We start from the raw sequence: 57,671 nt of genomic DNA on the forward strand, positions 1-57,671 counted from the left end.
GTAGCCGTAATGTTGTCGATTGTGGGTGGTGTTCCAGCATCCATTATCGTCACCATTGATTGGCAGGTACAACCACTTACGTCGGTTGCTACAATCGTGTAGGTACCAGCAGACAAACCAGTAAAGACACCTGTCCCCTGGGGTGTTCCACCATCCAAGGTATAAGTATATGATGTTCCGCCCGAAGCAGAAACTTCAAGGCTTCCCATACCATTACCGCAAGTTTCATCGGTTTGATTCACAACGGTACAAGTAATACCCATTACTTCAAAAGTGATAGAGGTATCGTCTTGCACATTCCCACAATTATCTTCAATACCGTTGCAACCACTGCCTACTTGTAAGGTATAAGTACCGTCTTGAAGCATTGCGTCGGCGAGCGTAAAAGTGAAGTTTTGCTCAAAAGGATCTCCAGAACCACAACCAGAGCCATTGGTTACATCTGTCAAAGCATGAGTGGTGTTATCCGGGAAAACTACCGTAAAATCACAGGGAGCAAAGGTGCTACAATCAACAGGTTCAGAAAACTCTACATCAAGAGTAGTGGCACCGCAAGTTACGGGATCAGTAACGCTAGTAAATGTGGGAGGCGTAACGTCAGGAGATGAGCCTATATCTATAGTAAAACCATCATTAGAGGAGCTAAAGTTACTGACCAGAATTACTAATGTTTGTCCGGCAGTTACGGGAATAGTACCATTCAGCAAAAGCCCATCGGCACCCTGAGAATTAAGTCCAGGGGCAGGGCCTGCTCCGGTGGCACCCGGAGAAATAGCGTAGTTACAACTCAACTCAGGGCTCGCTCCGCTACTAATACCTGAACAACCTCCGTTAGTAATATCAAAAACCGCAAAATCGTAGTCATCCAAACCATTTTCTGGCGTAATCAGGAAGTTGAAATTGCCATCTTGATCGATAGTAATCACAAACCACACACTGTTTAGCTCATTATCGAGCAGGCAATTACCCGCAGGAGACTCATTATTTACATTACCATCCCCCAAGAATCCATCATCGTAGAAGTAAGTTCCATCACAAACGGGAATAGCACCAATACAGTCCTGCACGGGTTGGGGAGGATCACAAGCCACGATATCCAGATCAAAACCATTACAACTTGCACTATAAACACCAGTGCCACCGGCATTGACAAAATCAATGGCGGAAAATACAATATAGTAGGTCTGTCCGGCTACCAATTCCGTAATGACATTATCTGGAACACCATTTTCTGAACTTGCAAAACCAACACAACTGGGGTTACTATCCGGACAGTCATCATAAATAAACACACCAGAATCCGCATCCGGGTCGGTTGGATTAGAAAATTGAAAATTATGGCAACCGGAGGAAGAGGGAGTGAAAGTCATGACAAAATCTTCTCCATCCAAGTAGACATCAGCGCCGCCACTACAATTCGTGGCCATCGATTGGTCATAATCATTGCCCGCACCACAGCTCGTCAAGCCCGAATAACTTCCTAAAGAAGGAAGATCGAGGGCATTGCTACACGTTTCACCCACCGGACAGTTGGAGCTTCCGGCGTTGATGGTGAGTTCAAACTCTGTACAACTAGGTAAATTTAAGGGGGTTTCAATGGCCGAAACAATGATGTAGTAAGTCTGCCCTCCTACCAAAGGCGCTGTTCCCATAGGGAAGCCATTGTTTTGTGTTTCTTGTATGAGGCAGCTTACTCCAAAAGCGGTGGGGCAATCTTCCAAAACGAATAACCCTACATCCGCTGCTGGGTTAGAATTCCCTGTACCACTGACAATAAAATCGTAGCAATCATCCGAAGGTGCCGTGAATTCCATGACAAAATCCTCTCCATTCATATAAATATTCATACAACCATCCGTATCGTCATAATCGTTTCCTGCACCACAGGCATCATACGGACCGTTGAAACCCGTACTGACGATAGCAGGGTTGCCACAATTAGCTCCTGGAGGGCAGTTTGATCCTCCAGAACTGATATCTAAGTCAAAGATGGTAGTACTCGGCGTTGGTCCGAAAATAATATCATCTTCAATCGCACCAACGACGATATAGTACGTCTCGCCAGACTGGAGGTAAGCGTCCGTCATTGGGAAACCATTATCCACTTCATCGAATGCCAAACAATTGGCTCCGATAACATCAGGACAATCATCCAAGATAAATAGACCTAAGTCTGCGGCAGCATTGAACCCGGCTGCGCTACTGGTTGTAAAGGAATAACAATCCGTACTGCCAGGCACAAAGGTCATCACAAAATCATTTCCGCCCAGATAATCACCACCACAGGCATCGGTGTCTTCGTAATCATCCCCTGAGCCAGCCATATCTATGGGGCCGTTACTGCCCTGACTTACACTAAATGGATTAGCACAGTTAGCCCCCGCAGGGCAGGGAACTGAACTCACCAAAACATCAAAATCGGAGCAAGCATCCGTGGCAACTACTAAGGTATAAGTACCCGCAGTTAAATTAGCTGTTACCGTCGGTGTTCCGCCAACTACTTCGTCTTGAGCAATACACGTTGCGCCGGCATCCGGGCAACCATCCAAAACGAATGCACCAAAATTAGCTGCCGCATTAGAAGCATTTGAAACTTCAATATCATAGCAACCATCCGAGGGCACGGTGAATTCCATCACGATATCGTCACCATTCATAAACAGACTCCCACAAGCATCGTTATCATCGTAGTTGTCACCCATTGCGCAGGTTGATAAAGAGGAAGTACTCCCTAGCGTTAAAGTGACCGGTGCGTTGCAATCTTCTCCATCTTCTGTACATTCCATGATGTCAAAATCAAAGGGAGAAAACGACGGAGAATCCCAAGTGGATACAGTAATATAATAAGTCGTTCCAGCATCAAGATAAACGTTGGTCTGTAGGCTGTTGCCAGCTCCACTTTCTGCGTAAGCATCACAGTTGGAGGGTGGGCAAGTAGTAGATACGAACAGCCCTAAATAGGAATCTCCGTTGCTTAAACTCAGATCATAACACCCTGTATTAGAGGGCGTAAATTCCATGACATAATCTTCTCCACTAATATAGTCGTCATCCACATCGCAACCAGGTGCCATGCCATAATCATTCCCAAAGCCTTCCGTGCTATTGGATTGTGAAAAAGGAACGGAGGCAATGACAAAAGGAGAGCCACAGTCAGTACCATCAGGGCAAAGGTTCATATCCACATCGAAGCCAGTACAATCAGGAAGTGGAAAAGTAGAAATGACCATAAAATAACTAGCGCCATCCATTAAGTTGACTTGCAGAGAAGGATCAGCAGCAGCAGAACCAGCAAAACCAATGCAGGAGCCACCAGCATCCGGGCAACCATCCAAAATTTGGATTCCGGTATAGGTAGAAGAGTTTGTTACATCAATGGTATAACAGCCACCACTGCCTCCTGGGACAGTAAAAGAAATGACAAAATCTTCTCCGCTCAAATAGTTATCATCACCACAATTGGAAGTGGTATAAGAATTCCCAAAACCACAAGTAGTTAAACCTGATTCTGAAATTGGAAACGCAGCAGTATAAGGATTAAGACAATCCGCTCCTACGGGAGAACATGCAGCCGAGGCCATAATTGTCAAATCTGCCATTGGTTCAGTAATACCGCCCTGACAAGGCCCATTGATTAACGTTTGTTGCGAAACAACGACTTGAACATACCCCCCAGAAGCATAAGCAGCAGGAGCTGTCCAAACCAAGGTTTCGTGGTTGCCACAAGTATTGGCATCGGCGAAATCTGTTGCAATACCCGTAATGATCATTCCTGCATCATCTAACACTGAAATCTCACTATCTCCTAGAGGTGTTCCACAAGTAGAGAATGTATAAGTGTTGCCAGCACATACGTAAACCAGAGCGTAATCTCCAGCAGTCATTCCGGGAACCGAAGCATTCAGGTTTCCCGGATTGCCAAAGACAATCGTAGACCCTGATTGTGCCCCACCTAATCCTGTACATGGTTGAGAAAATAGAGCTGTAGAAAGGCCAATAAAAGCGATTAAAGCTAGAAACCTTTTCATTGTAGTTGTTTTTCGTCTTAAAAATTAGTCTTGCGAGTGTGTTGAGTAAGCTTATTACTCCTCGTATATTCGACGTTTTATACTACAACCGAAGCCTCATCTAATATTGAGAGATGTATGGGGAAAAAAGATTGGTGGGGTAAAATGCTGTTTAAAGACGCTATCCTAGCATTCCTTAAAGCAGCCAACGATTTTATCAAGTGAAAGACAAATCTACAGGGCATACGCCCCTAAAGCGGAAAATTATATTTACAGGATATCCTCAATGAGGTATTATGCAAAACAAAGTCTAATCAATATATCTTTTTACTAAATCCTGGTAAGCATCAATCCGGCGATCCCTGAAATAAGGCCAAATACGGCGCACATCCTCCGTTCGTTGGCGGTCGATAGTAATCACTTCATTAACTTCTTCGCTTGCTGGAGCCGTGTAGAGGAGTTCACCTTGTGGTCCAGCCACAAAGCTTTGCCCCCAGAACTGTATACCATTGGTTTGCCCCGATGGATCAGGCTCAAAGCCTGTGCGATTGACCGCAACTACGGGCAGCCCATTAGCAATTGCATGCCCACGCTGAATAGTTTGCCATGCCTCGAATTGACGCTGCTGTTCTGCTGGTTCATCCGTACTTTCGTACCCGATAGCAGTAGGATAAATAAGAAGTTCTGCCCCTGCCAGGGCCATTAGGCGAGCGGCTTCAGGATACCATTGATCCCAACAGACCAGTAACCCCAAGCGACCGACCGACGTATCGATCGGTTCAAACCCCAGATCACCAGGCGTAAAGTAAAACTTCTCATAATAAGCAGGATCGTCGGGAATGTGCATTTTGCGATAAATGCCAGCAATACTACCATCCTTTTCCAGCACCACCGCAGTATTATGATAAAGGCCTGGTGCCCTTTTCTCAAAGAGTGATAAAACAAGCACAATTCCTAATTCCTTGGCAAGTGCTCCAAAAGTATCCGTGCTTGGGCCAGGAATTGTCTCTCCCTGATCAAAGACGACTGTCTCTTCTGTTTGGCAAAAATACAGGCCACAATGGAGTTCTTGAAGTACGACTAATTCTGCGCCCTGGGCCACACATTGGCGTACCCCAGCTTCACTTTTTGCAACATTAGCCGCACGATCATCCGTGTTCGCTTGTTGAACAATACCTACCTTAAGTGTTGACATGATTTTATGTATTGCTTTTGCCTCGCAAAGGTACAAAAACAATTACGGCTTCTTCCGGGCGGAAGAAGCCGTAAATAAACATTGAGAGAGAAATTCGAACGCTAAATTTACTGGAGTTTAGTTGGTGACTTAGTCACCTAAAAGTGGTTCGAGATTTCTATTAATACATCATCTGCTACAAATGTAGGGAGATATAAGGATGTTTAAAACCCCATAAATGGGGGGTATGCCAATGTAAGGGTTGGAAAAGTGTAAGCGTGTAAACGGTGGTACATTACCAGAGAGACCGTTTATTGCACCTTGCCTTACGCTAAAAACCTTTTCACCACAAATCAAAACCTCACATTAGCCAATCCCACCAAGTCTTTCACCTCTTTGACCGTTTGTTGTGCACGCTTGCGAATTTCGGTGCTACTGGCCTTGATTTGGTTTTTTACCGCTTTTTTATCGGCCTGCAGCTCGGCTTTTCGTTCACGTATTGGGGTGCTGATAGCGACCAGGGCCTCCCCTACTGCCTCCTTTAGATCGACGTATTTCAGAGCTCCAGCAGCATAATCAGTTTGCAAGCTGTTATAGGCCTCTATATTATCAGCAGCCTTTAGCAGGCTAAAAAGATTCTCTACACCTGGGCTCATCGTTCCTGCGGGAGTGTCTCCGGTATCAGTTACCGCAGAGCGGATTTGCTTTCGAATCCGTGCAGGGTCGGCAAAGAGGTCGATATTGTGTTTATCCCCTTTGCTCGCGCTCATTTTCATCGTAGGATCAGCAGTAGACATCACCTTGGGAATCTCTGTGTACAGTGGTTCAGGAAGTTCAAAGTACTCCTTACCGATAATGTTATTGAAACGCTGAGCAATGTTGCGAGTAAGTTCCAGATGTTGTTCCTGATCTTTGCCAACAGGTACCTTGGTTGCCCGATAAATGAGGATATCTGCGGCTTGCAAAACAGGATAAGTATACAAACCTACACTAATAAACCCTTCTGACTTATCGGCACTTTGGGAGCTTTTGTCCTTAAACTGCGTCATGCGGGTCAATTGCCCATAGCTTGAAAAACAATTCAAAACCCAGTTCAATTCGGTATGCTCTGGGACCATGGATTGAATAAAAAGATTCTCGGGTTTAATCCCGATAGCCAACAGGTTAAAAATGAGTTCCCAGCTATTTTGGCGTAATTTCTGGGGCTGGAAAGGCATGGTCATTGCGTGATAGTCCACCACACAATAAAGGCAATCATGTTTCTCTTGTAATCGCATCCAGTTTTGGATAGCTCCAAAATAACGGCCAAAATGAAGATTACCCGTGGGCTGGATACCCGATAAAATCGTGCTCATAATTAGCGTAGTACAAAGATTAAGACCCTAACAGTATTGAGGCGTGTTAACTCAAAAGATGCTACTTCATCGCAGCCAGTAATGAGATCTCAATATTTACAAATTTAGGCAAGTTGGTGACCTCTACCAATTCACGAGCAGGAGCCGTGTCCTCATTGAAATAAGTAGCATAAACAGCATTGATACGGCTGTAGTTATTCATATCCCCTACAAAAACAGAGCATTTAAGTACATCTTCAAATGTCAGACCTGCCTCTTTCAAAATAGCTTGCAGGTTTTTCATCACTTGATGGGTTTCTTCCTCAATAGTTCGGGTAAGCAATTCTCCGCTAGCAGGCTCAATCGCAATTTGACCGGAAACATAAAGCGTACCATTGTGGGCAGTAGCTTGATTATAAGGGCCTACCGGAGAGGGAGCGTTGGTGGTATTGATAATCGTTTTCATAAAATTTTATATTTTATTAAGCTGGTATTAGTTAGACGACTAAAGCTCCTAACCTGAACAATGACAGGTAGGAGCTCTAAATATTTTACACGAAACAGCGATGCATTGCTTTGCAAAACAGTACACTGCCTCGATGGCAGCACCGCCTTTAATCGAGTTCTGGGGCCTTAATTAAAACCTTACCGCGGTAATAAGTATTACCCTCAGCATCAGAATAAGACCGGTGACGTAGGTGGCTTTCACCAGTAACTTTACATGTAGCTACGTGAGGTACGTCAGCTTTGTAATGAGTACGACGCTTGCGCTTGCGCTGCTTGGAAATTCTACTTTTAGGATGTGCCATTTCTCTTGTTTTTATCGGCTTTGCCCAAACTCGTCGGGCAACTTCTTATATGGTTCAGTAATAAAGACGGATAAGAGTTTTTACTCTTTATTCCAGTCCTTGAAAGCATCCCTAAATGGGTTGCTTGGGTTTTCTTCCGCTTCATCATTTCCTGTACCTTCCAAACGATCTAACGTATCAAAGTCACAGGGAGGATTTTCATCCTCTTCACAGGCGTATACTTGGATGATAGGCAAGCCCAACAGCACATACTCGTAAGCATATTGCGCCAAACTCCATTTAGATGTCTCTAATGGAATATAGACCACGTCTTCATCATCTACTGTATCTTCGGCTTCTCCATATTTTACCAACAATCGGTTTTCACCAGTTATTGGCAAGTTTATCGGAACCAGACAACGATCACAAGTAGACTTGACCCATCCTGTAAAAGAAAAGTCAAATACCAGCAAGCGAGGCCGTTTATCCATGGTCACCTTTAGTTCAACTTTGCCTTCTTCAACAGGACAATCCGGGAAAGCCCGAAAAAAATCACCATCAATCAGAAAGTCAAACTTGTGTAAGCCATCACCTAAACCTTTGAGCGGGAGAATGTACGGTTGGAGCGAATCCATAGCCCTGTCTACTTTTAGACCTTAAGACACCCGCGCATCTCAAAGCTGTATTTTTAAAGCGGCTGCAAAGATAAGGCTTTAGATTATATTTTTGTGTCTTTCTAACAAAAAAATATTATCAACGTAAAGTTCGTCGTCATTTGTGTTAATTAAAGTTCTATTAATGCAGAATTCCACTGAACAAATCATTTAGTTCTTTAATTTTACGACTTTGTACTACTACTCTATTCCGGTTTACTACTCAAACTCATAAAACCCCGAGCTTACTTGGGATTTATAAAGCGACCGTCTCTACACCGTTGCCGTGCCAATAAGGGAATCCCTCAGGAAGCCCTCTTGTTACAAACCGCTAAAATGCTGATTGCATGATATTTTTGCGTACTATTTTTCTCGTTCTATTGATGACTTTTTTTCTAAATGCCATCAACAGTCAGACTGTCCTTTTTTCGGAAGACTTTGAGCCCGTAGCTGGGCCTGAGTACAATGGGGCTACCACTGGAACGAGTGCAGAGGGCTATACTTGGAATACAAGTTGCCCCGACTGTATACCTACTGGTGATTTCTTTGAAACACGCGTAGGACAAATGCGTGGTAACGATACTAATGGGCCAGCATTTTTCACGGCCAATGGAATTGACGCAACAGGATGCCTATTGGTTACTTTTCAGTTTGACTATAATTCAATAGGCTACAGTGGTTCAGGAAACTTAGAGTGTGCTGACGAATGTGCCTTTAGTGGACCTCCTGGGTGTAGCGGAGACCCTGCGGATGCGATCTCGAATTCAGATTGTAATAACTGTTGGGACTTTCTTGCCTGGGAAATTAATACAGGAAGTGTAAGTGATGACAATGTGGTCTTAGGTCTCGATTGTAATGCGGCCGCCTCTGGCTCGGCAGAATCCGACCCTCTTTGCGTCAATCAACCCGGAGCTGACCCCAGTAATGTTAACATTGTCATTACCATGTCCATGTGGGCAACTAACGAATGGATGGAGATCGACAATATTACCATTCTTTGCTACACCGAACAAGAAGCCAACGATAATGGTATCCCAATCCCCGCTGTTTGCGCCAACTGTATGGTCAACATTGATGATGTAATGACCGTAGACCTTACCTGTAGCGATAGCGATGATGGCGAGATCGTTATAGATGCAACAGGAAGTGGCCTCAGTGGTGACCTTGAATACTCCATAAACAACGGCAGCGATTTTCAGCCGTCTGGAACCTTTACCGGTTTAATGCCGGGCACTTATGACATCGTTGTGCAGGATGATGCCGACAGCGGGTGTTTTGCAACCACCAGTGTAACGATTAATGCACCACCACCGCTAACGATCAACCCGCCCTCTCCACTTATCGTTTGCTATAGCCTCTTTCCTCCTTCCGGGGAAATTCTAAATCTGGATGATATTCTCGATGAGATCACCAACTTTGATCCTTCGGTGACCGTCAACTGGTTTTTTGATATGGCAGGAAACAATCCTCTTGATCCAACTGACCCTGGCGACCTTTTCACACTCATCAATAATTCCCAGACTACCGTGTATGCCACCATTACAGATGGCAGCTGTGAGAGTAATATCGTTCCTGTTTCTATCGACCTTAACGAATACCCTGACCCTAACGATGCGATGCTCACGGAATGCCCAGCTAGCAACGGCATGGCTACTTTTACGCCCAGCGACGCCGATGGCCAAATCACCGGCGGTGATCCCGATTGGACGGTGACTTATCACAATAACCCAACCGATGCAGCTAGCGGTGATTCTCCTATCATTGGTGATGTGACCACCGCCAGTGACCTTACCCTTTATGCCAGTGTTCAGAGTAGTGCGGGTTGTATTTCGGTTGCAGAACTAGAATTAATTGTAGACAGCGGTGCTACCCCCGAGGATGCCAGCCTAGAAGCTTGCGACGATGGTTCCGGGCAGGGGACTTTTGACCTAACGGACGCAGAAGGTAGCATCTTGAATGGCCAACCCGGAACGGTTATTTTTTACGAAGATTTGGGTCTCAATACTGAAATTTTTACGCCAACCAATTACACCTCCAATGCAGGCAGCGTTTACGCTGTAATTGATGATGGTAGCGGCTGTATTTCCGCTCCTTCTGAGGTTACCCTTAACTTGATCACCATTGATCCCAATGATCTATTCCTGTCTTTTTCACCTTCCAGTGCTTGTGGCAATGCTACAATAGAGGTAACGATCAACACTCCTGCCAATCCATTTGGCGACTATACTTTCGAAGTCAGCTATGGCCCTGTAAGTGCCGGGCCAGTCAACGACATCACCATTACCGGCATGGATGGCGACAACAACTTCGATATTGACATTAGCGAAAGCCACATTTTTGTGCTAAATAGTGTTACCGGCCCAGGGCCTGCTTTCTGTGAAGTCATCTTCTCCCCCGGCGAAGAATACATTATTGATATCGAAGATGCTCCCGATGCTTTTCCCGCCAGTATCACAGCATGTGGAAATACTTTTGGAGAAGGAACCTTCGATCTAAGTTCATTGGAAGACATCATCAATGATTTTTCTGGTAATCCTGTAGAATTTTACGAAGACCTTGCGCTTAACAACCAGATTAACAACCCCGGCAGCTATGTTTCCGGGCCAGCAATAATCTATGCTGTTGTTGATGGCGGAGGAGGTTGTTTCTCCGATCCCGTAGAAGTGACTTTACTCATTGATGAAATGCCAGACCCCGTAGACATTAGCCTCGATATTACCAATAGTTGTGATCCTGAAAATGTCACCCTTACTTTTTCCTTACCCAATGGTGATGCTTACGATTTTGACCTCCTCATTACCGACGGTGGAGGCACTACTGTTTCTACTAATAATGGTGTAACCAACCTCGACCAGTTGACTTTTTCCGTAACGGAAACAACCACCTTTAGCATTAACGAAATCACCTCCAGCTTTGGATGTACATTCACGCTGGCTCCGGGGCCTTCCGAAACAATTACCATTGGCACCGCAGCCACGGCCAATACAGCAAGCCTGGAAGCTTGTGACGACGGAAGTGGACAAGCGACTTTCGACCTAACACTAGCCGACGATACGGTTAATGGAAACTCAGGTGAAACCGTGCTTTGGTTTACCGACCAAGCTGGTAACAACCCCATTACCCCCTCAAACAGCTATACCAGTGGAAACGACATTGTTTATGCCGCTATCGACGATGGCAACTGCGTTTCCGAAACCGCAGAAGTCACCCTCACTGTACTCGACCAGCCGGAGGCTACTATTAACCTAGATAGCCCAATAAGCTGTAACAGTGCTACAGATGGAGAAATTTCGGTGACCGTTACCGGACCAATGCCCTACACCTTTGATTGGAACAACAACACTTATGACGGCCAACAGGTACTGACGAACCTTTCGCCCGGTTTTTATGCCCTTACTTTTACCGATGGAAACGGCTGCGAGGCTTTTGCCGATATCGACCTTGTAGCTCCTGCTGTACTTGATCTAACCTGCATGGTCGTCAATGACGAGACCTCAGCCGGTGCAAACGATGGAGAGGCGAGCTTTGACATTAGTGGCGGCAGCCCATTGTATGATGCAGTACTTACCGGGCCAACTAATGCCAGCCTAATCGACTTGAGTCCAAACAGTTATACCTTTAGCAACCTGATTCCCGGTGACTATACCATTACCATCACTGATGACAATGGTTGTGTGACGGATTGCATGTTCACCATCCAAGCTACCACTTGTGTCCTCAACTTTTCGCTAATGCCTACCGACGCAAGCTGTAACGGCGCAGATGATGGAAGCATCAGTGTTGTAATCAATGATGGGGTTCCCAATTATCAATACGATTGGTCAGACGATCAATACGATGGACTAGATCAGTTGAATAGCCTTGCTCCCGGCATGTACACTCTGACTATCACAGACATGGATGGCTGTACTTTTGAACAAACTGCTACCATTGCCGAGCCTGCTCTTCTCACACTTGATTGCCGCGCCAACGCGACGGGTGAGGGAAGTGGCCCTGGCAGCTACACCTTTACTTATGATGGAGGTACTCCTTTTTACCTGTTGGACTTGGCAGGGCCCGTGAACATCAGCTTTACTGAAAACAACCCGGGGTTCTGGGACACGGCCGTCTTACCGCCCGGTGCCTATACCTTTACCCTTACCGATGACAATGGCTGTAGCCAAAGTTGTTCTTTTGTCATTGACCCAACATGTGACCTCAGTCTTAACCTTACAGGTAACGATCCCCTTTGTGCAGGAGCAGCAAACGGCACCCTTAACCTTGAAATTACCGGTACCCAAACGATTACCGCGATCGACTGGAACGATGACAACCTGGACGGGTTGACCACTGCCAACAACCTACTGGCAGGCACTTATGATGTCACCGTCGTTGATCAATTGGGCTGTGTGGAAATGGCTAGCATTACCCTTACGGATCCCGAGGCTTACGCAATCAACTGCGCTGCGACAAATCTACCTTCCGGACCTGCTGCTACGGATGGCGCATTGACCATTACCATCAATGACGGCCCTGGCGGCCCCTATACTGTTGCTTATGATGATGGTGCCGGAAACGCTGGTACGATTACGGAAAACGCAATGCCTCCCAACAGTTTTACACAAAACAACCTACCTCCGGGCATCTACCAAATTACGGTAACGAACCCTGATGGATGTACCACAACCTGTAGCGTTGATTTACAAGTACCTCCCTGTTCGATAACCCTCAGCCAAAACGGGACTCCTCCGACTTGTAGCGACAGCGCTGATGGTTCTGTCACAGTAACACCTGATAACGGAATACCTAGCTATACTTTCAACTGGAGTGACGACACCTTTGATGGGATGGATACCGCTACGGGGCTTACTGCCGGCACCTCTCTGAGTGTAACGGTTACAGACGGCGCCGGTTGTATTGGAACCTTGAGTTTCATCGTGCCCGGCCCACCGGCAATTGTGCTCGATTGCTCGGCAACGACCAACCCGAGTAATGCAGGCGCTACGGACGGCAGTATCAACCTGGCCACCAGCGGCGGTATGGCTCCATACACTATCACCTGGACTGGCCCAACAAACGGTTCTGGTAACCTCGCAACAGCGGGCAACTTCCTTATTGATAACCTTGGAGCAGGTACTTATACGATTACAGTAGAAGACGACGCCGGGTGTACAACAAGCTGCATGGCGATCCTGAGTGCTGCAACTTGCGATCTCGCACTGGATTTACAAGGCACCAACCCAGACTGTGCCAGTTCAGCAACCGGAAGCCTCGATTTATTCATCGATAGCAGCTTCCCCATCGTGAGTATCGATTGGAATGTTGATGCCTTTGATGGTACAGAAGATCATACAAGCGTTGCTGCGGGACTGTACGAAGTAACCGTTACCGACGCAGCAGGGTGTGTAGAAACAACAAGCCTCACACTGGTTGACCCTCCAGCGGTTTTCCTGAATTGCTCGCAGATTACTCAGCCTACAACGCCTCTTAGTACCGATGGTGGTGTGGATGTGATCCTCTCAGGAGGAAGCCCCGCCTACACCGTCAGCTGGGATGGGCCCGTCATGGGAATGGCTACGGTCAATACGCCGGGGACTTTCTCTATAACAGACCTGAGTGTTGGTTCCTATACCATCACGGTAGAGGATAGTAACGGCTGCCAAGAAACTTGCAGCTTTACCTTAACAGACAGCAACACCTGTAATTTCAGCATCGTCCTCTCGGGTACCGACCCTAGTTGTAATGGTGTTATGGATGGTGCTATTGGCATTCAGTTGATCAACGGCACCCCGGATTACACCTTTGCATGGAGTGATAGTTCGCTAGACAGCCAAGGCCCTACTGGTGACCAAACAGGATTGGGAGCAGGCATGTACAGCGTAACTGTGACCGATGCTGCGGGCTGTGAAGCCATTGCGACGACCACTTTGGCAGATGGCCAAGCCAACCCGACGATGACCAGCGGAGCGGGTGCAATTATTTGTGCCGATAGTTGCTATGCTTTGCCGCTGAGTTTTGTGGGTACTGCGCCATTTGATCTCTATTATCAGATCAATTTTGGTGGAAATACAACCAGCCTACAACAGACGTTTAATCAAACCGAAGATAGCCTGATTATTTGCCCAGCCAATGAAAGTATTCCGGCTGGCGATTTTGAAGTAGTGCTTACCTTACTCGAAGACGCTACCTGCCAAAGTACACTGACTGACACGACTACCTTTGGTTATTTACCTCCAGCAATTGGTAACCTAACCACTACTATCTGTTTGGAAGACTCCGTTACCATTGGTACAGAAGTTTTTGATGTAAATAATCCAAGTGGCCAGGTGATTTTAGCAAGTGCTGCAAGCAGTGGTTGTGATAGTACCGTGGTTGTAAACCTAACTTTCTTCCCGGCGAGTACGCTTTTGATCGAAGATAATATCTGTCTGGGAGATACCGTCACCTATGGAGGAGAGGAATTCTTTGTAGGCAACAGCAGTGGCGTGGTCGTATTGGACAATGCCAGTAGCAATGGCTGTGACTCAACCATCACTGTTAACCTTACAGAACTAGCTACAGGTATCAATAATATTAATGATGACCTATGTGCGGGAGATACCTTAATTATTGCCGGAGAAATATTCGATGAAAATCGACTCGTAGATATTTTGGAATTACCTGACCAGGCCGCTAATGGCTGTGATTCATTGATTGTTGTTACGCTTAACCTCGTTCCATTGGTACCTAATCCGCTCAATGCGGTCTTGTGCTTGGGCGATTCACTGATGGTGGGGGACAGCATTCTACGCGACCCCGGCCTTTACGACATCCTTATCCCTAACGGAGCAAGTAGCGGTTGTGATTCGCTTGTTCAGGTTGACCTGGACTTCCACCCGCCGGCGGAGAGCTTGCTAGAAGGTACTTTCTGTGCTGGCGAAGAGATAATGGTTGGAGATAGCCTCTTCAATGCTGCCAACGCTAGCGGTATGGTCGTGTTACCTGCGGCCAGCACCAATGGGTGTGACTCAACAGTCGTGGTTGATTTAACCTTCCTTCCTAGCAGCCTCAACGATCTGGATACATTACTTTGTTTCGGCGAAAGCCTGACCATTGGCAACCAAACCTTTGATGCACTAAACAATAGTGGCATCGTTATTCTGGAAAATGAGGCCGCTAACGGATGCGACTCCACTATTCTTGTTACCGCTACTTTCCGGCCGGAATTACTTGCCAGCCTGGGAGCAGATACCGTGATTTGTAGTAACCAGGCACTTCCTGCTTCTTTCACCTTGGTGGGTAATGATCAATTTGATGTCTCCCTTTCCGTGTCTACCGGTTTCAACTTGATGCTGGATGACTTGAACGAAGGCACTTACGACATTAATGTAGGTATGGGCAATGGGAATGATATCGTCATTGACCTCGATGCCGTGACCAGCGCGAGTGGTTGCCCGGTAAGGATTGAAGACGACCAGCGCCTGATTCGCTCTAGTAACCTGGACATTGATGTGGCCATTACGAATAGCAGTGGAGGAACGGGTATCAGTTGTGCCGGTCAGCAAGACGGTATTCTGACCGTGGATGTATTGTCGGGCATTGGCCCATTTACCTACGCGTGGAATACGATGGCAACTTCCTCTAGTATTAATAATCTTCCTGCGGGGGGCTATTCCGTAACGGTGACCGACTTGCCCGGCTGTACCCAGGTAGCGGATATCGAAATTACGGCACCAACGCCTATTGAAACTTCACTTTTCGGTGCTTCCGCAGGTTGTTTCGGTAGTAATACCGGGAGCATTACCATCGATACGGTCTTTGGAGGAAGCCCTCCCTACGAATATAGCTTGGACAACGAGTTCTTTAGCGGTCTAGGGGCCTTCCCTACCCTATTGCCTGACTTGATGGCCGGTAGCTACACTGTATATATTCAGGATGCCAATGATTGTCAGATCATGGTGAATGCTGGCGTTCCGGAAGGGCAACTGCTGCAATTAGAGCTGGGAGGGGACGAGACCATACAGCTAGGTGACAGCATATTGATTGATCCTATTATTGACTTCACTCCTACTTCGTGGCAATGGACACCGACCGACGGACTTAGCCAACCGGATACCTTTATTACCTACGCAGCACCCACGGAAACGACCATTTACCAACTGGAATTGTGGGATGCCAACGGCTGTACCGTCAGTGATATCAAACGCATCTTCGTAGAGCAGGATATCAATGTCTACATTCCTTCTGCATTTTCGCCAAACGGTGATGGTTCGAATGATATCCTAATGATTTTCGCGGATCAATCTGTCGCTGAAATCGAAATATTCCAGATCTTTGATCGCTGGGGCAACCAAGTCTATATTCAGGGCCCCTTCCAACCCAACGACCCGCTCTACGGCTGGGATGGCAAGCTCAATGGTGAAGAGATGAATGCCGCGGTCTTCGTTTACTTTGCCGAGGTCCGGTTGATCACTGGCGAGGTGATTGTGCTGAAGGGGGATGTGGTGCTGCTGAGGTAAGAGGTCGAACACGGGCTTTTTAGTGAATTTGAACCATATGAGGTTCAACCAATCCATGTAAATGCATAAATGTATTTATACGAATGGGGGGCCTATTGCCCCCTCAATTCCTCAGGAAATCTATCTGCTGTAAGGTTCAATTCAATACCATATTCCAAGTAAGCTTTCAAGCCAGCTAACAGCCAGGTAAATCCTCCCGTTGAATCCCGGATCGCGGAGATGACTTCATCCGCTGTGCCTTGCAAACCACTGTTTGTTATTGAAACAAAGGTTTTATCTCTTCCCAGTGTTTTAAAGCCCCATTTAACAAGAGATTTCTGCTCATAATTTCCCCACTCTATAATAATCGCCTCATTAGGAATTATCTTTTTAACTTCCACTGGAATGGTGACATTGTACATCTCCCAGGTCCACGATATCGTTTGTTGCTCTTCCATTTTCCCAGAACTTTTAGTAAACCAAAATTTCGTGGTAATCGCTGGATCAATGAACGCTTGAAAAACCTCTTCGACAGGCTTCCTTATCAGCATTGCAGTATGCGCGAAGTTGTTGGTATTTTCCATTATTCCTAATTTTCACCCCTGACTCAGCATCATTGCAGTAATACTGCTAAAACGCTGGCACCTATTCCTAAAACAAAAATACAGAGGATCGTCAATTGTTTATTGAATTCTTCTCGCTCTCCTTGAGTGTAGGAAAGCTTGTATTTCTCCTGTCGAGCTAAAATAAAATCAGCAAGAGTATCAAGGTAATATACTATTGAAGACCGTAACGCAATTCCCACTAGAACGCCCACACTGATATACATTAAGTAGAAGTTGTCAATATAACTCATAGCCACCAAGAACACATTCGTAAATATCAGACCAATACAGGCCACTCCTATCCACTTGATCGTGTTTTTATGATCTAATATAATTCGGAGTAAAAACCTATACCACAAAAAATGTTTCGTCTTTAGCGCATAGCGATAACCTTTAATATAATTTAAGGATTTGGGATTGAGGGACAAAGCTTCTTCAAAAGCACTTAGTGCTTCTTCAAAATTCTTCTCTTTTAAATTAATCCATCCTTTATTCCCATGATTCTCTTGATGGACAGGATTCAGGTTTTGAGCCATTTCCAAAACAGCAGAAGCCGCTTCTATTTTCCCTTCAATCCGAAGTATCGTAATCTTAAGGTGTAAAAGATCAATGCTTTCTGGTGCTAGTTCCAGTCCCTTGTCAATATGCTTTAAAGCTTCTGTTCTCCTTCCTTCGCGTAATAGTATAAAAGCCCAATAATATAAAAACCGAAAATCATTAGGAAAAGAGCTGCGGCCTTTATTTAACCACTTCAAAGCTTTAAGGTAGGATGCTTGGTCTATATATACTTGCGCTAATAGAAGGTAATTGGTTGCAGGCAGTTCGTTCTTTTCGAGTGCTTTCATCACCAAGTCTACTGCCCCTTTTGAGTCTCTCTGATTGAATCGACAAAGGGCCAACCAAGTAAGGGAAGTGCTATTATTTGGTTCTTCTTCTAATAATTTACGAATAATTTTTTCAGCATCAGCGTATCGCTTCACTTGGAATAGCAAATCAACTTGACGCGCTTTTCCATTCATTAGCTATTGGCAAATTGGTCATAAATACAGTCAATTTACAGGAATACATACCGAAAGTAACCAAACTCTTTTTTCACTACGCAGCCGCACAGGAATGCCCCCCATGCGGCTACGCAGCAAAAGGCTACTTAAAACAAGCCTGTAATGTTCCCTTCTCCATCAATATCGATGCGTTCGGAGGCGGGGTGAGCGGGTAGGCCGGGCATGCGCATGATGTTCCCTGTGATGGGAACCAGGAAGCCTGCACCAGCAGCGATCTCAATTTGGCGAACGGTGATGGTGAAATCCTTGGGCCGACCCAACAATCTGGGATTATCCGAAAGGGATTTTTGTGTTTTGGCTATACAGATCGCCAAGTGATCTAGGCCCAGATTGCTGATGGTGCGCAGATCGCGTTTGGCTTCTGCGCTGTAATCGACATTTGCGGCACCGTAAATCTTGGTGGCGATGGCTTCGATCTTGGTTTTCACGTCCGATTCCCATGCGTACGTGGGGGTAAAATCGGTGGTGGAAGCTTCGGCAATTTCGATGACCTTGGCGGCCAAATCCAGTGCGCCTTCTCCGCCTTTGGCCCAAACCTCTGCTACTGCAACAGCAACACCTAGGTCCTCCGCTACTTTTTGTACCAGGGCAACCTCTTCATCGGTATCCGTGGTGAAACGATTGATCGCTACGACGGGTGTGATGTTGAATTGCTTAACATTTTCGAGGTGCTTCTCCAGATTGGGGATACCATTGGCCAGGGCTTCCAAATCGGGAACAGTTAGCGCATCCAACTTGGCACCACCGTGGTACTTGAGTGCTCTAATGGTCGTCGTCACAACGATTGCGCGTGGAGAAAGACCCGCACTTTGGCACTTGATATCCAGGAACTTCTCGGCCCCGAGGTCAAGTCCAAAACCGGCTTCCGTAACGGTATAATCAGAGAAAGTCATGCCCATACGGGTAGCAATCACGGAATTGGTTCCCTGAGCGATATTGGCGAAAGGCCCACCGTGGATGATGGCGGGGTTGCCCTCTATGGTTTGTACCAGGTTGGGCTTGATGGCATCTTTGAGCAAGGCCGTCATTGCTCCTTCGACTTTGAGGTCGCGAGCAAAAATCGGCTTTTTATCGAGCGTATAGCCTACGAAGATATTCCCTAAGCGTTTTTTCAAATCCATCAAATCCTCGGAAAGACATAAAATGGCCATGATTTCAGAGGCCGCTGTAATATCAAAGCCTGTTTCACGAGGTACGCCAGAGCCAGTGCCGCCCAAACCTACAATGATCCGACGCAGTGCCCGGTCATTCATATCAATCACCCGCTTCCAGGAGATCGTACGGGCATCGAGCCCCAAAGAATTAGTTTTGCTCTGAATGTTGTTGTCAATAATGGCGGAAAGTAAGTTGTGTGCTTTCTCTATGGCGGAAAAATCTCCGGTAAAATGCAGGTTAATATCCTCCATTGGGAGTACCTGCGAATAGCCGCCGCCGGTGGCACCGCCCTTGATCCCGAAAACCGGGCCGAGAGAAGGTTCTCGTAAGACAACAGTCGTCTTTTTACCCAAACGGTTCAAGCCTTCAGAAAGGCCGATCGACATGGTCGTCTTCCCTTCTCCTGCGGGGGTTGGTGAAATGGCGGAGACCAGGATAAGCTTGCTTGCTTTTCCGCGTTCCTTATCAATTTTATCAAGAGGGAGCTTGGCTTTGTATTTTCCGTATTGCTCAATATCATCTACAGCAATGCCAAGTTTTTCGGCAATTTCTGTAATGGGTTGGAGTGTCACCTGGCGGGCAATGTCCAGATCAGTCATGGTGGTTGGTTTTGGTTAGGTACACCAAGGTAATATTTCCGATAGGTATAAAAAAAGAAACTAGAAAGAGTTAATAAAAATCATGAGTGACCAGATTTTTATAAAGAAGCTATCAAAACCTCAAAGAAAGTGCCCAGATAATTAGTTTTTGTAAGATTTTTTTTGTATAATAAAGAGTTCAGCACTCCCATCTTATACTTTAACATAAAACAATTAAATGCGAGCATTAACCATTGAACGTTCGATTACTAGACGTGATGAAAAATCACTAGAAAAATATCTCACTGAAATCGCCCGGCACGAAGTACTATCCCCGGAACAAGAAGTAAGTCTTTTCAAAAACTTTCAGGCTGGCGATAGCACTGCACTCTCCAAGATTGTACAACACAACCTTCGCTTCGTTGTATCTGTAGCAAAGCAATACCAAAACACAGGATTGTATTTAGGCGATCTTATCAACGAGGGAAACATTGGTCTTATCAAAGCAGCTCGGCGGTTCGACATTACCCGAGGTTTCAAATTTATCTCTTACGCGGTATGGTGGATTCGTCAGTCGATCATTCAAGCGATTAATGAGAAAGGACGAAAAATAAGGATCCCTCTAAACCACCACGCGCTATCTACTAAAATAAAGAAGGAACATTCTAGACTTCTACAACAAAACGAGCGAGAGCCAAGTGTACACGAGCTTGCTCAACATACTGGGTTTTCAGAAGACAAAGTGCGTAAAAGCCTTGAGTTTTCGCAGAAATGCCGCTCTATTGATTCTGCGGTTAAAGAAGGCGAGGACACAACCCTTGTAACCTTGCTACAAGACCACAACACTCCCAGCCCTGACCATGACTTGGCCGTTTTAGAGTCTCAACAAAAGCAGGTGAAATTACTCTTGTCAAAACTGAGTCCACAGGAAGCGAGAATTATCGCTATGTACTACGGTATTGATAAAACACACCCTATGTCTATGGATGACATAGGTGAACAATTTGGTATCTCTCGTGAGCGGGTACGCCAGATCAAGAACAAGGTAATCCGTAAGCTTCGTATTCGTGCCAGAGACTTACAGCCCGCCATGTAAGCAGTCGAATTTCATGTTATTCTCGCAACAAAAAAAGCTTCCGTTTTCACGGAAGCTTTTTTTGTTGCTTATCACCGCTTGACATTAGCCAAACTTAGGGATGAGTTATAACGCAGCACAGCAGGTAACCTGTTCCCAATAAAACATATAGGAATAATCCTTACACTGTCTTTCTTTTCTAACTGTTTTCCATTCTCTGTGAGCAACGCGCAATGTTTCTTTTTCCTTAGCGGTAGCAATTTTCTGCTGATCTGACATGCAAATATTTTTTTGATAAAATCTCTAACAAAAGCGAAGGTAACAAAAAAATAGTTCCTATAGAAACTAAACAAGTTATTCCTTGCCTATTTCTTTTGTCGTAATAATCGGAGATGCGTCTAAATCATCCGCATCCATAATTTGCACAAGCAAATCAATATGCTCATTCAAGCTTGCAATACGCTCTGGCGAAAGCTTGCTTAATCGAGCCGTCAGCTTTTCTTGCAAAGTACCAGGAGGGTCTTTCAGCAACTCTGCCCCTTTAGCCGTGAGCGTTATAAAGGTAGCTCTACGATCTTGTGGATTCCGTAGCCGTGCTACCAAGCTTTTTTGCTCCAGCCTACTAACAATACCGCTCATGGTGCTCGCATTCAACTTCAGGTAAGCCTTCAATTGAGAGGCTGTAGCCTTGTAATCCTCCTGCTCTGACAGGTACTGCAGGCTCATCAACTGAGGGATACTCACGCCAAACTGCTTCTCTATCCGCTTGCTCTCCAAATTGATAGAACGAATTATTTTACGCAGCTTGACGATAATGTCTAAATACTTCATAAGCGATTTTAGCGAGATAGATAAAAGCCGAAAATAGGTGATAATCAATAAAACAACATGTTATCTGGCTGTTAAACGGTTTAAAAAATGACATTACCAGCTATTCATTCATCTACTTTGGCCCTAATCAAAATCAAAAAACATCGCGATGAAAATCAAAACACTCGTTACCTCTCTTATCCTTCTATCAATTTTCATCCTCTCCTGCACAGGCCAATCCAACTCAAATAGTTTATCAACTGACACTAACCAACAGAAGACACGACAGCTAGATGAACTCATTAGTACGTATACAAACTATGGCAAATTCAACGGCTCTGTTCTTGTATCCTACGAAGGAGAAGTTCTCTACAAAAATGGCTTTGGTTTTGCCAATATGGAATGGGGCAACCCCAACGCAGCAGATACCAAGCACCGAATAGCTTCCATTACCAAACAGTTTACAGCAATGCTAATCATGCAACTCGTTGCTGAAAACAGGCTAGATCTACAGGTGCCCATTTCTACCTATCTACCCGATTACCCCAAGGAAACGGCCGAACGCGTAACCATCCACCACTTGCTCACTCACACCTCTGGCATCCCTGATTATGGTCGATTTTCTAACTACCGGAGCTTTGAACGCAACCGGCACAGCCCTCAGCAGATTGTGGATTTATTTGCGGATTTACCCCTTGAGTCCACTCCTGGCGAGGAATACAGCTACTGTAATTCCGGCTACGTTCTTCTTGGTGTCATTATTGAAAATGTAACTCAAAAGAGGTACGCAGAAGTGCTCCAAGAGAAAATACTTACGCCTCTTGGTATGGAAAATACCGGCTATGATGACCAATGGTCCATCCTAAAAAACAGAGCTTCTGGCTATTACAAAATATGGGGCCAATACCGAAACATGAATTACCTCGACATGTCGTTGCCTTACGCAGCAGGAAGCCTTTACTCAACCGTAGAAGATTTACACATTTGGGACCAAGCCTTGTATACCGAACAGCTAGTGCCTCAGGCGTATCTCGATATGATATTCCAACCATACGCTCCAGCTCGAAGTCGCCATTACGGCTACGGCTGGTTTATTAGTGAGCTTGCAAAAGGCAACACCGGCGAGCACGTAGCATCTGTAAGTCATGGCGGTGGTATGGATGGTTTTAGAACACTAATCACCAGGGTTCCTTCCAGCAAATCTGCTATCATCTTACTCAGCAACACTGAAAGTCAGGAACTGAGAGAAATGACCATTGCCATCAACGGAATTCTTTACGGTCAACCGTATGATCTACCCAAAAAATCTATCGCATACGCTTTGTTGGAGGTGATAGAAAAAAATGGAGCGACCGAAGGAATTGCTTTTTTTAAAAAAACTAAAGACGATAACAATTACTACACCGAGGAGCAGGAAATGGTCATTGTTGGCTACCAATTATTAGAAAAAAATCGTGCGAAAGACGCAGCAACTGTTTTTGAACTGGCCATTCAGGTATTCCCCAATGCCTTTAATGTCTACGATAGTTACGGAGAGGTGCTCATGGCATTAGGAGAAAATGCTAAAGCCATTGAAAACTACCAAAAATCTATTGAATTAAACCCCGACAATGAAAATGGCAAGCGGAAGCTCGAGGAATTGGGAGCTAACTAGGCATAACAGGATAGAACACTGATTACCTACGGTGATCGTCGCAAGTTCCTCAGCGTTTAACAGATCAAACAAGTTTTCACGGATTTTAAATTCCAGCAAATTCAGTGATGAACGTCACTGACTCATTGGTGGTTTGCCCTGTACCTTTAACTAGATTAAAATCACCAAAATTTATTGAAATGAAAAAGAACATGAGTAATATGGATCGCATGATCCGAGTGATTGTCGCCATTGTCATTGCAGCGCTCTACTTTTCAGGAACGCTGACGGGAACATTGGGAGTTGTCCTCTTGGTATTGGCTGGCGTTTTTCTACTTACCAGTGTTGTCAGCTTTTGCCCTTTGTATACGCTTTGTGGTCTCAGCACTTGCCCGATTGAGAAAAGGGAAGACTAAGCTTAATTTGGGGCCATGCCGTTATTGGCGTTGCGTTGCAAACGCCAATACGGCACCGGGCTGTCTGTCGCTACCGCTCTTGCCCATCCCTTGTCCTGCTCCTCCGTCCGCCGAGCTTCAGGCCTCGCCTTACGCACACTAATCATCAATTACGACTTACATCCTCAACGAAGCCTTGCTAAAGATGTGTTCAGGGATCTCAGGGTTGAACTGAATGCTTAGCACGATGAAATCCGTTCCCTCTCCTGATTTTAGCATATCCTTATAGTTCATCTTTTTGGGAAACCATCTTCCGTCAATTTTAGCAACATCACTCATGGTAACTCTTTTAAGGAGCTGTCCGCTCTTGGCGTAGAGTTCTTCTTTAAGGGGTACAAAGCGCTCTTGGTCTATCCACATTTTACGGCTGTCATACGCAACGTCGTCCACTTTTGCATTCAGTTCTACTACCCAGGTAGCCCTTCCGTCGATGGTTTCTGAACCCGTGACCTCTGCATCGTACATTTCTGTAAGTTTGCGATCTTCCATCATGTCTTCATAACTGAGGTCGGAACCCATCACCGATTGCTTTAGCATATGCCCGGAAAGCTGGATGCTACGGTCTGTATCTGGCGAATAAATCCATAGTCTATCCTCTAATTTCAGCATCTTGGTGCCTTTCTCTTTAGCTGGTGCTAGATATTCGGAAAAGGATTTCTCATTTCCCATTGTGTATCCTATCGAACGGACCGTTCTGCTATTTCTTCGCCCATGGATCACCATTTCGGATTCGGTGATTTGTGAATCAGAAACTAAGTTAGCATCCACCTTTTCAATGATGGTTAAAGCATCGGGGTAGGTGTCCGTATTTTGGGCTGATAGTAACCCAAAACTTGTTAAAAAAAGGAATGACATTAGATATTTCATATTGATTATTTTGGTTCGCTGACAAGAATGCGAATTTCCTGTCGGCCTAGTGATGTGTAGTAGCTGACGCGCTAGCGGCAGGACCTTGGGCCGAGCGAATAGCGAGCTACGTAACGTAACGCCAGCCTCGGGCTGGAGGCTCCTACACTTCTAATTCTTTAAATAGCCTGGCGGTTTCTCTCCTGTAGATGCCAATTCCTGACAGCATATTCCCAAAGACCATCGCCAACAAACCGGGAACAAACCCAATAAGAAACAAGCCCGGTGTAACTTTTGCACGTAATACAGATGGCATCAACATCGTAGAATTGTCCATGTATCCGCTTATGTCAATACCGACAATCTGTAAATAATAGGCTGCTGCCAAACCTATAGCCGTACCAACGATGGAGCCGATGATGCCGATCAGTACGGCTTCCATGAGAAGTGAACGATAAATCTGTCCTTTTGCTTCGCCTAGTGCCAGTCGAATGCCAAATTCCTGGTACCTCCTGAGTCCTCCCAACAAACCAGTATTCCATAGTACTATCGACATAGCAAAAACAAAAATGAATATAAAAATGCCAGACATCATGTTCGAATAATCCAGCATTGGCCCTAAGTTATTCTGCTCTCTCAACGGCAACATGACTGGTGAAAATTCATCGTCATCCCTGGTGTGTTTTGCATTGAACTGTGCCGCCATTTCCTGCGTCTGCTCATCGTCGTATACGTTTAGCTTGGAAAAGCCAAGCAGTTCACCACTTGCGTCTTCCATGTCCAACATGTGCTGGGCATCAGAAATATCTACAATTAATGCACCTCTGTCCATCGCCGCTGCTCCAAATCGAATAGTGCCGCTAACGATGAAATTCTGAAAGGTCATGCTGCTGTTCATCGTCGTTCCAAAAAAGGTAATCTTATCGCCTATTTTGACCTCTAGTTTTTCTGAAAAATCATGCCCAATAAGCGCTTCTCCTTTCTTTGTAGGCATCGTTCCTGTTACCAGCGAACTTTCAATATTCAACCGTTGGGCTTCACCGCTATTGCCGAATAAATCAAAGGCCATGCCTGCTGCTGGCCCCTGGCCTTTGGTTTCTCCATTCTCATCCGGTACATCAATCAAGCCACCGAATTTGATGCGATTCACCCAATCCATTTGAGGAAAATCTTTTTGGAGTGATTGCGTCAACTCATCTACCCCCAAGATGGCAAGGTCATTGGGCAGCTGTTCCTTATTTTCAGCGTAAGCTTGTGTCATTACTTTCACATGCCCCGTCTCAAAGCGAGCATTCTGGTCGATCATGTCGCCAAAAGCCCCCTCCATATAAGCGCTCAGCATAACCGTCAATGCTACCCCAATACTGACTACAGTGATGGGGAGTAGGCTCCGGCTTTTGTCTCGCAATATTCCTTTTAATAGAAATTGTATCATTGTAATTTTCCTTTTAGTGCTAAAACAGGATTCATTTTAGAAATCTTCCTAGCGGGTAAAAAGCTCACAATAGTTGCAGCTATGACTACTAAAAGAATAGTTGTCAGCACCAGTTGAACCCCAAAGACAGGGTATATTCTATCAGCCAGAGCTATGCCCATATCTTGTGATGCAGCAGGAAAAGCTATCCCCGTTTTAGCTAAATAAGCGAAAAGAGGGATTCCCAAAATACTTCCTACTAGCATTGCCAAAAGGCTATACATACTTCCCTCAACAGTGAATAAACCAACCACCTGGCTTCGGGTCATGCCTAATGCGATGTAGGTACCAATTTCTTTTTGCCGTCTAAACACAGAAAGCACTTGCGTATCAAAGATGGCTAACAATGCGATGGCCAACAGTAACAAATACATGATAGACCCACTGACTTTTTTCATCGCAATAATCTCCGTCAGGTCGCTGAGCAACTCCTCCTGGCTCTGAAATTTCCATCCTGAAATATTGGTAGCTTGGAACTGGTCATTGGCAACAAAGAGTGTGGCGTGGTTTTGGAGCCCCGTCATGTCCCACAATTTTTGGATAGGAATCCAAATTTGTCCATTGTCAACAGTAGGCACACCGGTATCAAATACTTTAACGATGGTGATGTTAGCTGCATCGAATGTCCCGCCTTTGTCTCTCCACCGAAGCAAGACTTCATCACCCTCTTTAAGTTTGGCAGCATTCGCCATATTTTCTCCTACCATAGCAGGTATAGCAGCGGTACTTTCCTTCATTGCTTGAATGGGAAGTTCAAGGGTCGATTGATTAACATCAATGCCTTTGAGTGCAACGGATAACATTCTACCATCGGGGTAAATAGAGGCTTGGCGAATCAAAATAGGCGTCAAGTTCTTGCTTTGCTCTTCTTTCAAGACGCCATGCCCGTCCAGGACAGTAAACGGGTCAAATGGGTCGTATTCGCTATGCAAAAACTGCCCATGCCCGTATTCCCAAGCAATACTATCCCGCTTAGCCTGTTCATTCCAACCATCTATCAGTCCATTGTAGAAAATGATAATAATGAAGGAAAAGGACAATACGCCTACATTAAGCCAGGTACGGAGGCCTGCGCCCATCAGGTTTTTATAAGCCAATTGAAATGCTAGTTTCATTTTTTCATAATATTAGCTTCGATAATCTCATCTTCCTCCACAGCACCATCGCGTAAATGAATGATGCGTTCCAAGTATCCCATCACCTTCTCATCATGTGTTGAAAACAAGAAGGTGGTACCCAACTCTTCATTGAGTTGTTTCATGGTCTTTAGTATAGCGTGAGTATTGGCCGCATCCAGATTGGCTGAAGGTTCATCGGCGATGACGATCTCAGGTCTTTTCACCATAGCTCGGGCAATGGCTACACGCTGCCCTTCTCCTCCTGAAAGTTTGTCCGGTTTTTTATTCGCCATACCAGCCAAGCCTACCCATTCCAGTGCCTCCATCACCATTTTCTTTCTTTCGTCTTTGCTATAGTTTTGGAGGAGCAATGCAAATTCTACATTCTCAAAAACCGTGTAGACAGGTAGCAAGTTATAGACCTGAAAGATGAAACCTATGTGTTTGTTTCTCAACAAAGCCGACTCCTGATGTGATAAATCAGAAATGTTTTTATCTAAAACAATAGCCTTCCCTTCCGTAGGAGAATCGAGAGAACCAATGATATTAAGTAAAGTTGTTTTACCAGAACCACTTGGCCCAACCAAGCCTGTAAACTCTCCTCGTTTAAATTGAAGATTGATGTTCTTCAATGCTGTAAACTCACCTTCCCCGACCGGGAAGCGTTTGGTTACATTTTCAATTATTATGACGCTTTCTTTATTCATATTCCTTAGTATTTACATGCTATTCTTTAATGATTATAGACCACCATTAGTCGGATACCAGGTCCTGAAAATTGGTTAAATAATTCGTTTTGCTGAATACCTGGCTGTGTTGTCGGATTATAGTAAGCCATTACGTAACCAGTGATTTTTTGGAACTCATGCTGATAGTTGAGAAAAAAGGATAAATCTTCTGATGCCCAATTGTAGTAAACGACAGAGCTAAGATTATCGAAAAACCCCAGTGGATAAGCCAACGTTACTGCTGTAATATTTCCTGTATTTTCAAATTGAAACGCTTCCTGGCCACTTGATATGAGCAGATGCTCAGCGATGACATTCAAGCCATTGCCCAACCCAATCGTATAATCTACCCCCAAGTTGAATAATGATTGATGGGTCAAAAAACCAACATCTTTGGATTTGTGGATATAGGCTGCTTCAAACCACAGCCCTACTTCTACATCCCATTTTCCATCAATAGCTATTCGATCTTCCGGTATCTTTTCATACTGTGGAACAAAGAGCAGGTTTTCAGAGTTGGCTGTACGATGATGGTAGGACAGTGCAATTTCTCCGCTAGGCACGGGATGCTGTATTCGCCCGCCTAGCTCGGGGTGTTTTTTGTAAGTATTTACAGCATCGAATCCCCTTGTTTTTTCATTACCATATAGTGCCCAAACCCAAATATTGGTGTTGTTTAAAAAGTAATACCGCCCCAACAATCCATAAACACCGTTGGTCAATTGTAATGGATCACGAGGATCTACTTGATTAAACCATTGGATAGGCCGGAGGATAGAAGCAGATCCAAAATCAATCTTTTGCAAGCCTGCTCTTAGTTCAAATTGATTGGAAGAATACCTCACCCAGATACGGTAGGGGTCGATATTCCCATCTTCATGTGAAGCATTGAATGGATGAAACAAAACTGACCCCGAAATATTAGCAGAGGCTTCAAAATCTAAGGTCTTGGTAGAATCAAGAGGTAAACCATAGCTGAACTCCGGAATATATCGCCCTCCTAAAAAAGCATCCAACTCATTATCGGGGCTATAACTCCCTATTATCGAAAGCTGGCCATCATACACGACTTTATTTTGACCAACCAATACGATGGGTGCTGCAAAAAGCAAAATGATTATATGTCTGCTAATTCTCATTTTAACATACCTTAAGGCAAGATTCCATAAAAGAAAAAATTGGTCAATTCCATGATCAGGTCTTCCGGTTTTTCGTACATGGCTAACAACTCTTCATCCCTGGCTTTTTTGTCTAAATCGTTCAAGATGTACAGCAAGAAAGACAATTTCAGATCCTTCCGAATCCAGCCTTTTTCTTGTGCCTTTTTCATGTCTCGCATGATTCTCTGACGGCCCTCCTCTTGGTATTGCTCTATTAAACTTTGTAGAGTACTGTCTTCCGTTTCGTAGATATCTTTTAAAAACTCTTGACTTATGCCCTTCGATTCTTCACGCTCTAAAATCACCAGTTCTACTATCTTGGCAGGGAAAGCGATATCCTGGTTCATTATCTTTTCATACCGACTTGTGCTACGTTCCACCACCTGAGTTAATACATGCCGGGCAATCTCATTTTTGTTGCTAAAGTTCCTGTAAAACGTCATTTTACTAACACCTGCCTCTTTGCAAATTTCTTCAACGGTAACCCTGCGAATGCCATGCTTCCAGAAAAGTGCTTTGGCACTCTCTGTGATCGCTTGAACTCCCTTGCTTGTTTTTTTAGCTGCTGGCATACTCCTCAATGATTGTTACTAACACAGTACAATGTTACGAATATTGTACCAAAAATGCAATATTCGTAACAAAATGTAATATTAGAAACTTTTGGCGATAGCTCACCGAATCGGCCAAAAGACTCCAACCTATCAATAGATTTGAAGTTCTTTTGCTAGATACTGAGCTTGACTTATCAAAAAAGGATACTTCCAGCGGCTAGATATTGAGCATTGATATTACCTTTAGCACTTATGTAAAACAGCGTGCTTCCGCTACTTAAAAGAACAATCGGCCTATGAAAAGACCAACCAAAGCTAAACTACGCGCACGATCAGCCGACCGGGTCGCTTTTGCAAAACAAGTTCGTCAGGAATATCTAAATGGAGAACTCGACATCACCCGTACCCCTTCGGGCTTAGGTTACATTTTACATGAACAAGGCGAAGGCATTGCTCCAAAGGTGGGCCAGAAAGTAGAGGTTCACTATGTAGGTTTGCTAGAAAAGAAGGCATCTGTATTTGACGAATCCTTTGGCAATATCCGAGGTGCTCGTTTCATTCTGGGCGCTGGTGAAGTAATTCAAGGCTGGGACGAAGCCATTGCCCTACTACGCTGGGGCGATGAAGCGACGCTGTTTATTCCTTCCGAACTAGGGTACGGAGCCGACGGTCGTGGACAGGGAATTCCGCCACACAGTAATCTTGTTTTTTATGTGGAAATTGCTTCTGTGGGGTGACCCTAGGGCAAATTCATGAATTTGCCCTAGGGTTTTACACCTGATTCCACGAAGCAGCGGGCAGGCTGAAGTCTCCCCTACCCTTTCAGGCGCTTAATCTCATCTGTCAAGCTGGCGATACGTGCTTGGCCATCGGCCAATTTCTTGCGTTCGCGATCTACGACAGCCGCGGGGGCGCCGTTTACGAAGCGTTCATTACTTAGCTTCTTTTCTACCGAGGCCACGAAGCCTATCTGGTAGGCCAGTTCCTTCTCTTTTTCCTCCAATTCGGCAGCCGTATCAATCTCCTGGTTCAATTCCAGGTAGAAAGAATCATTACCAACGAGGAATCCAATAGCGTTTTCTGGCTCCGTTTCTACCGCTTCCAGGGATTCCAGGTAAGCCATCTTTTCGATAGCTGCCCGCAAGCCTGCATCGTTTACCAGTGCTTCACCAGGGCTACCAACGGTGGTCAGCATCTTTAGCGGATCACGGCCTTTGATGCCTTTTGAGGAGCGAGTCTCCCGTACTTTTACTACAGCTTGCTTGGCCAGTTCTACGCGAGCGATGAGGTCCTTGTCAAAGTCACCAGCGGTAGGCCAAGTACTTACACAGCAATCGTCTCCTGTTTCGCGTGCTCTGAGCTGGTGCCAAATTTCTTCGGTAACGAATGGCATGAAAGGATGTAGCAAAATCATCATTTCTTCGTAGGCCGCAACGGTACGCTCCAGGGTCCGCGGATTGATTTTGCCATCAGTAGGCTTGATCATCTCCAGGTACCAAGAGCAGAAATCACCCCAGATAAACTTGTACAACTCCATGATCGCGTCATCCAGGCGGTATTCGCTGATGAAGCGTGTCACTTCTTTATTTACTTGCGCCAAACGGCTTTCCAACCACGTGCTGGCCATCGCACTGATGGGGTCTTCCTCGCCTACAGTGTCTACTTCCCAGCGGGTAATCAGCGACATGGCATTCCACATCTTGTTACAGAAGTTGCGACCTTGTTCACAGAGTCTACTCTCATTGAGGGCTTTCCCCGTTTTGGCATCAATCGGTGCATCAAAGATGATGTCATTACCTGCGGAAGAACAAGAAAGCATTCCGAAACGAACGCCATCCGCACCGTAGGTATCGATCAGGCTCAGCGCATCAGGGGAATTGCCAAGAGATTTAGACATTTTCTGGCGCTTACTGTCTCTTACCATTCCGGTAAAGTAAACATCTTTAAATGGCATCACCGGATGGTCGGGGCCCAGTAATTCTGGTGCAAATTCGTACCCGGCCATGATCATTCGCGCTACCCAAAAGAACATGATATCCCAGCCTGTTACCAAGGTATTGGTTGGGTAATAGTATTTGAGTTCCTCCTGGTTTTGAAAACCATCAAAAACAGAAATTGGCCACAGCCAGGAAGAGAACCAGGTATCAACAACATCTTCATCCTGCTTCAGGTCACCGATGGTCAGTGCATCATTACCGGTAGCGGCTTTGGCTTGCTCCAGCGCTTCTTCTGCGGTATGTGCAACCAGTACATGTTCTTCGTAGTACCATGCTGGTATCCGCTGCCCCCACCAAAGCTGGCGACTGATACACCAATCGCGTACGTTTTCTTCCTTGAGCCAGCTGTTGTACATATTAAACATGCTCTCGGGGTAGAATTTCACTTCTTCCGAACGCACCGCCTCCAGGGCAGTAGATGCAAACTCATCCATCTTCAGGAACCACTGCAAGGTCAGCTTGGGCTCTACCACTGCGTTGGTACGCTCGGAGCGACCTACCCGCGTGCGGTAATCTTCGGTTCCTACCAAAGCGCCTGCTTCTTCCAGTATTTTACCAATATTCTTCCGGGCCGTAAAGCGGTCTTCACCTACACAGAATTGTGCCAACTCGTTGAGTGTACCATCCAAGTTGATGATATCAATCACTTCGAGGCNNATCATTAGGATCGTGCGCTGGCGTCACCTTCAAGGCACCAGTACCAAACTCCAGATCAACGTAAGTATCCGTAATGATCGGGATGGAGCGATTCACCAGGGGAACGATTACGCGCTTGCCGTGCAAGTGCTTGTAGCGCTCATCATCCGGATGAACGGCCAAGCCCGTATCCGCCATGATAGTTTCGGGGCGCTGAGTAGCAATAACGATGTATTCATCGGTTCCTTCTACCTGGTAGCGAACGTGATAAAGGCGTGAGTTCTCATCACTGTGGATAACTTCTTCGTTGGACAATACGGTCAATGCTTCGGGGTCCCAATTGGTCATCCGAAGGCCACGGTAGAGGCGTCCTTTTTTGTGAAGATCAACGAAAACCTTTACAACGGCTTCACTCAGGGAATCTTCCAGCGTAAAGCGGGTACGTTCCCAATCGCAACTAGCACCCAACTTCTTGAGCTGGTCGAGAATGATCCCACCGTATTCTTCTTTCCAGGCGAAAGCGTGCTTGAGGAACTCCTCACGGCCAATATCGCTTTTCTTGATACCCTTTTCACGAAGCAGCCTTACCACTTTGGCTTCTGTAGCGATAGAAGCGTGATCGGTACCAGGTACCCAACAGGCATTTTTCCCATCCAAACGAGCTTTCCGAACCAGGATATCCTGGATCGTATTGTTCAGCATGTGTCCCATGTGCAGCACGCCAGTGACGTTAGGCGGAGGAATTACCACGCTGAAAGGCTCGCGCTCATCAGGTTCACTGTGGAAATAGTTCTGCGCCATCCAGTGGTCGTACCACTTTTTTTCGACGGTCTGTGGGGAATAATGCTTCGGTAAACTCATGATCATTTTTTGTAGAAATCCTCGCCTTCAGCGGGATATCCAAAGCTGTAAGAAAAAGTTGGGCAAAGATACGGATTTGCTTCACTAATAAGCAGTGCAAAACCGCTTAATCCTATCAAAAACAAGGTCAGTAATCAGAGATAAAGTTCCAAGTCTTAAAAAACTAAACCAGATGCGATAGAATACTATTCGTTAATATTTTCTATTATTGGTATTATATTTTACGTTTGTATTATTTCACAAAACAAAACGAACAAAAAATGAGTATTCTACCATTAATCATCCAGCTTGTCAGTGGAGCTGTAGGAGGCAATGTTGCCGGTTCCTTAATGAAGGAAAGTTCTTTAGGCACCCTTGGTAATTCTCTGGCCGGTATCCTGGGCGGTGGCTTAGGTGGCCAGGTATTGGGTATGTTAGGTATGGCAGCTAGTAGTGGCAGTATGGACCTTGCCGGTATCCTCAGCAGTGTTGCTGGCGGTGGCGTCGGGGGCGGTATTGCGATGGCTGTAATTGGTATGATTCGCAAGGCAATGGCGAAATAGTCCGTACTATTGATTACTTTCGCGAACTCGAAGGTCTGAGAAACCCTTCAAGATCGGGCCGCTCTCGTTTACGGGGGTGGCCCGTGTTGGTTTGTGCTGTCGGGGGGATTCGCTGCGCTCATGCGACGGGTGCTCACTCTGCTCGCGGAGATGTTAGGCACTCAGGTGCTATGTGCTAGTGCGGGGTGAATGTATAATCGCACTGGTACGATTACCTCACACTGAATGTATGATCGTGTTCTACGGTTGAGACACATCTCGACCAAAATCAGGAGTGGGATCAAGAAAAAACACCTCGGAGAGGTGGAATATTGGTAGAAAAGAATGAATAAATGAGGAAACGACCTCGGATGAGGTCGCACAATGGAAAATATAGCCCTCCGCTTTGATTCGTTCGGCCCTGTCATCTAATAGGAATTGATATTCGACCTCCTCCGAGGTCGTTTTAACTCCAACATACATGGTTCTACCGATATTTGACCTCTACCGAGGTCAAGACACATAAATGTAGGCTGTTCAATGTCATATGTTTAGCATGACGCATTTAGCTTGAATTCACGACCCACCCCAACCCCTCCCTGGCCAGGCGAGGGGCTTTCCTGTCCGGTTAAAACTATTCCACAGTCAACACTTTACGCACTTTAAGTCCTCCCTCCATCAAAAGGGAGGGAGCTAGAGGGTGGGTCGTGAACACAGGCCTAAAAGCATCTCACTCCTTTACCATCACATTGAACAGCCTACACATAAATGTGTCCCAACCGTATGATCGTGTTGGTACGATTGGGGTGAGAGGTTGAGCAAAATACTTCCGAATTCAGACTTCCCACTTCCAACTTTAGGTGCGGAGGGCCGGTAAATCAAATTTTACGCTTTCTCCTTTTATCCAACCTCTATAATGCACTGCCATTGTGAAAAACAGCTACGTAATTGGTAAAAATTGCGGGTTACTGTCCAATAGTGTCCACTACATTTACAAGTGTGATTTTCCAATAACCGAAGCTCCTAACCATGAGATTGGCATTTGCAGCACTTTTGTATCTTTTCATTACTCACCTGAATGCTCAGGTCTGGGATCCCGACTTGGGTGACGGTACCTACCGCAACCCCATTATTCATGCCGATTATTCTGACCCTGATGTTGTTCGGGTCGGAGACGATTTTTACCTGACGTCCTCCAGCTTTAATTGCTCCCCAGCATTGCCGATTCTTCATTCTAAAGATTTGGTCAACTGGGAGATTATCAACTACGCATTCACCCATCAGCTGCCAGCTGATTTCTTTGACAAACCCCAGCACGGTAATGGCGTATGGGCTCCTGCTTTCCGTTATCACGATGGTTGGTTTTACATCTTTTATGGAGATCCTGATTTCGGGATTTACATGATCAAAACGCAAAATCCTGCCGAAGAATGGACACCTCCTCATCTGGTACAAGCTGCGAAAGGCTGGATTGACCCCTGCCCTTTTTGGGATGAAGATGGCAAAGCCTACCTCGTACATGCTTTTGCGGGTAGTAGGGCGGGGATCAAAAGTATCGTCGTTCTTCACGAAATGGCTCCTGATGCCTCCAAGCTCCTCGACGATGGCGTATTGGTTTTTGATGGCCACAAAGCACACACCACCATTGAGGGAACCAAGATGCATAAGCGCAACGGTTACTATTACATCCTGGCTCCCGCAGGAGGCGTACCTACCGGCTGGCAGACGGTGCTACGTTCAAAAAACGTGTGGGGCCCTTACGAAGATAAAATAGTACTCCACCAAGGTGATTCCGATGTCAACGGCCCTCACCAGGGCGCATGGGTAGAGTTGGCTAATGGCGACGATTGGTTTATTCATTTTCAGGAAAAACAACCTTACGGGCGCATCGTACACCTACAACCGGCCCGTTGGGAAAACGACTGGCTACTGATTGGAAAAGATAGTAACCACGATGGTATTGGCGAACCCGTTGCTTCCTGGAAGAAGCCTAATACAGAAGCAAATTCAGCCAGTAAAGCACCCCAAACCAGCGACGAATTCAACACCCCTCTACTAGGTTTACAATGGCAGTGGCATGCCAACCCTGAACCAACCTGGGCTTTCCCTTCCAGTATGGGCTTTCTACGAATGAACCCCGTCGTGCAAAAGGAGACCACCAATCTCTGGGAAACTCCCAACCTCTTGCTTCAGAAAATGCCGGCAGAGACCTTCACTGCTACGACCAAGTTTACTTTTCACCACCATTTTGACAGTGAAAAAACGGGACTAATAGTGATGGGTCGGGACTACGCTTACCTGGCGCTCGTCCAACAGGATAGCCAGCTTTTTCTACAACAAACCGAATGTATCAAAGCCGAAAACGGCCAGCCAGAACGCATCATAAAAAGTATTCCCATTGACCAGAACGAGATCTTCCTGCAAGTCAAAGTTACGGAAGGTGGCAAGTGTCTGTTTAACTACAGCCTTAACGGCAAAACCTTTATGCCTATTGGCGAAGCATTCATGGCCAGAGAGGGCAAGTGGATAGGTGCCAAAGTGGGGCTGTTCAGTATCCGCGACGAACACGAAAACAATGGCGGATACGCCGATTTTGACTGGTTTAGAATTACACCATGAAACGATTAATCTACCTACCACTGCTTTTACTAGTTACTGTTGCTAATGCGCAGTACAAAACGGCAATATACGTTGCTCAAGATGGGAGTGGCGATTTTACCAGTATTCAGGCAGCAATTGACGATACCAAGTCTTTTCCAGATACCCGTATTACCATTTTTATCAAGGACGGTATTTACGAAGAGAAGGTAAAAGTACACGCCTGGAATACCCACCTGACCCTCAGGGGAGAAAGCCCTACCGGAACCATCATCCGCTGGGGAGATTATTTCGACAAGATTGACCGAGGGCGAAATAGCACTTTTCATACCGCCACCCTATTGGTACAAGGTGATGACTTTCGTGCAGAGAACCTGACGATTAGCAATACTGCTGGAGAGGTGGGACAAGCCGTGGCTTTGGCCATTGAAGCCGACCGAAGCGCCATTATTAATTGCCGAATGTTTGGCCATCAGGATACGCTTTATGTCGATGGCGCCAATGCTCGTCAACACTTTAAGAATTGTTACATCGAAGGTACTACTGACTTTATTTTCGGCAGCGCTACCGCTCTATTTGAAGACTGTACGATTCATAGCAAAGCAGACTCTTATATCACGGCGGCCAGTACCCCAGCAGGTAGGCCGTACGGATTAGTTTTCCTTCGTTGCAAATTGACTGCGGCGGAAGGTGTCACTTCCGTCTACCTGGGGCGCCCTTGGCGAAGCTACGCCCAAACCGTCTTTCTCTATTGCCAGATGGGGGATCATATTCACCCCAAAGGCTGGCACAACTGGGGCTCTGCTGAAAAAGAAGAAACCGTCTTTTATGGGGAATATGGCAATACCGGCCCTGGTACAGTAACAACACAACGAGCTAGTTGGGCGCATCAATTAAAACGAAGACAAGCCAAAAAGCATCAACCGGAACGTGTTTTACAACCGTTTTTGCTACCAGATATATCAAACTAACCAACGTCTTAAAATCTATTTTAAAATGAAATATTATTACCTGATTATCGGTCTTTTACCCCTGTTCACCTCTTGTGACTCAAGTCCGGCTGAAGCTTCTTCTAACGAAGCAAAATTCACAGTGAGCAATACTTTGGACGCCCCAAGGATAGACGCTTTGTTTGTTTTGGATGCTGCCACATTACAAACAAAATTCAGTGAGCTCGATTTAACGAAAGTAAAATTCACCAGCGGTGAAAATGCAGTCCCATTTCAAGCAAATGATAATAACGGTGACGGAGTAGCAGAAACGTACGCACTCCTCCTCGACTTTGCTGCGAACGAAGAAAAAACCGTACAACTGGTTGAACTTGGAGAAGGAGAAAAAATGCCCACTTTCCCCAAGCGCACCCAGGCGGAGATTTCCCATAAGGTCAATGGCCACTGGGAGGGCCGGGAATACATTGATGGGGAATTTAAAAACATCGACCACCTCAATGTCCCCCCTGAACATACAGATCACTCGTGGTTTATCCGTTACGAAGGGCCAGGATGGGAATCAGACCTTGTAGGCTACCGTTTTTACCTCGACTGGCGGAATGCTACCGACATTTTTGGTAAGAAAACGCCCAAAATGGTTTTACAGGATGTTGGCCTTGATGGATTTGACTCCTACCATGAACCCTCTGACTGGGGAATGGATGTCCTCAAAGTAGGTTCATCGCTAGGCATTGGAGCACTCGGAACATGGCAAGAAGACAAAGCTCTTCGCGTAGAAACCACCGATTCGCTCAGTTGCACCATTGTAGAAAATGGCGTAGTGGAAAGCAAGATTATCACCAATTACTTCGGCTGGCAGGTCGGTGATGTAAAAACGGACGTAACGTCCGAATTATCGATCCACGCGGGTAGCCGCCTCACCCGGCACGATGTAATACTTAGCAATGAGCTGGCTAACCTATGTACCGGGATCGTAAAACACCCAGAAGGCAAAGTTATTCAAGGCAACCATGGAGGATGGGCCTACCTGGCTACCTGGGGAGCACAAAGTCTGGCCGAAGACCACCTAGGCATGGCCGTCGTGTACCGAATCGCTGACGCCCAGCAAACTACACAAGATGAACATAGCAACGTAGTCGTACTTACGCCCAAAGACCTTCGCCTCACCTACTACTTTATGGCTGCCTGGGAGCAAGAGCCCAATGCAATAAAAACAGAAGAAGCCTTCGTCAAATATCTTGATGGAGTAGTTACAGGGTTGTCTTCACCACTAGATGTTCGTCTCTAAAATTCAGCTTCATCATCAAACTTAATCTGACAAAAAGCTTATCAATGAAAATATCCAAAAGCTATCCATTGGCAGCCATCGTGAGTCTTTGGCTGGTTGCACTGTCTTGTTGGCAATGCGACAGTACACAAAACACCGTGCCGGAAGGACTCAGCGCTGATGACGTTATTGCGATGACCGTTAGTATTTCGGAAGAAAAACCCTGGTCGGAACGAATGGCACTCTCCATTATGAAACGAGCTCCGGAAGCGTGGATGAACGACTTTGCTACCGAACCGCGTTGGAACTACACCCAAGGACTGGTCCTTTCCAGCATTATGGACGTCGCCGCAGCTAGTAAAGAAGACTACTATTTTGAATACGCCAAGGGCTATGGTGACACGATGGTTCTCGCAGATGGCAGTATTCGTGATTATGACATTTTTAAATTCAACATCGACCATATTGCGCCCGGCCCGCTGATCTTCAAACTTTACGAAAAAACAGGTGACGAACGCTACCAGACAGCTATTGATCAACTTCAGCAGCAGCTAAATTGGCAACCCAGAACAACAGAAGGCGGCTACTGGCACAAACTGCGGTACCCCTGGCAAATCTGGCTTGATGGCCTTTTTATGGGTGAACCTTTTCAGGCACGATACGCGAAGGAGAACAACCAGCCTAAAATTTTCGACCATATTGCCCAACAATTTATTCTTGCCGAAAAGCACACCAAAGATGCAGCCACAGGCCTACTGTATCACGGCTGGGACGAGAGCCGCTTGCAGCAATGGGCCAACCCGGAAACAGGTTGCTCTCAACACTTCTGGGCCCGCGCTATAGGTTGGTACTGCATGGGGCTGGTAGATGTTTTGGAGCACTTTCCGCAAGATCATCCGGAAAGGGAAACACTCATTGCTATCCTCAACCGCACTTTGGAGGCGGTTCTCAAAGTTCGTGACCCTCAAACAAATACCTGGTGGCAGGTACTCAACTATCCTGATCGGGAAGGTAACTACCTTGAATCCACAAGCTCTTGCATGTTTACCTATGCAATGCTCAAAGGAACCAATGAAGGCTATCTGGACGAGAAATATCTTACAATGGGTACCGAAAGTTACAAAGGTATTCTCAAAACCTTTATCCGCGTAGATGACGATGGGGAAATACACCTTACTAGTGGGTGTGCAGTAGCGGGCTTAGGTGGCAACCCTTATCGTGATGGTTCCTATGAATACTATATCGGGGAACCCGTGCGCGATAATGATGCAAAAGGGATAGGCCCTTTTATGAAAGCCAGCTTGGAGATGGAGAGAGCCAAATCTACTTCTAAAATGTAAGAAAGAACTCAAGTCTCTTTTTAGAGTCCGGCTTAAAAAAGTACTATACCGTCTAAAACACCCCCAATCCTCCTCTAAAAAGGAAGATTGGGGGTACCAAAAACAAAAGATGATTCGGCAAAGTAACTCATTGGCTTACAATAATCTTTAAAACTTAGCCAAAACAACAATAGCTAGCGTAATAAATTGTGCAAAAACAGCACGCCAAGTAAAACACCCCTCCTTACACACAACATAACCAGCTGATTATCAATAGAAAACAACTCTAGTTATTAAAGTGAAATATTGCTACACTTTTGTGAATTCTTGAATGCTCCTAAATCGCCTCCATCTCACTCCTCTCTGCTTTCTTTGTGTATAATTTCTAATACACTCAACTTTATAAAACTATTATTCATGAAACGTAGAGAGCTACAAACATTATTTGCTCTACTGGTAGGCTTCCTCCTCCTGGGGAGCACCACCTTACTGGGGCAAAACACCATCAGGGGAAATGTCGTTTCAGAAGACAACGAGCCCCTTATAGGGGTAACGGTGATGATCAAAAACACCGGCTCTGGAACAGTTACAGATTATGATGGAAACTTTGAAGTTAAGGCTTCTCCTAATGACACTTTGGAGCTTAGCTACACAGGCTATGCTCCCAAAGAAGTACCTGTAGGTAATAGCCAAGTCCTTAACATTGTCATGAACGTTAGTGCATCCATGCTAGACGAGGTGGTCGTTGTGGGTTATGGCTCCGTCCGTCGTTCAGATTTGACGGGCTCGGTAGCTTCCCTTTCGGGCGACAAAATTTCACAGATTCCCATTACGAATGCCGCCCAGGCTATAACGGGGCGCCTTCCTGGTGTGAATGTATTAACTACTGACGGTTCGCCCGATGCAGAGGTAGTCATTCGCGTTAGAGGTGGAGGGTCCATTACTCAGGATAACTCTCCTTTATATGTTGTTGACGGGTTCATTGTTAGCAGTATTCGGGATATTCCACCTTCCGACATCGAAAGCATCAGTGTACTGAAAGATGCTTCGGCTACTGCTATTTATGGTGCCCAGGCATCTAATGGTGTTATTGTAATCACCACAAAAAGAGCTGCTGCCGGAAAAATAAAGGTATCCTACAATGGCTTTGTCCAATTAAAGGAGCTGCCTGACTATCGTCGTTACGAAGTGCTATCTCCCTACGAATACGCCTTAGCTAATTACGAGTACGCCAAACTACGTTCTGATGCTGACCTGCGTAATTTTGAAAAATTTTTCGGGAAATACGATGACTTGGAACTATACCAAGAAAGAAGACCTACCGACTGGCAGGAAGAACTCTTTGGTGACCCTCGGCTATCGCAGTATCACAACGTGAGCATGTCCGGTGGTAATGATAAGACGAAGCTAAGCCTAAGCCTTACCAATAACACTGATGAAGGCTTGATGATTGGCTCAGGTTTTCAAAGAAACGCTTTAAACTTTAAGTTGAACCAGGAAATTTCTGATCGCCTGACTTTTGAGGCATCTACCCGTGTTACTGGAACAGTCATTGATGGAGCTGGTACTTCAGGTAGTTCTCAGATTACCATTAAAGATGCCGTACAAACTCGCCCCATCAACGGTATTGCTGACGAGTTGGAAATAGACCTCAACGCACTAGATGCCAGTGATGATTACCAGACGTTTTTACGCAGCTTGGTTGACCCTACAGACTTGGTAAAGCAAGATTGGCGAAAAAGAACCATTAATGATTACGTTTTCAACGCAGCGTTGAACTGGAATGTCATTGACAATCTTGACCTGAAGACTACGTTTACAGGCTCCAAAACCTTTGACAAACGTTTGCGCTTTTATGGGCCACTCACCGGAGAGTCATTCAACAACGGTGGTAGTCTTCCATTGGGGCAAAAAACGGATATTGAGCGTAATTCTTATCGCTGGTTAAACACCGCCAACTACAATGTAAATGTGGGGCAAAATCAAAGCCTGGACTTCTTGGTCGGCCACGAAATCTACTCTAACGGTGGCAGTTCTGATTTTGTACGGGCAGAGGATTTCCGTTTATCTATTACACCAGAAGAACTGTTTGCCAACATGACTTTTGGTCGTACTGACCGCCACGAGACGGAAGAATTTACGGATGCAAATCGCGTATCTTTCTTCGGTCGAGCAAACTACCAGCTTAACAATCGCTACCTCTTTACGGCCACCATGCGTTCTGACGCCTCCAGCCGTTTTGCGAAAGACAATCGTGTTGGATACTTTCCTGCCGTAGCATTCGGCTGGAAAATTTCTGAAGAACCTTTCTTACAAAACTCTAAGGCTATCCAAGAATTGAAACTGCGGGTGAGCTACGGACAAACTGGTAACGACCGTATTGATGCGACCGCTACCCAGTTCCTCTTTGTAGGTTCTACCAACCGAGGCCCTGGTTTCGGCAATGTTGACAACGTTTACTATACGCCGTCTGGCAGCACATTGTACAATCCTTTCCTCAAGTGGGAAACAACGACCAACCGTAACCTTGGTCTTGATTTCTCCTTGTTTGAAAGTCGCGTCTTTGGTAGCATCGACGTCTACAGCAATACCACGGAGGATCTTCTTTTACAGTCAGCTATTCCTTCGAATACCGGCTTTAGTACACAATGGAACAACATCGGCTCTACCTCTAACAAAGGCGTAGAGTTGGGCTTAACCACCTACCTGATCAGCCGTTCTGACTTTACGTTATCTGCCAATTTCAACATCGGTATTAACCGTGCTAAGATTGAAGAACTAGACGGTACCGACGCTCGCTTCTTCCAATCAAATTGGGCGAGTACTGACTTGAAAGACCAGAATGACTTCTACCTGGAAGTTGGTGGTACCCTTGGTGATATTTACGGCTACGTTACTGATGGCTACTATACTACTGATGACTTTAGTGGTTACAATGAAACAAGTGATACTTACACCCTCAACGACGGTGTACCCAACGCTGGTGCGACAGTGGGAAATCCTAATCTTCGCCCTGGTTTCCTAAAGTTGAAAGACCTCAATGGTGATGGTGTTATTAACAGCGACGACCGTCAGGTAATTGGCAACACCCTGCCCAAACACCAAGGTGGAATAGGCTTGGATCTGCGCTACAAAGGCCTGGATGCAGCCTTGTTCTTCAACTGGTCTTACGGTAATGACATCTATAATACAGGTAAGATTCAATACAATCAGTTCCGTCGGGTAACCTATGGCAACTTATTGAATACGATGAACTCAGACAACCGCTTTACCTACGTTGACATTGATGGTTCTTATACCGGCACACCTGGTGAAATTGTTACGGATCTAGCTCAATTGGCTGAGCTGAACGCAGATAAGAACATCTGGTCGCACAACAGCTACGGTGTAGCCCAGGCTGTCATCCATTCTTGGGCCGTAGAAGATGGTTCTTTCATTCGCTTAAACAATGCTACCATCGGTTACACTTTGCCTACCAGCATGGTTTCGAAGCTAGGTATCTCTAGCCTCCGTCTATACCTAACGGGCAACAACCTATACGTTTGGACGAACTACACGGGTTATGATCCTGAAGTGAGCACTAGCAGAAACTCAGCTTATTCGGCACTTACGCCGGGTGTTGATTACTCTGCCTTCCCAAGAAGCCGCTCTTACACTTTCGGGCTTAACGTAACCTTCTAATTCGAACTTCTAATATTAATAATATGAGACTCAAATATTATATTATAGCAATCATGGCCTTGGCGTTCACAGCGTGTAGCGATTTTCTGGAGCCAGATTCTATTTCGACTTTCGACACCAACTATGTTTTTTCAAATGTCGACGATGCCCGCAAAGGCGTCAATGCTATCTATGTGCAGTTTGGCGTAGATGGGTTTCGTTCCCGCCTGTCCAACAACATGACAGGCAATACCGATATCGAACGCCAAAGCGGCTGGACCAGCTCTGGTGATCGCTACCAAATTTGGGACTTGAACGCACTAGCCAGTAATGGCGACTTGAGTAAAGTTTGGAATGCTGCTTATACGGCTATTCGTGATGCTAACATTGCAATTGAAGGTATTGAAGCCAGTGAAGCCCTTAACTCCAACGACGTTCTCATTTCCAAGACCATGTACCACTTATTGGGTGAAGCCTACACTTTACGGGCCTACTGGTATAGCATCTTAACCTATCACTTTGGAGATGTCCCTAATGTTCGGCTTGCGCCTAAAGCTGGTAATGACTTCTTTTTGGGTAAAGAAGATCGCAATGTCATCCTTTCTCAGGTCATTGAAGACATGATGGCTATTGAAGGTAAAATGTTATGGGCTGAAGAACTGCCCTATGGCATTGAGCAAGTCAACCGGGAATATACCCTTGGCCTAATTGCCAGAATTGCGCTACAGCGTGGTGGTTACTACCTTACTCCTTCGTTGAATATGGAACGCCCCAATGATTACTTGACTTACTACCAGGTTGCTAAAGATTATACCGAAAAACTGATAAGCCTAAAGGATCGCCCACTACCGGAAGATTTCCGCCAGGTATTCCTGAACAATGCAAAGTTTGTAACACCTGTAAATGATGACATTCTTTTCGAAGTTCCTTTTGCACAAGGTAATGGTGATGTAGGTTGGAACATTGGTGTAACTGTTCAAGGGGGGGCTACAGCTTCCCACAGCTACGGATCAGGCAACAATTATATGGCGATGCCTCCCTCCTACTACTATTCTTTCGATACACTTGATACACGCCGTGATGTGACTTGTGCGTACTACATCGTAAACACGGAATTCCAAGAAGAATTCGTCAACGGTGGCATCTCCAATATTTCTCAGGGAAAATGGAGTCGTTATTACCTTGATGCTGGCCCTGGATCTTCTTCTGCTAAAGGAACAGGAATCAACTGGCCGATGCTACGCTATGCAGATGTATTACTAATGCACGCCGAAGCAGAAAACGAGCTTAACGGCCCTACAGCTGCCGCTATAGAATCCTTCAGCCGGGTAAGACGCCGTGCTTTTGATAGCGCCCTTTGGGATGATAAAGTAGACAACTACCTCGCCAATATTTCTACAAGTAAAGAAGAGTTCTTTGAAGCTATTGTTAATGAGCGTGCGTGGGAATTTGGTGGAGAGATGATCCGTAAATACGAGCTTATCCGTTGGGGTAATTACTCCGAGAAAATGGCCGAGACGGTTCAGACCCTCAAAGACATGGCAGATTCTGCTTTTGAAGGAACAGGCCCTTATGCAGATTTACCTGACTACATCTACTGGAAACGTGACGAAAGTGGTCGTTTTACCGTACTTAACCCTAACCAGAAAATTGCTGCTGCTCCGGATGAAACCTGGACACGAGAATCTTGGTTGCTCGGGCTTCGGGATGAGGTAACGACCTATAAGGAATGGATCACTAAAGACTGGCGTAACTACATCGACGAAGGTCCTAAACCAGGAGTAGCGCGCTATATTTTCCCTATCCCGGAAGAGGCTGTCACCAATAGCCAGGGGGTATTAGCCAACGACGGCTACGGATTCTAGATTGAAGTTAGCTCCTGTTTATTGGTCGGCAAATGTCCAACCAATAAGCAGGCTTCTTCAATAAACATGAATGACTATATAAAATTTAACAATGAAAAATATAAAACTGAATCTCAGTCTGGCAATGTTCTTGCTGGTTGGTGCTATCGGTATCTCACTGGTTTCTTGTGAAAAAGATGAAGCTATTTACGAAGAAACTCGTCTTTTCCGCCCTGTCTTGAGTGAAGATTTGTATGCAGAACTCAATACGATTATTGTCAACTTGGGCAACATCAAAGATGCGGTTTCCTATACTTTAGAGGTAAGCCGTGACAGTTTTGCCAGCACCTTGTATACTATAGAGTCAGATACCAACTTTGTCGTCATCAATGAAGAGACACTAAATGGTGAATCTTTACTTTGGAATACACTTTACCAAATTCAGGTAACTGCCCACGCTGCCGATCCTACTTTTGATAGCCGAGCTTCTGATCTTGGAAGTGTACGTACAGAACGTTTCCCTTCTATTCTTAACATCCCAACAGTTGGAGACATCTTGGACGTTCAAGCACGTGTAAGCTGGGAGTTACTTGGTGCTCCGATTACAAAAATCCGCGTATTTACTGTCGCAGATGAGGTTTTGGCTAATCCATTACTCGAATTTGACATGGATACGGAAGCACAGGAGAACGGTGAATTTATCGTTTCCGGACTACAACCATTGACTAGCTATCAAATCGCTATTTACAGTGGTGCAGATGGAGAAGTCTTGCGCGGTTGGGAAGTTTACAATATGATTGCCAGTGCCATTGACCTCACTGATCCAAACGTGATTGACCTGAGTACTTCTGATGACCCCGACGCTGTAATCAATGCTATTCCTACAGCAACAGACGGCCAAATTATTGTACTCAAGAAAGGCGTATTATACAACCTGCCTTCTGATCCACTCGACAAATCGATTACGATCACAGCGGCTTATGGTTTTGGCGAACAAAAAGCCATCTTGTTTACTACTGGCAACTGGAATTTCCTGGAAGGAGCGATGATTGACCATGTACGCTTCATTGATGTTGAACTTCGGGGAGAAGACATTGGAGGAGACTATGTTTTCAACCCCAATCTTTCTACACTGACAGTGGTTAATGAACTTACTTTTGACAACTGTGTGATCAATAACTTCCGGGGTATTATTCGGATGAGGACACAAATGTTCTTGACCAATTATAACATTAATAATTCTATTGTCCACTCTATTGGAAACTATGGAGTTGTTACTTGTGATACAGATGGGGCCGGTAATGCTGCCTTTGACAACGCATCCTTTACCAACAGTACATTTACCAAGATTCACGCTTTCATGACTACTCGTCAAAACGCTCAATCTGTAGTAATTGACAATTGTACGCTTAGTGAATTGGCTGATCCGGATGGCATCGTTTTCCGCTGGCGCGGAACAGATGGTGAATTGAGCAATGTTTTCAATGGCATTTCTATCACCAACTCTATTTGGGGTCACGCTTGGGACGAAGGGATGTCTGGCAACCTGGCAGTAAGAGGCATTTATGATGGGCTTGAAGCTACGCTTTTCAACATCGTTAATACTTATGCAACTTCTGATTTCGCCTTCACTCCTGGTTCTGAAATCCCTGGATTCCCTGCATTGAATTACGCAGGAACAGCAGAAGACCTTTGGGTAGACCCTTACGTTGGCATGGATTTCAACTTCAAAGACACTGGCTTTAGTGGCCGTATGGATGCTGGCGACCCACGCTGGCGCGTCCAGTAATTTTTTTATAAAATGTACTTTTTCCCGGATTTCACTTAGGTGGAATCCGGGATTTTTTATTTAATCTAATTAACCAAGCTTATGTTACGATCTCCCAAAGTAACCTCCTACTTATACTTACTGATGCTATTGCTATTAATTGAAGGCTGTGCTAATCAGCAAGAACTTACAACCGCCGAGCCGCCTAACATTGCTGACAATACACCTCTAATCCAGGTCCCAGCTTTTCCTGGTGCGGAAGGTTTTGGCCAATTCACAACTGGTGGTCGAGGTGGAAAAGTGCTTTACGTTACTAACCTCAATGATGATGGCCCTGGGAGTTTTCGAGCTGCCGTTGAAACAGTTGGAGCCCGATTTGTGCTTTTTAAGGTCTCGGGAACAATTGCCCTTCGCTCTCGCCTAAATATTAGGGAAGGAAATCTCACTATTGCTGGGCAAAGTGCTCCCGGTGCTGGCATTTGTATCAAAGATTACCCCGTCGTTATTCAGGCAGACAACGTCATCATTCGTTTCTTGCGCTTCCGGCTCGGCGACCAGCAAAACCAGGAAGCAGATGCCCTGGAAGCTCGCGGAAGGAGTAATATCATCGTTGATCATTGTTCCATGAGCTGGTCGGTAGATGAATGTGTTTCTTTTTATGACAATACCAATACCAGCTTACAATGGTGCATCATCTCCGAAAGCCTCAACAATTCTGTTCATCATAAGGGAGCACATGGTTATGGCGCTATTTGGGGCGGTAAAAATGCTTCCTTCCACCACAATCTCATCGCCAATCATGCTAGTAGAAATCCTCGCCTTGGCGAACGAGCCGGAGATGCTTTTGCGCTCACCGACCTAACCGACATCCGGAACAATGTCATCTACAACTGGGGCAACAACAGCTGTTATGGCGGTGAAGCTATGAATGTGAATATTGTCAATTGCTACTACAAGCCAGGGCCGGCCTCTTCAAATCGGAACCGCATTGTGGCCATTGATAAAAACACGAAACCGGAAACGGCCATCTACAATATCTGGGGAAAGTACTACATCAATGGTAATTACGTCGCAGGTCATCTGAAAACAACTACTGACAATTGGGAGCAAGGGGTTTTCAACCAATTTCATTCCCGTTACGGAGAAGTCTCTGAGGAAGAAAAAGCTGCCATTCGTATCACTACCGAGCACCCCATTAATAACAATGTCTTTACCCATTCGGCGGAGGAAGCTTACGAAAAGGTTTTAGCCATTGGAGGTGCTTCTTACGTGAGGGATGCCGTGGATTTGAGAATAGTAGAAAATGTGCGAGAGGGTAAATACACCGCCGCTGGCTCAAATGGAAGCACAGAAGGAATTATCGACTCGCAAGAAGATGTAGGTTCCTGGCCCCAGTTAGCGGCGGCTCCTGCCCCCGAAGACACTTCCGGCGATGGCATGCCTGACACCTGGAAGCAAGCGCATCAATTGCCTATTGATCAGCCTCAAGCCAACGGGCATGATTTGCATCCGGTATACGATAATGTAGAGGTTTATCTCAACAGCTTGGTGACAACAATCGTTGGGCAACAGCAATAAACCTACTCTGCCGACAGCGGATCCCAGCCGCGCAGTAGCAATTCCAACGATTGGTATTGCGCGGCTTCCTCTTCTGTAAGAAGGTGTGACCAGTTAACGCGTTGATCAATAGCCGCACCAACACCCGTATTTTGGTATTCGGCGTAGTAAGCGGTTTTCTCATTCTCGGGGTTGCGCCAATTGTCCCAACCTTCTGGGCGGATAATATCGGAGAGTTCGCAGGCGTAGAAGATTACCTTGGCGTAAGGTCGCCACGGGCGGCCCAGGTAGACGGATGCGGGCTTTACCTCCCCAAAAATCTTGCAATTTCGAAAGACATAACCCGTCTCCGTCTCTTCCTTGGTGGAGGCTGCTGTGATGTAGCCGGGGCTTTTGCAATTGATCTTGCAATCATCAAAAACGGCGGTAGAAGAGCCAAAGATAAAATCCACCGTGCCTTCAATGTAGCAGTTCTTGTAGTACTGCCGACTATTGATGCCGTGGGTGTAGAGGGTGTCCTGAAAGCCAAGAAAGCGGCAATTCTCAAACTGTACTTTGTCGCCATCCACGCGCACGGCCACGGCTTGACCAACTGGCCCGGCGGCGTTTTCAAAGGTGATATTTTTAGCACTAAAGCCATCTCCATTCAAAAAGAAAGAAGCAGAGCCTGAGGTGCCAATATCTTCCCCAAAGCGATTTTTCCGGCTGGCGTAATCGTCAAAAGTGAGGATCGTTTGTTCTACACTTTCGCCAATCAGGGAAACATTGACGGTGGTGGTGGGCAGCACCAACTTTTCTTTATAGACACCATTCTTGATAAATATCCGGGTACGGTTGCGCCGCAGTGCGGGAACCGCGTCAATGGCTTCCTGGACGGTTGTGAAATCACCACTGCCGTCGGCAGCTACCACAAAGTCATAATCCGCGTATTGATCGGTATTTGATGGGACCTCTGTAGGTGCGAAGGTGATGCTGTTCAAATATTCCTCCAACATGGTGTACCCATCCTTGCCTACCTTGTTTCCATCCGCTGCGTTGTCTGGATCAAGGCCATTTTGCTTTTCCCATTCATCGGGCATCCCATCTTGGTCGGTATCCACAGGGGCAGGTGTTGAATTTAAGATGGGCCAACTGCCTACTTCTTCCTGGCTTTTGATGATACTGCCCGTGCCATTCCTCACACCGTCCACGATGCGCAAATCAACCGAGTCTCTTTTTGGCAAACTAGCTCCACCCGAAGCCAGTACGCGCTGGTAGGCAGTAGGAGCATCTTCTTTGTTGATGGGCCCGGCTTCAAATGCGGCGGTTTGCTTGTAGGCACTTACTTCTTCCTCCGTCCAGGTTTTTCTGAATTTCACGACCTCCCAAGGGTTATCGGTAAGCTGATGGTCGTAATAATTGCCTGCAAAATAGGCACGGTTATAGGCTGATCGAGTGGAATAGGCGATGCCATTAGCTTCTGAATCCCCCCCCGGAATCAGATAATTACCTACATAGTTCAGTCGCGTAACACTAATGGTATCATTGTTATAGCCCGCATGCCCACCGCCCCAGTTGTAGATCACATTATTCCTAAAGTCCAACAGCAAACCATCAGGGTCTTCGTAATAAGGGTTGCTATCATAGTTACCAGGGCGAGGATTACGACCTTGATTGTGCGCATAAAGGTTGTGCAAATAGCTGTACTGAGCGCCTCCCGTTCCACGTATTAAAGAACCAAAGCCATGATTATCCGGATTCAGACCTTCCGTGATGAAGCACCACTGCACTGTGACGTTCGTCAACGTCGGAAATCTGGTGGAAGAGGATAAACTCTCATCCAGGCTCCAACTCGCAGAACAATGATCAATGATAATATCCTTCCCTTCTGAAATATCGATGGCATCTTTTCCCTGTTTACTGCCGATTCCCTGCATTCCATCTCCGAGACGAACACGGAGATAGCGAATGATAATATCGTGGCTTCTGATTTTTACTGTTTCGCCTTTCAGGCAAATACCGTCTCCTGGTGCCGTCTGCCCGGCAATCGTTAGGTAAGGATTTTCAATGTTAAGCCTTTCCTTCAGTTCTATCGTTCCCGATACTCCAAACACAACGGTACGCGGGCCCTCTTGCTCTACCGCCTGCCGCAAACTCCCCGGGCCATCGTCATTCAGATTGGTGACGTAAATGACCTGTCCGCCTCTTCCGCCTTTGGCGTAAGCACCGAATCCTTCCGCGCTGGGAAAGGCCAATTGCTGGCTCCAGGAATTAAGAAATATCGAAACAACAATTAGTAAGGTTAAAAGAATACGCTTGTCCATGGTTTTGGAAATTGTCTTGGTTAAATACGTTTCGCCCGCGGCTGTAAATCCGTAAGCTCTGCTATTCGGACGGGTTCATTAGCTTCGATGCTCTTGCGGGCAGCAATACCAATCAAGACGGACATCGCGCCATCGCGGATACCAGCAGCGTGCTTGAGAGGATCGGGATTATCGGGGTTCCTGAATATTTTATCATGCAAACGAATATCTCCACCGCCGTGGCCGCTGCGTTCAGACCCTACCTGGACGACCTCGTGCGTGTTCCAATTCTTGTGTACAATCATTGGGTGATAATCCAGCTCACCCCCAGATTGATCCATCTCCAGGGCATGAAGTTCTGCTTGAGACAGGTTGTTGTCATCATTGTACGGAATATCATGCCACGCTTCAATGCGCCCCTCAGTACCGTTGAAGGCAATTCGCCAGCCTTCAAAGGGAGAATAGGTCGTGAGGGAATAGTTGACCACTACCTCATTCGCATACTTGATCTGCGCTGACATTTTATCATAAATATTGACTTCAGGGCGGAACAGGCAGTTGTCGCGGATGTAACCATCATGGTGCTCGTTCTTGACGTAGAGGTTCATCATGCGTTCACTCTTGGTGATATCCCAATGGAATTTACAGTCGTTTTTATGTTCGCAGGTACGGCAATTTTCTCCACGAAATGGGCCGTTGCTTCCGTAGTGCTCCAATGCGCCATAGGCAAACACCTCCGCCGGGTCGGAGTCCAGCCACCAGTTGAGCAGGTCAAAATGATGGGTAGCCTTGTGTACCCAAAGCGTACCGCCAGACTGCCGTAGCCCGTGCCAACGCCGGAAATAGGACGCCCCGTGATGCGTATTCAAATACCAGTTAAAATCAACCGAAGTGACCTTCCCGATAGTATTATTCGCTAAAAGCTCCTTGATTTTGGTCATGTAAGGACTCCAACGATAATTGAAGCCAACAATCAGTTTTTTGCTCGATTTACGCTCCGCATCTAGGATCGCCTGACATTTGACTTCATCGGTCGTAAGGGGTTTTTCCGTAAGGACATCACAACCCATTTCCAATCCCTGGATGATAAACTCGTGATGGGTAGAATCCTTTGTGGTTACAATAATCAAGTCGGGCTTAGTAGTTTCCACCATAGTGGGGAAGTCCAGAAAAGTGGGGCAGTCTACGCCCATGTATTCCAATGCGTATTCCAAGCGACCAGCGTTGTGGTCACACAAACCTACAAAGACCAACAAATCCGAGTAGTTCTCGACCAGGCGTTTTCCCCAGAAGCTGGTTCCGCGTACCCCTGTGCCGACGAGGCAAACCTTGAGTTTACTGCTCCCTCCAAAGTTAAAAGCAGAACCGGGCAACAGTGTCCCAGCTGCGAGCATACTAATGGACGTTAGAAATTCACGACGTTTGAGATCATTTTTCATAATAAACATGGTTAGGCGACAGTAGATCAATTACGGTCGCTAGGTGAACAAAGGCAGCAATCTATTCAAACACCTTTCGCAAAAAACCTACTGAATAGGACAAGGTGGGTTTAAACCAGGGTTTAAACAACCAAAACCCATGCGGTGAACCAGCAAAAGTGTGGGCTTCGTAGTAGGTACCATTTTCTTGAAGAAGCGCGCGTAAATCCTCACGCCCAGCGTGAAATCGCGGATAAGAACTATTGACAAATAGAAAAGGGGGCAGATTTTTATCGGCATAAGTCAGAGGAGAAGCTGCTTCCCAACGGGGGTAATTCTCCGTATAGTCACCTAGCCAAGCATTGGCTGAACGGCCCGTCCATTCAGGTTCTGCTTCTGGGTGGACAAAAGAAACAATACCATCGATATTAAGGACTGCTTGAACGGCAGCGGAATAATCAGTATACGCTTCGTGAACATCATAAAGTGGTAACCCGTTGGTGGCCCCAAGTAGCGAGGCTAAATGCGCACCCGCCGAACAGCCATAAGCGGCTATCTTTTCGGGATCAATCCCGTAATTTCCCGCTTCTGCCCGAATCCATCGTACCGCTGTTTTCAAGTCTTGAACAGCTGCTGGATAGGGCGCTTCGCCGCCAAGGCGGTATTCTGCCACGACCGTCACATAACCGTTCCTGGCCAGCTGTTGGGCCATCGGCCTCATATTTTCTTTCGAACCGGCCATCCAGCCTCCACCGTGAATCATGAGTACGGCGGGGCGTTTTTTCTTTCCTTGCCGTTTGGGATGATAAACATCCACGTGGAGCTGGCGGTCATTTTCTAACTGGAGGTACACAATGTTTTCATGACTCGCCACCGAACGAGGCAACTTGGGCCAAACGGCTTCAATATCCGGGTATTTCCGGCTGGCTTTTTCGTAAGCAGACTGGATGGTATAGGTCGTATCCCGAGGGTAATAATTGCTCTGAGCCTGACTGCTCAAAGCCAATAAAAGGAGCCCCAATATCCAGCTATGCTTTACGTTTTTCATAGGGTACTCAGCCAATTTTTCAAACGTTCCATCCAATCGTCGGGAGTCGTTGTATTGTACATGCCGAACCCGTGCCCGCCGCGTGGATACAAGTGCATTTCTACTGGCACATCATGTGCTATGCAAGCTTGATAATAAGCCAGGCTATTGCCTACAGGAACGGCCTTATCATCTGCTGCATGAACCAAAAAGGACGGTGGTGTATCTGTTGCAACTTGCTCTTCATTGGACCAGTGCAGTATTTCCGCAGTGGTGGGATTGGCACCCAACAAATGTTCTCGTGAACCGCGATGCGTGAGTTCATCGCTAAAGCTGATCACCGGGTAGATGAGCATCACAAAATCCGGGCGAATAGCGGTTGTGTCTGTTTCATTTGAATCCGCATTCTTCTGAAAATGGGTAGCTGCCGAAGCGGCCAAATGCCCACCTGCGGAAAAGCCCATGATTCCTATTTTTGCGGGATCTAGCTGATAAGCCTGTGCATTCTTTCTTACGTACCGAATCGCTTGTTGCGCATCCTGAAGCGGTGCCAGCGATTTATCGACATTGGTCAAATCCTGTGGGATTCGGTATTTTAGTACAAAAGAAGTGATGCTGTCTTCCAACAGTGACTGGGCCACTAGTATTCCTTCCTTATCAAAAGCCGTTTTAACGTAACCGCCGCCAGGGCAAATGACCACCGCCTTGCCATTTGGATGGGGCGGTGTGAAGACTGTAAGCGTTGGTACAGCTGTATCAAGATAGGCTCGGCCTCCTGTTTCGCGTTGTACTACCTGTTCGGGATCTGGCACCGGGCGAGCATTCGGGATGGGCCCTGGGTAAAGCGCTATCTCTTTTTGAGCTTGCAAGCTCAAAAGTGCTAGGATCAGAAGACTTAACAAGGTTGTTTTTTTCATGTGATGGCCCGTTTTACAATATTTGTAATTCCTCCTTCTTGATCCATCTGCAAGAGGTAGTCTGTCAGCATTTTTTGCAGGCCATGAACAGTCGACAAGTCTTCGCTCCAAGCCGCTTTCCACTGTAAGACTTTCTGTACCAATACAGCTATTGCGGCTTCACTTCCGTCACATTGCTCCCAAGCGGCGGCCAAGAAGCTTGTAGCCCAAGGTTCGTCTTTCAACGGAATTGTTTTTCCGTCAAAAGAACCTTTATAAAAACGAATCAAAGCTGCCAGAGAAAGGACAATCCCCTCAGGCAATGCTCCTTTTCGCTTGGAGTATTCCAGCAGCGAAGGCAACAAGCGAGTCTTAAATTTGGACACACTGTTGAGTGCAATACTGATCAACTGGTGATGGATAAAAGGATTCTTGAAACGGTCGAGTACATCCTTGGCAAACTTCTTCAATTCCTCTTCCTTCATGTCCAAGGTGGGCATGATTTCCTCAAAAATGACCTTTTGTACAAAAGCGCCCATTATCGGATGCTCTACGGTTTCGCGAACAGTAGTTATGCCATACAAATAACCAACGGGCACCATAGCAGTATGCGCACCATTGAGGATACGAACTTTACTGGTACGATAGGGCGTCAGGTCGTCGGTATAAATGATATTCAGACCGATTTTATCGAGGGGACATTCTTCACGGACAGCCATCGGCGCTTCAATGCCCCAGAAATGGTAAGGTTCTCCCTGGGTGATCATTTCGTCCTCAAAACCTGCTTGCGCTAAAGCTGCTGTCATTTCTTCTTTGCCAACGCCTGGGACAATGCGGTCAACCAGGGTATTGCAAAAAGTATTGGCTTCATTTAGCCAAGTGGTAAACCCTGCATCCAAGCTCCATGCATCGACGTATTGTAGGATAGCCTTTTTTAATTCCTCTCCGTTGTCTACCAACAATTCGGTAGGGATAAGCACGCAACCCATCGCCGGATCACCCGCAAAATGCTCATAGCGATGGTACAACCACCGGGTGAGCTTGGCAGGGAACTCAGCAGGAGGCGCATCGCTAAATTGATCCTCTGCTGAAAAGCGAATTCCCGTTTCGGTCGTATTGGAAAGAATAAACCGCAGGTTACTGTTTTCAGCACTACGGAGGAATCCTTGCCAATTGTGGTAGGGGTGAATAATTTCTCCCACACATTTGACCAAATGCTTTTCATCCATCAGTTCGCCATCGCGGATGCCTTTGGTCAGTACGTGGTACAAACCGTCTTGTTCGCGCCAGGCCTGGTAGTCGCCGCGTTCAGTAGGCTTTACCACCAAAACCCCCATGGGGTCAGCTGATTTTTGGTTGTAAACATCAACGATCCAATCGGCGAAGCCACGCAGGAAATTCCCGCCTCCGAATTGGAGAATACGAGCTGTGGGGGCAGCATCTATCTTAGCATTATTACGATTCAGTTTCATCATTTTTCATCTATCATTACAAGGAAACGCCACGTTTCCAGGGAATAAAATCATCTTGTCCGAGCCGTTCGGCCTTCGTCAACACTTCTCCGCTGGCGACTTTGATCAATAGTTCCAACAACTCTTCTCCTTTACTTTCAATGGTATCTTCGCCGGAGATAACAGTACCAGCATTGATGTCAATCAAATCGGCCATTCGGTTGGCTAATGCTGTATTACTCGACATTTTAACCGTTGGGGCAATAGGATTCCCGGTGGGGGTTCCAAGACCAGTGGTAAATACAATAAGGTTAGCACCAGAACCGGCCAAACCGGTCGTGCTTTCTACATCATTTCCCGGTGTACACAGGAGGTACAAACCAGGATCACTGACTTGTTCTGTATAATCCAAAACACCGACTACGGGGGAAGTGCCGCCTTTTTTTGCGGCACCCGCCGACTTCATTGCGTCGGTGATGAGTCCATCTTTGATGTTTCCGGGGGAAGGGTTCATATCAAAACCAGAACCTACTTCTTCTGCTCTTTGGGCGTAAGTAGCCATGATATGGGCAAACTTTTTGGCACTTTCCTCCGTCAGGCAACGGTTGATCATTTCTTGTTCTACGCCGTTCAGTTCAGGAAATTCAGAAAGGATGGTTTTGGCTTTGAGTGCCACCAACAAATCGGAAGTATACCCCAGCGCGGGGTTGGCAGAAATGCCGGAAAAGCCATCAGAACCACCACACTCTAACCCAAGGGAAAGATGGTGCAAACCTGCTGGTTGACGAGTTGTTTTATTCGCCTCCATGAGGCCAGTAAATGTCTTTTTAACTGCCTGCGCAATGAAATCTCGCTCCGACTTACTCGCCTGTTGCTCCAGTAAGTAAAGTGGTTTATCAAAAGTAGGCTTGATCTCGGCAATCGCTGATTCCAGTAAGCTTATCTGCGCGTTTTGGCAACCCAAACTCAAGATGGTAGCGCCTGCTACATTGGGGTGCGTAATATAACCAGCAAGTAATCGACAAAGGGTTTCGGAATCTTGGCGAATACCGCCACAGCCACCTTCATGAGTCAGAAATTTAATACCATCAACATTAGGAAAAAGTCGATTTCGTTGAATGTCGCTCCCGGTTTTGATGACCTCCGTTGCGAGAATCGTATCGGCAGTTGCTCCATTTTGGTATTGCTGGATGAGGCCCGCCATATCGACAGAAAAATCCCGATCAGTCGCGTAGCCCAAAGACTCAAGCATGGCTTCTCTGATCACTTTTATATTGCGGTTTTCGCAAAAAACCAGGGGAATCACCAGCCAATAGTTACGGGTTCCTACTGCACCATCGGCACGAAGGTATCCCTGAAAGGTTTGATCTTTAAATTTGCTAATATCGGGGGCATTCCAATCCGTCTGTCGCTTGCCTACTTCGTAAGCGTTGGAAGCATGGGCCAAATTAGTCGTCGTAATACGCGCACCCCGTGGGATAGGGAGCAAAGCTTTACCTACCGTAACTCCATACATCGTAATAATATCACCCTGTGCAAAATCACGTTCTGCAAATTTGTGCTTGGTAGGGATTGCTTCCTGTAATTGAAAACGATGATCCTGAAAGACCACCTCCTCCCCTGCTGCAAAATCGCGCAACGCAACAATTACATTGTCTGAAGGATGAACTTTTAGTGCCGTATTTTTCATAAATTATTTTTCTACTCTTCTAGATCTCCCTAAAACCCCAGCAGTTCTAACTTTGACTTTTTTGCCGCGGAGGTACGGAGACACGGAGGTTTTATTGGATATCCCCTAATCCCGACTTATTGGTCGGAACCGTGTCTCCGTACCTCTGCCGCAAATTGTTCTGCAAAGTGCGAACCTAGAGGAACGTAGTAACGATCAACGAAGTTAATTGCTGCTAAAACCCAAACAAGCGCGGCAACCAAAGGCTAAGCTCTGGAATGTAGGT

39 protein-coding genes and 1 pseudogene (1 of these 40 running past the window's edge) are annotated in these 57,671 nt (G+C 46.1%); 14 read left to right on the top strand and 26 right to left on the bottom strand.

Annotated features, from left to right (window positions below):
* The 6 genes from ACRBG0_RS17240 to ACRBG0_RS17265 form a co-directional block, all read right to left on the bottom strand.
* Positions 1 to 4,028, bottom strand: a 4,028-nt coding sequence (locus ACRBG0_RS17240) for a hypothetical protein (RefSeq protein WP_431488108.1), incomplete at its 3' end; no start/stop codon positions are given.
* A 289-nt stretch (positions 4,029 to 4,317) separates the two neighbouring features.
* Positions 4,318 to 5,202, bottom strand: a complete 885-nt coding sequence (locus tag ACRBG0_RS17245; RefSeq protein WP_431488109.1) for a carbon-nitrogen hydrolase — start codon at positions 5,200 to 5,202, stop codon at positions 4,318 to 4,320.
* Positions 5,203 to 5,534: 332 nt separating this feature from the next.
* Positions 5,535 to 6,536: a tryptophan--tRNA ligase gene (gene trpS / locus ACRBG0_RS17250; protein WP_431488110.1), complete on the bottom strand. Its 1,002-nt coding sequence runs from the start codon at positions 6,534 to 6,536 to the stop codon at positions 5,535 to 5,537.
* 61 nt (positions 6,537 to 6,597) lie between these two features.
* Complete coding sequence (locus tag ACRBG0_RS17255; protein ID WP_431488111.1) at positions 6,598 to 6,981, bottom strand: Rid family detoxifying hydrolase; 384 nt, start codon at positions 6,979 to 6,981, stop codon at positions 6,598 to 6,600.
* 148 nt (positions 6,982 to 7,129) lie between these two features.
* Positions 7,130 to 7,324 (bottom strand): 50S ribosomal protein L32, encoded by a 195-nt coding sequence (gene rpmF, locus ACRBG0_RS17260; protein WP_020538999.1) that lies wholly within the window; start codon positions 7,322 to 7,324, stop codon positions 7,130 to 7,132.
* Between the two features lie 80 nt (positions 7,325 to 7,404).
* Complete coding sequence (locus ACRBG0_RS17265; protein WP_431488112.1) at positions 7,405 to 7,938, bottom strand: YceD family protein; 534 nt, start codon at positions 7,936 to 7,938, stop codon at positions 7,405 to 7,407.
* Positions 7,939 to 8,303: 365 nt separating this feature from the next.
* Here ACRBG0_RS17265 and ACRBG0_RS17270 point away from each other — a divergent pair, with 365 nt between their 5' ends.
* The gene (locus ACRBG0_RS17270; protein WP_431488113.1) at positions 8,304 to 16,433 is read left to right on the top strand and encodes a gliding motility-associated C-terminal domain-containing protein; all 8,130 of its coding nucleotides are present in this window, start codon (positions 8,304 to 8,306) and stop codon (positions 16,431 to 16,433) included.
* Positions 16,434 to 16,525: 92 nt separating this feature from the next.
* Here the strand turns inward: ACRBG0_RS17270 and ACRBG0_RS17275 are convergent, their stop codons facing one another.
* From ACRBG0_RS17275 to ACRBG0_RS17285, 3 genes are all read right to left on the bottom strand, one after another.
* Complete coding sequence (locus ACRBG0_RS17275) at positions 16,526 to 16,996, bottom strand: SRPBCC family protein (protein ID WP_431488114.1); 471 nt, start codon at positions 16,994 to 16,996, stop codon at positions 16,526 to 16,528.
* Between the two features lie 29 nt (positions 16,997 to 17,025).
* On the bottom strand, positions 17,026 to 18,036 hold the full coding sequence (locus ACRBG0_RS17280) for a tetratricopeptide repeat protein (RefSeq protein WP_431488115.1): 1,011 nt from the start codon (positions 18,034 to 18,036) through the stop codon (positions 17,026 to 17,028).
* Between the two features lie 128 nt (positions 18,037 to 18,164).
* Complete coding sequence (locus ACRBG0_RS17285; RefSeq protein WP_431488116.1) at positions 18,165 to 19,832, bottom strand: formate--tetrahydrofolate ligase; 1,668 nt, start codon at positions 19,830 to 19,832, stop codon at positions 18,165 to 18,167.
* A gap of 217 nt (positions 19,833 to 20,049) precedes the next feature.
* Between ACRBG0_RS17285 and ACRBG0_RS17290 the strand changes: the two genes are divergently transcribed.
* Positions 20,050 to 20,907: a sigma-70 family RNA polymerase sigma factor gene (locus ACRBG0_RS17290; RefSeq protein WP_431488117.1), complete on the top strand. Its 858-nt coding sequence runs from the start codon at positions 20,050 to 20,052 to the stop codon at positions 20,905 to 20,907.
* Positions 20,908 to 21,012: 105 nt separating this feature from the next.
* On the opposite strand, the gene ACRBG0_RS17295 is transcribed toward ACRBG0_RS17290, so the two are convergent.
* A complete protein-coding gene (locus ACRBG0_RS17295; RefSeq protein WP_431488118.1) occupies positions 21,013 to 21,165 on the bottom strand; it encodes a hypothetical protein in 153 nt (50 codons plus the stop codon).
* A 75-nt stretch (positions 21,166 to 21,240) separates the two neighbouring features.
* On the bottom strand, positions 21,241 to 21,717 hold the full coding sequence (locus ACRBG0_RS17300) for a MarR family winged helix-turn-helix transcriptional regulator (protein ID WP_431488119.1): 477 nt from the start codon (positions 21,715 to 21,717) through the stop codon (positions 21,241 to 21,243).
* A gap of 148 nt (positions 21,718 to 21,865) precedes the next feature.
* On the opposite strand from ACRBG0_RS17300, the gene ACRBG0_RS17305 reads away from it, so the two are divergent.
* Together ACRBG0_RS17305 and ACRBG0_RS17310 are read left to right on the top strand one after the other, a co-directional pair.
* The gene (locus ACRBG0_RS17305; protein WP_431488120.1) at positions 21,866 to 23,350 is read left to right on the top strand and encodes a serine hydrolase; all 1,485 of its coding nucleotides are present in this window, start codon (positions 21,866 to 21,868) and stop codon (positions 23,348 to 23,350) included.
* 179 nt (positions 23,351 to 23,529) lie between these two features.
* Positions 23,530 to 23,745: a YgaP family membrane protein gene (locus ACRBG0_RS17310; protein WP_431488121.1), complete on the top strand. Its 216-nt coding sequence runs from the start codon at positions 23,530 to 23,532 to the stop codon at positions 23,743 to 23,745.
* A gap of 156 nt (positions 23,746 to 23,901) precedes the next feature.
* On the opposite strand, the gene ACRBG0_RS17315 is transcribed toward ACRBG0_RS17310, so the two are convergent.
* From ACRBG0_RS17315 to ACRBG0_RS17340, 6 genes are all read right to left on the bottom strand, one after another.
* Positions 23,902 to 24,651 carry an outer membrane lipoprotein-sorting protein gene (locus ACRBG0_RS17315; protein WP_431488122.1) on the bottom strand — a complete coding sequence of 250 codons (750 nt, stop codon included), beginning with the start codon at positions 24,649 to 24,651 and terminating at the stop codon, positions 23,902 to 23,904.
* A gap of 142 nt (positions 24,652 to 24,793) precedes the next feature.
* Positions 24,794 to 26,065 (bottom strand): ABC transporter permease, encoded by a 1,272-nt coding sequence (locus ACRBG0_RS17320; protein WP_431488123.1) that lies wholly within the window; start codon positions 26,063 to 26,065, stop codon positions 24,794 to 24,796.
* Positions 26,062 to 27,219: an ABC transporter permease gene (locus ACRBG0_RS17325; RefSeq protein ID WP_431488124.1), complete on the bottom strand. Its 1,158-nt coding sequence runs from the start codon at positions 27,217 to 27,219 to the stop codon at positions 26,062 to 26,064. The genes ACRBG0_RS17320 and ACRBG0_RS17325 overlap by 4 nt, the downstream gene beginning before the upstream one ends.
* Positions 27,216 to 27,929, bottom strand: a complete 714-nt coding sequence (locus ACRBG0_RS17330; protein WP_431488125.1) for an ABC transporter ATP-binding protein — start codon at positions 27,927 to 27,929, stop codon at positions 27,216 to 27,218. The genes ACRBG0_RS17325 and ACRBG0_RS17330 overlap by 4 nt, the downstream gene beginning before the upstream one ends.
* Before the next feature lie 26 nt (positions 27,930 to 27,955).
* Complete coding sequence (locus ACRBG0_RS17335; RefSeq protein WP_431488126.1) at positions 27,956 to 29,089, bottom strand: hypothetical protein; 1,134 nt, start codon at positions 29,087 to 29,089, stop codon at positions 27,956 to 27,958.
* Between the two features lie 11 nt (positions 29,090 to 29,100).
* Complete coding sequence (locus ACRBG0_RS17340) at positions 29,101 to 29,682, bottom strand: TetR/AcrR family transcriptional regulator (RefSeq protein WP_431488127.1); 582 nt, start codon at positions 29,680 to 29,682, stop codon at positions 29,101 to 29,103.
* 278 nt (positions 29,683 to 29,960) lie between these two features.
* On the opposite strand from ACRBG0_RS17340, the gene ACRBG0_RS17345 reads away from it, so the two are divergent.
* The gene (locus ACRBG0_RS17345) at positions 29,961 to 30,401 is read left to right on the top strand and encodes an FKBP-type peptidyl-prolyl cis-trans isomerase (protein ID WP_431488128.1); all 441 of its coding nucleotides are present in this window, start codon (positions 29,961 to 29,963) and stop codon (positions 30,399 to 30,401) included.
* Between the two features lie 77 nt (positions 30,402 to 30,478).
* Here ACRBG0_RS17345 and ACRBG0_RS17350 read toward each other — a convergent pair.
* Positions 30,479 to 32,316, bottom strand: a 1,838-nt coding sequence (locus ACRBG0_RS17350) for a class I tRNA ligase family protein (RefSeq protein ID WP_431488129.1), incomplete at its 5' end; no start/stop codon positions are given.
* A gap of 2 nt (positions 32,317 to 32,318) precedes the next feature.
* Positions 32,319 to 33,158: pseudogene (locus tag ACRBG0_RS17355) on the bottom strand (class I tRNA ligase family protein); the annotation flags it as partial.
* Positions 33,159 to 33,418: 260 nt separating this feature from the next.
* Between ACRBG0_RS17355 and ACRBG0_RS17360 the strand changes: the two are divergent.
* From ACRBG0_RS17360 to ACRBG0_RS17400, 9 genes are all read left to right on the top strand, one after another.
* Positions 33,419 to 33,700: a hypothetical protein gene (locus ACRBG0_RS17360; protein WP_431488130.1), complete on the top strand. Its 282-nt coding sequence runs from the start codon at positions 33,419 to 33,421 to the stop codon at positions 33,698 to 33,700.
* 1,008 nt (positions 33,701 to 34,708) lie between these two features.
* The gene (locus ACRBG0_RS17365) at positions 34,709 to 36,298 is read left to right on the top strand and encodes a glycoside hydrolase family 43 protein (protein ID WP_431488131.1); all 1,590 of its coding nucleotides are present in this window, start codon (positions 34,709 to 34,711) and stop codon (positions 36,296 to 36,298) included.
* On the top strand, positions 36,295 to 37,248 hold the full coding sequence (locus ACRBG0_RS17370) for a pectinesterase family protein (RefSeq protein ID WP_431488132.1): 954 nt from the start codon (positions 36,295 to 36,297) through the stop codon (positions 37,246 to 37,248). Before ACRBG0_RS17365 ends, ACRBG0_RS17370 begins: the two co-directional genes overlap by 4 nt.
* A gap of 25 nt (positions 37,249 to 37,273) precedes the next feature.
* On the top strand, positions 37,274 to 38,515 hold the full coding sequence (locus ACRBG0_RS17375; RefSeq protein ID WP_431488133.1) for a DUF4861 domain-containing protein: 1,242 nt from the start codon (positions 37,274 to 37,276) through the stop codon (positions 38,513 to 38,515).
* A gap of 44 nt (positions 38,516 to 38,559) precedes the next feature.
* Complete coding sequence (locus ACRBG0_RS17380; protein WP_431488134.1) at positions 38,560 to 39,834, top strand: glycoside hydrolase family 88/105 protein; 1,275 nt, start codon at positions 38,560 to 38,562, stop codon at positions 39,832 to 39,834.
* Between the two features lie 396 nt (positions 39,835 to 40,230).
* Complete coding sequence (locus ACRBG0_RS17385; protein WP_431488135.1) at positions 40,231 to 43,494, top strand: SusC/RagA family TonB-linked outer membrane protein; 3,264 nt, start codon at positions 40,231 to 40,233, stop codon at positions 43,492 to 43,494.
* A gap of 23 nt (positions 43,495 to 43,517) precedes the next feature.
* Positions 43,518 to 45,338, top strand: a complete 1,821-nt coding sequence (locus ACRBG0_RS17390) for a RagB/SusD family nutrient uptake outer membrane protein (protein WP_026211588.1) — start codon at positions 43,518 to 43,520, stop codon at positions 45,336 to 45,338.
* 91 nt (positions 45,339 to 45,429) lie between these two features.
* Complete coding sequence (locus ACRBG0_RS17395; protein ID WP_431488136.1) at positions 45,430 to 47,106, top strand: DUF4957 domain-containing protein; 1,677 nt, start codon at positions 45,430 to 45,432, stop codon at positions 47,104 to 47,106.
* An 81-nt stretch (positions 47,107 to 47,187) separates the two neighbouring features.
* A complete protein-coding gene (locus ACRBG0_RS17400) occupies positions 47,188 to 48,663 on the top strand; it encodes a pectate lyase family protein (RefSeq protein WP_431488137.1) in 1,476 nt (491 codons plus the stop codon).
* Positions 48,664 to 48,665: 2 nt separating this feature from the next.
* Here ACRBG0_RS17400 and ACRBG0_RS17405 read toward each other — a convergent pair whose 3' ends face one another.
* From ACRBG0_RS17405 to ACRBG0_RS17435, 7 genes are all read right to left on the bottom strand, one after another.
* Positions 48,666 to 50,945, bottom strand: coding sequence for a pectinesterase family protein (locus ACRBG0_RS17405; protein ID WP_431488138.1), 2,280 nt, complete (start codon positions 50,943 to 50,945; stop codon positions 48,666 to 48,668).
* Positions 50,946 to 50,965: 20 nt separating this feature from the next.
* Positions 50,966 to 52,363: a Gfo/Idh/MocA family oxidoreductase gene (locus ACRBG0_RS17410; RefSeq protein ID WP_431488139.1), complete on the bottom strand. Its 1,398-nt coding sequence runs from the start codon at positions 52,361 to 52,363 to the stop codon at positions 50,966 to 50,968.
* A gap of 61 nt (positions 52,364 to 52,424) precedes the next feature.
* Positions 52,425 to 53,390 carry an alpha/beta hydrolase fold domain-containing protein gene (locus tag ACRBG0_RS17415; RefSeq protein ID WP_431488140.1) on the bottom strand — a complete coding sequence of 322 codons (966 nt, stop codon included), beginning with the start codon at positions 53,388 to 53,390 and terminating at the stop codon, positions 52,425 to 52,427.
* Positions 53,387 to 54,286: an alpha/beta hydrolase gene (locus tag ACRBG0_RS17420; protein ID WP_431488141.1), complete on the bottom strand. Its 900-nt coding sequence runs from the start codon at positions 54,284 to 54,286 to the stop codon at positions 53,387 to 53,389. The genes ACRBG0_RS17415 and ACRBG0_RS17420 overlap by 4 nt, the downstream gene beginning before the upstream one ends.
* Positions 54,283 to 55,740, bottom strand: a complete 1,458-nt coding sequence (locus tag ACRBG0_RS17425; RefSeq protein ID WP_431488142.1) for a tagaturonate reductase — start codon at positions 55,738 to 55,740, stop codon at positions 54,283 to 54,285. Before ACRBG0_RS17425 ends, ACRBG0_RS17420 begins: the two co-directional genes overlap by 4 nt.
* A gap of 13 nt (positions 55,741 to 55,753) precedes the next feature.
* Positions 55,754 to 57,406: a UxaA family hydrolase gene (locus ACRBG0_RS17430; protein ID WP_431488143.1), complete on the bottom strand. Its 1,653-nt coding sequence runs from the start codon at positions 57,404 to 57,406 to the stop codon at positions 55,754 to 55,756.
* A gap of 214 nt (positions 57,407 to 57,620) precedes the next feature.
* On the bottom strand, positions 57,621 to 57,671 hold the 3' portion of the coding sequence (locus ACRBG0_RS17435; protein ID WP_431488144.1) for a TRAP transporter large permease. Its footprint extends 1,236 nt past the window's final position; 51 of the gene's 1,287 nt are visible here — the last part of the coding sequence; its start codon lies off the right edge, out of view; its stop codon occupies positions 57,621 to 57,623.

Source organism: Lewinella sp., from assembly GCF_050633125.1.
Taxonomy (GTDB): Bacteria; Bacteroidota; Bacteroidia; order Chitinophagales; family Saprospiraceae; genus Lewinella.

Coding starts and splice junctions, on each gene's coding strand:
- ACRBG0_RS17245 (WP_431488109.1), bottom strand. CDS start 5,202: ATGTCAACACTTAAGGTAGGTATTGTTCAACAAGCGAACACGGATGAT.
- trpS (WP_431488110.1), bottom strand. CDS start 6,536: ATGAGCACGATTTTATCGGGTATCCAGCCCACGGGTAATCTTCATTTT.
- ACRBG0_RS17255 (WP_431488111.1), bottom strand. CDS start 6,981: ATGAAAACGATTATCAATACCACCAACGCTCCCTCTCCGGTAGGCCCT.
- rpmF (WP_020538999.1), bottom strand. CDS start 7,324: ATGGCACATCCTAAAAGTAGAATTTCCAAGCAGCGCAAGCGCAAGCGT.
- ACRBG0_RS17265 (WP_431488112.1), bottom strand. CDS start 7,938: ATGGATTCGCTCCAACCGTACATTCTCCCGCTCAAAGGTTTAGGTGAT.
- ACRBG0_RS17270 (WP_431488113.1), top strand. CDS start 8,304: ATGATATTTTTGCGTACTATTTTTCTCGTTCTATTGATGACTTTTTTT.
- ACRBG0_RS17275 (WP_431488114.1), bottom strand. CDS start 16,996: ATGGAAAATACCAACAACTTCGCGCATACTGCAATGCTGATAAGGAAG.
- ACRBG0_RS17280 (WP_431488115.1), bottom strand. CDS start 18,036: ATGAATGGAAAAGCGCGTCAAGTTGATTTGCTATTCCAAGTGAAGCGA.
- ACRBG0_RS17285 (WP_431488116.1), bottom strand. CDS start 19,832: ATGACTGATCTGGACATTGCCCGCCAGGTGACACTCCAACCCATTACA.
- ACRBG0_RS17290 (WP_431488117.1), top strand. CDS start 20,050: ATGCGAGCATTAACCATTGAACGTTCGATTACTAGACGTGATGAAAAA.
- ACRBG0_RS17295 (WP_431488118.1), bottom strand. CDS start 21,165: ATGTCAGATCAGCAGAAAATTGCTACCGCTAAGGAAAAAGAAACATTG.
- ACRBG0_RS17300 (WP_431488119.1), bottom strand. CDS start 21,717: ATGAAGTATTTAGACATTATCGTCAAGCTGCGTAAAATAATTCGTTCT.
- ACRBG0_RS17305 (WP_431488120.1), top strand. CDS start 21,866: ATGAAAATCAAAACACTCGTTACCTCTCTTATCCTTCTATCAATTTTC.
- ACRBG0_RS17310 (WP_431488121.1), top strand. CDS start 23,530: ATGAAAAAGAACATGAGTAATATGGATCGCATGATCCGAGTGATTGTC.
- ACRBG0_RS17315 (WP_431488122.1), bottom strand. CDS start 24,651: ATGAAATATCTAATGTCATTCCTTTTTTTAACAAGTTTTGGGTTACTA.
- ACRBG0_RS17320 (WP_431488123.1), bottom strand. CDS start 26,065: ATGATACAATTTCTATTAAAAGGAATATTGCGAGACAAAAGCCGGAGC.
- ACRBG0_RS17325 (WP_431488124.1), bottom strand. CDS start 27,219: ATGAAACTAGCATTTCAATTGGCTTATAAAAACCTGATGGGCGCAGGC.
- ACRBG0_RS17330 (WP_431488125.1), bottom strand. CDS start 27,929: ATGAATAAAGAAAGCGTCATAATAATTGAAAATGTAACCAAACGCTTC.
- ACRBG0_RS17335 (WP_431488126.1), bottom strand. CDS start 29,089: ATGAGAATTAGCAGACATATAATCATTTTGCTTTTTGCAGCACCCATC.
- ACRBG0_RS17340 (WP_431488127.1), bottom strand. CDS start 29,682: ATGCCAGCAGCTAAAAAAACAAGCAAGGGAGTTCAAGCGATCACAGAG.
- ACRBG0_RS17345 (WP_431488128.1), top strand. CDS start 29,961: ATGAAAAGACCAACCAAAGCTAAACTACGCGCACGATCAGCCGACCGG.
- ACRBG0_RS17360 (WP_431488130.1), top strand. CDS start 33,419: ATGAGTATTCTACCATTAATCATCCAGCTTGTCAGTGGAGCTGTAGGA.
- ACRBG0_RS17365 (WP_431488131.1), top strand. CDS start 34,709: ATGAGATTGGCATTTGCAGCACTTTTGTATCTTTTCATTACTCACCTG.
- ACRBG0_RS17370 (WP_431488132.1), top strand. CDS start 36,295: ATGAAACGATTAATCTACCTACCACTGCTTTTACTAGTTACTGTTGCT.
- ACRBG0_RS17375 (WP_431488133.1), top strand. CDS start 37,274: ATGAAATATTATTACCTGATTATCGGTCTTTTACCCCTGTTCACCTCT.
- ACRBG0_RS17380 (WP_431488134.1), top strand. CDS start 38,560: ATGAAAATATCCAAAAGCTATCCATTGGCAGCCATCGTGAGTCTTTGG.
- ACRBG0_RS17385 (WP_431488135.1), top strand. CDS start 40,231: ATGAAACGTAGAGAGCTACAAACATTATTTGCTCTACTGGTAGGCTTC.
- ACRBG0_RS17390 (WP_026211588.1), top strand. CDS start 43,518: ATGAGACTCAAATATTATATTATAGCAATCATGGCCTTGGCGTTCACA.
- ACRBG0_RS17395 (WP_431488136.1), top strand. CDS start 45,430: ATGAAAAATATAAAACTGAATCTCAGTCTGGCAATGTTCTTGCTGGTT.
- ACRBG0_RS17400 (WP_431488137.1), top strand. CDS start 47,188: ATGTTACGATCTCCCAAAGTAACCTCCTACTTATACTTACTGATGCTA.
- ACRBG0_RS17405 (WP_431488138.1), bottom strand. CDS start 50,945: ATGGACAAGCGTATTCTTTTAACCTTACTAATTGTTGTTTCGATATTT.
- ACRBG0_RS17410 (WP_431488139.1), bottom strand. CDS start 52,363: ATGAAAAATGATCTCAAACGTCGTGAATTTCTAACGTCCATTAGTATG.
- ACRBG0_RS17415 (WP_431488140.1), bottom strand. CDS start 53,390: ATGAAAAACGTAAAGCATAGCTGGATATTGGGGCTCCTTTTATTGGCT.
- ACRBG0_RS17420 (WP_431488141.1), bottom strand. CDS start 54,286: ATGAAAAAAACAACCTTGTTAAGTCTTCTGATCCTAGCACTTTTGAGC.
- ACRBG0_RS17425 (WP_431488142.1), bottom strand. CDS start 55,740: ATGATGAAACTGAATCGTAATAATGCTAAGATAGATGCTGCCCCCACA.
- ACRBG0_RS17430 (WP_431488143.1), bottom strand. CDS start 57,406: ATGAAAAATACGGCACTAAAAGTTCATCCTTCAGACAATGTAATTGTT.